We start from the raw sequence: 57,671 nt of genomic DNA on the forward strand, positions 1-57,671 counted from the left end.
GTAACCTAAGCAGATGCTGAAACCGCCGCCCAGCTTCGTGCTCAGTCCTGTGCCTGTCTCACCTCACTTGTCCAGCACACCTCGGCGGACTCACCTCGCTGCAGCCTCACTGGCTCAACTGGTTGACCATTCCGCACAAGAGACCGCATGGATTTCTCTCTGCTGACCTTTGCGCTCGTGTTGGCGTTGGGCTATGCCAATGGCACCAATGATGTGTCAAAAGCCATCGCTACGCTGGTCGGCAGTGGCGTGACCAACTACCGGACGGCGATTCTGTGGGGAACGGCCTGGACCGTCGCGGGAGCCGGATTCGCCACCCTGGTCGCGGGGGCGATGGTGAAGACCTTCAGCAACGGTCTCTTGCAAACCGGCACCGTTCTTTCGCCAACCATCGCGTTGGCCATTCTGTTTGGTGCGATGGCCTGGGTCCTCGTGGCGTCACGAACCGGGCTCCCCGTGTCGACAACGCATGCACTCACCGGTGCGATCGTGGGAACCGGCCTGATCGCGTTTGCAGGCGAGGGGTTGTTATGGCCGGCCATCGGGAAGAAAATCGCGCTTCCCTTGCTGTTGAGCCCCTTCCTCGCCTTCGGGCTTTCGCTGCTCTTGCATCCGGCCATGCGACGGGCGGCGGCAACATGGGGAGGATCCTGCCTGTGCCTGATGCCGGCCTCACGCGCACTCTTTACCGTTGATGCTCGGGGCATTACGCGAATTGTGTTCCAAAGCACAGGTTTCGGCCAACCGTTCGTCGCGGTGCCGGCTCAGTGTGACCGCGCAGGGCTGCGCGGATTGGCCGTAGACATCGATACGATCCATTGGCTCTCCAGCGGGCTCGCATCGTTTGCACGCGGCACGAACGACGCACCGAAAATCGTCGCGATGCTGTTGCTCGGCAGCACGACGGCGACCTGGCCCAGCACCTGGCTGCAGTTTTCGGCTTTCGGAGGAGTGGCCGTTGCAATGGGCCTGGGAAGTTATGTGGGCGGATTACGCGTCACCGAGGTGCTGGCCGAAAAGGTCACGCGGATGGACCATGCGGAAGGATTGACGGCAAATCTCACCACGTCGACGCTCGTGCTCTGTTCCGGCTGGCTCGGCCTGCCGGTGTCAACGACCCATGTCAGCAGTTCCGCCATTATCGGCATCGGACTCCTCAAGGGCGTGATGGCTGTGCGCTGGACCACCGTGCGCGACATGGTATTGGCCTGGGTCATCACCCTGCCCGCCGCCGGAGGCTTCGCCGCTCTGGCCTACCTCCTCCTCTCACGATTCTCTTAACATTCGTTTCTCTGCCCGACGGCATCTCACCGGGTGGTCCCCCTCACAACACATATAGACACATCTCAATGCATTCATGTATCAGTACCGTCTCGCTTTGATCGCGACACCTCAGACAAAGGAGCCATGCCCCGCTCATGCATCGTCGTTGGCTATCTGCGTTCACAGCGCTTTCGTGCGTCCTATTGGTGGGCTCAGTCGCATTGTTCATAGTCACCCCCGCACAAGCAGACAATCTGCCGTTTCCGGAACCGGCCAACGAGAATGCCTATGCCGTCCCGGTGGAACATCTCCGGCTACGCGTCTGGGCGCAATATCGCGTGGTGTACAACGCCAGCAATATCCCCAGCGGTATCAATAATGGGAGTCTGCCAACGGCAGGAACCGGTACCGGCAAACTGAACTATGGAGACACCACCGGCTACGATTTTTTTCGCCAGCGCATGCGCCTGGCGCTCGATCTTCAACACAAGGATTCCAGCAATGTCGGGGCCTACATGCAGATGGAGTATCGAGGCGGCTTCGGCGGATCGAGTCCGGCAGCCAGTGACCCTCGCGGAGAAAGCGGCGCCAACGCCGGCGGCACTCCGAATGCCTTCAATCGCCTGCAGGCCCGCGGCATCCGCTACGGGTATGTCTACGTCACCCCGATCGAAAATCACACCCTGGTGGTCGGCATTCTTCCGACCATCGATCAGGTCGGCCGGGTCTTGTGGGATGGTGAGTGGGACTTTTTCGTCGGCGGTGCGTCGCTGGGCGGAAAGGCAGGGGACGGCGACTACCGCCTCGGCTTTTACCGGATTGCCTCAGACCTGAAAGCCGGCACCATTGGAACCGGGTTCGGCAAAGACGGCGACATGTGGGTAGCGGATTACAACCGGCCCGTCAAGCTCGGCGCCTACGATATGAAAGTCGGCGGCCACTTTTACAGCCTGAATCTGGGGAAAACGGAACACATCTCCATCGGAGACACACACGAAAGCTGGGCCGCGCTGACGGCATCCGGCGGCCTCTTCGGTGGCGCATGGAACGCCTACCTCATGCTCAACAGCGGCCGCATCGGCACAGGGCTGACAGGCAACAACCACACCGGCTATTCAGGAAAATTCGAGGGGTCGATGCCTATCGGACCGACAACCTTGAATCTGTTCGCCCTCTATGCGTCCGGGGACAAGGCGGGACAGACGTCGAACCAATTCACCACGCCGGAAGCCATTCTGGGCACCAACGGCTATTGGGGTTATTCACATATTTTCAATGCGAACGCACCGGGCGACGTGAATGACTTCGGCGTCAATTTGAACAATGGCGGAGCCGGTCTGATGACGGTGCAGGCCCAGTTGAAATTCCCCATCGTGCCCCGGCTGACCGGCACGTTGGAAAGCGCCTATTTTGCTGCAGCTCGATCCCGCGAGTTTGGGGCTCGCGGCGGCACCAATTACATGGGGACCGAAACAGGCGCCATGCTGACCTATAACATCGCCAAGAATCTGAATCTCGATATTGGAGCCGCCTATGCTTCCATGGGCGGATTTCTTGCCAACCGGACGCAGGCGACCAGCGTTGAACGCTCGATTTACGAAGTCTTCACCCGCTTCCAATACGCCCTCTAGCGACAATGCTGCAGAACCATCAGGAGGATATGATGAGTGACGTCTCGCGAAGACACTTTCTGAAACTCGGGGCCTGCGTAGTCGGCGGGGCCTGTGCGGCAGACGCCCTCCCCTCGCTCACGCAAGCCGCTGAGAGTGGCGAACTCACCACGCTGAAGACCACCCTTCCGTATCCTCGGGTGAAGCTGGCGTCCCTCGGACAACTGGAAATCGGCCGTGAACAGCTGACCACCTATCCAGATCACGCCTCGCCGGTCATGCTCCTGAAACTGGGGCGACCAGTCGTGAATGGAGTCGGCCCGGACAAAGACATCGTCGCCTTCAGCCGGCGTTGCTCGCACATGGGCGGCATCCTGAGCTTTCGGCCGGACAGCGCGACATTCCATTGCCCGCTTCATTACGCCATGTTCGACGCCCAGAAGGGAGGCCTGTTGATCATCGGGCAGGCGACAGACAACCTGCCTCAGCTCGAACTCGAAGTCGATGCAGCAGGCAACGTATTCGCCGTGGGAATCAGAGGCTTGCTGTACGGGCGCCAAGCGAACCTCTTGGCCTAATCGGAGACTGCATGAAGAGGAGATCTCGCGCATGAGTTCGATCTATCACGGCGAAGACCGGGTTCCCATTCCTCCCGCCGATGCCCAACAATTCACGACCGTCTGTTCCTACTGCATCGTGGGCTGCGGCTATAAGGTCTACAAATGGCCGCTGGGCAAAGAAGGCGGACCGCTGCCCCACCAGAATGCCTTGCGAACCGACTACAGAACCCAGCAGCCGGAGCAAGCCGGGACCTGGATCTCACCGGCCATGCATAGTGTCGTGACCGAGCGAAACGGCAGGCAATTCAACGTCGTCGTCTTACCGGACAACGGCTGCGTCGTGAACAAAGGAAACCATTCCATCCGTGGCGGCACGCATGGTGACGTCCTCTATGCTCCAGACCGCCCCACAGCGGACCGGTTGACCCATCCACTGCTGTATCGCGGGCACAGCCGCCTGCCCACGACCTGGGACGAAGCGATCGAATTGGGCGCCCGCGTGATTAAAGCCAATGTGGATAGATGGGGTCCGGATGCCATAGCCATGAAATGCTTCGACCACGGCGGCGGCGGCGGGGGATTCGAGAATAACTGGGCCGTGGGCTCATTTTTCTTTACCGGCATCGGTACGAAGATGGCTTCGATCCACAACCGTCCCGCCTACAACAGCGAGGTGTTTGCCTCCGGTGACGCCGGGATCGCCCCTCTTCCGTCAGCGTACCTCGATGCCGAGTTGGCCGATACGATCGTCCTGGTCGGCGCGAACTCCTATGAAACCCAATCGATCTACTTTCTCGAGCATATGTTGCCCAATCTCGGCGGTGGTACGTTGTCGCTGAAGCACCAGCTGTTGCCCGGAGAACCTCATGCGCGCGGCAGAATGATCATCGTGGACCCGCGGCGAACTTCGACGGTGGCGGTGGCGGAAGCGCATGCAGGGAAGGACAACGTTCTCCATCTGCAGATCAACAACGGCACCGACATTGCCCTCCTGAATGCGGTCTCACGCCTGATCCATGAACAGGGCTGGCAGGATCAGGACTTCATCAAGCAACGAACGAACAACTTCGCGGCGTTCCAACAAACCAATCTCGCCCAGAGTCTCGATGAAGCGGTACAGCTGACCGGCATTTCGAAAGCCCAGATGAGGCAGGCGGCAGAATGGATCGCCAAACCCAAGGCCATGGCGGCGCGACGCCGAACTCTGTTCCTCTACGAGAAAGGCCTGATCTGGGGGCTCAAGAACTATGAAAACGTGGCCTCGGTAGTCGATCTTGCGTTGCTCACCGGTAACCTCGGCAAACCGGGCACCGGCTGCGGTCGATTGGGCGGACATCAGGAAGGCTACAGTCGGCCGCCGTATCCGGGGCAACGTCCGCCAGTCAATGTGGATGAAGTCGCCGTGAAAGGCGGAGCCTCCAAAGTATTCTGGGTCGCCGGCTGCAATCCTGTGGGCGGAACCTTGAATGCGCAACAATTCCGCACCTCCCTCGCTCAACGCACCGCGCTCGTGAATCAGGCGCTGGACGCGACCAGCGGCGGTAGCCTTGATGACAAGGTTGCGGCCGTCATGACCGCGCTCGACAAGGGGGGCCTGTTTCTCATCGTGCAGGATATTTACCCGACCGAGACCGCCCAGTACGCCCACCTCGTCTTGCCCGCTGCCCAATGGGGCGAAATGAATCTCACCTCCATCAACGGGGAACGGCGACTCCGGCTCTACCAGCAGTTCATGGACGCGCCGGGCATTGCCGAACCGGATTGGAAAATCATGGCACGCATGGCGCAGCGGCTAGAGTTCGCATATCGTGCCGACGGCAAAGCGGACATAGCCGCTCGTTTTTCAGGATTCACCTGGACCAGTGACGAAGAGGTCTTTCGTGCCGCCGCTGCCGGCGTGAAGGGTGCGCAGGAAGACTATGGGGACACGACCTATGCCATGCTGAAGGCACTCGGCACAAACGGCGTGCAAACACCAGTGCAGGGAATGAACAACGGCATGCCGGTCGGCACGACGCGCCTCTACATGGATGAGAAGCGGTTCACGTTCATTCCTTCGGCCTGGCCAGGATTCCCCCCGCAGATACAAGCCCTCATGGCCGACAACCGATACCCGTTCTGGGTGAACAACGGGCGGGCCAATCACGGCTGGCAAACGCTCTATGACGATGCCCGCAAACCCTATGTGATGGGTCGCGAGCCGCTCCCGCATGTGGAAATTCATCCGCAGGACGCGCATAGCCTCGACATCACCAACGGCGATCTGATCGAATTGTTCAATCCCTATGGATCGGTCTCGGCAATGGCCGTGGTGACCGATTCGAATGCGCCAGGACATGTGTTTATGTTATTTGAGCATCCGAAAGGCTGGCTGAACAGTTTGACGACCGACTATGTCGATCCGGCCACCACGATTCCGTATTACAAGGGAACGAAAGCAGGCATTCGGAAAGTCGGACCCATGCCAGGCCTGAACGAACATGTGACCTTTGTTCCGACCAATCAGACGTGAAGTGTTGCACGTTAGCTGGTGTCATGCTCACATGGTAAGAGGACCTGCCGGCCACCTGATGCGTACCGTTCTTCTCGCAGCCCTGATCACCGGCTGCGTATCAACGGGTCCGGCCCCGAGAGTCATCCACGATGCGAATGAGCTCCTCGTTCGTCTAGAACCGGCGCAGACATGTGCCGGCGGGGTGGGGGAACCGCTCTTCTCTCACCCGAAACAGCTCAGCGAACAGCAGACTCGCACGCTACTGGCCTCATTGCTCGCCCGTGAAAAGGTCGGCCTCTTACATTCATTTGTCCAGGCTCCCGGAACGCCGCCTCTCTTTGACGAGGCCGACCTCGACCGGCTGACGCCTTCGATCCAGGAAGGTTTCGCGCAGGCCAATTCCGAAGAAGTGGTGGTGTTTCTGCTGACCAGGCCTGCGTCAGACTCTCGCAGCATGGTCACCTCCGGCGCCTTGGCCATCCGGGGCGAGGTGTTATCGATTGCCCTCTTCAATTTCAGACATCCGGTGCACACAACCCTGTCCGATATTGGCGCCACCGACCGCCTCAGTGACGTGAGGGAGACGTTGCGGTACGTACGAACCTCTCCCTGCATCTCAATCGGCGAACAGGATTTTGCCCTGTTCTTCAAGGAGCCCACCTATCAAATGCACACCCGATCGGGAAGCCTCGTCCGGTACCCGGAACGGGCCTTATCGATTGCATACGCAGCGCTTCTTTCGGACCATGCCCGCCCCTCGCGGAATACGGACGGCGAGCCCCCTCTTCTTCGCCCTACAAGCGACAGGGCAGAACGCCAAACCATCGAGGACCTCACGCGCAGAATTGCCGAACTCGAACAGGTGAACCAGGCACTCACCGTGCAGTCTCACGACAAATCTGGTTCCGGCGTCCCAATCGATCCTCCCACATCGGCAATCGACAAAAAATCCGACCCGGGTAATGACACGCAACAACGTCTTCTGGAGCTGATCCAACAATTGGAAATCCGAATTTCAGAACTGGAACGTCAGCGACAAGCCCCTTCACCTCGCTGACACGATGCCGATCGGCTCTGCTTTACCTCTGCGCATCTTAAGTATTGCTCGCAGGTTCCCACTTTGCTAAGGTGGTCCCTCAGCATCTTCACCACTCCTGAACAACTGAGCCACACGATGGTCTGGGACCCCAAAGACCCTTGGAGCAAAAAGGGCGACGATTTGGATCAGGCCTTCAAGCAGGCCCAGGGCCAACTCCGCAATCTGCTCCCCACCGGCGGGTTCCGCAATCTGCTTCTGGTCGCCTTCAGCGTGTTCCTCATCTGGCAAAGTGCGTTTATTGTGGCTCCGGATGAAGAGGGCGTCGTCAAACGATTCGGCATCCCGGTTCGCGTGGTGGAGCCGGGACCACATATGAAGATTCCTGTCGTCGAAAGCGTCTTGCAGCCCAAGGTAGCAAAGTTACACCGGGTGGAGATCGGATTTCGCACCGACCGGCAGGGACGCCAGCAGATGATCCCGCAGGAAGCCTTGATGCTGACCGGCGATATGAACATCCTGGCCATCGAATTCATCGTGCAATACAAGATCAAAAGTTCACGCGAGTACCTGTTCAATGTCGCGGACATCGACGATACGATCGGGAAAGCGGCTGAGGCCTCCATGCGTGAGGTCATCGGCAAGAGCAAGATCGACGAAGCCCTGACAACCGGCAAAGCCCAGATCCAGCATGATACCCAGGAGCTGCTCCAGCACATTCTGGATGAGTACAAAACCGGTGTGCAGGTAGCCGCCGTCCAATTACAGGACGTCGATCCACCGGAAGCCGTGGCCGCGGCGTTTAAAGATGTGACCAATGCCAAGGAAGATCGAGAAAAGCTGATCAACCAGGCGCAGGGTTATCGGAACGACATCACTCCCAAAGCCAAGGGAGAGGCGGCGCAATTGGTCAACCAAGCCAAGGGATATGCGCAAGCGCGATTGAATCGCGCCCAGGGTGAAACCAATCGCTTCCTCGCCACGCTCAAGGAATACAACCAGGCGAAAGACATCATCAGCAAGCGGATCTATATCGAGACGCTTGAAGACGTGCTCCCCCACATCGACAAATTCGTGCTCGACGGCAAAGGCGGAGAACGGGCCCTGCCGTATCTCCCGTTGGACCGTTTCAGCAAGCCGGCCCCAGCCGGCGCGACGCAGGAGCGGACACCATGAGCAAACAGGGATTTGTGATCGCCTTTGTTGGCATCATCATCGGACTGCTGATCCTGGGCGCGTCGCCCTTTTACATTGTCGACGTCACTCAAAACGCCATTGTGGTGCAGCTCGGCAAGCCGGTCAGAAATGTCACCGAAGGCGGCCTGTATCTGAAGGTGCCATTCATTGAAGAAGTCACCTATTTCGATAAGCGGCTGCTGGACTATGATTCCAACGCGCAGGACGTGATCACGCAGGACAAGAAGACGCTTCTGCTCGATAACTTTGCCAAATGGCGGATCACGGACCCCCTCAAGGTCTACCAAGCGTTTCAAAGCCAACGCGGCGCGTTACAGCGCCTACATGACATCATCTATTCCGAATTGCGGGTCGAGTTAGGCCGGCATGACCTAGCGGAAATCGTGTCGTCGGCCCGGGCACAACTGATGGCCGTGGTGACGCAACGCGCCAATGAGAAAGCGTCGGCGTACGGCATTGAGATTCAAGATGTGCGGATCAAGCGGGCCGATCTTCCCGAACAGAACGAGAAAGCCGTCTTTTCACGCATGCAAGCGGAACGGGAACGGCAAGCCAAACAATACCGAGCGGAGGGCGCCGAAGAGGCGCAGAAGATCAAGTCGGAAGCCGAAAAGGACCGGGAGATTATTCTGGCCGAAGCCTATCGCGAATCAGAAGAGCTGCGTGGCGGCGGCGATGCCAAGGCCTTCAAAATCTACGCGGATGCCTACCGGCAGGACCCACACTTTTTCGAATTCACACGCACGATGGAAGCCTATCGCAAAACCCTCAAAGACAAGACCACGATTCTCGTCAGTCCCGACTCCGAATACTTCCGCTTCCTCAAGCAGCGTTAAGGCGAATCAGGCCAGTCCGACAATCTCCCCTGACCGAGGATCGATATCGATGCGCTCGCCTGCCGGCTTTTTCGGCAGACCTGGCATCAGTTGAATGCCCGAACAGACAGCCGTGAGAAAACCCGCCCCGGAGAGGATCCGTAATTCCTGAATGGGCAGGGTGAATCCGGATGGCCGTCCTTTGAGTGCCGGATCGTGCGAGAGCGACAAGGGCGTCTTCGCCATACAAATGGGAAGCTGCTGGAAGCCCAATCGCACCGCCGATTCGATGTCTTTTTCGGCCTGCGCCGAATACGACACCCCAGCCGCCCCATAGATCGTGGTGGCAATGGTCTCGATCTTTTTCTTGATGGGCGAGGTCGCATCATAGAGGTGCTTGAACTGTGATCCTTGCGCCGCCACCTTGACGACTGCCCGAGCCAATTCTTCCGCGCCTTTTCCGCCATCGGCCCAATGTGTCGATACGGCAGCCGCTGAGGCGCCGGCAGCCAAGGCACGCTCACAGACCCAGTCCAATTCCTGAGGCGAATCGTCCTTAAACGCATTGACGGCTACCACCACGGGCACACCATGAGCCCGCACGTTTGCGATGTGCTGTTCAAGGTTGGCAAAGCCCCGCTCCAGCGCCTCCTGATTCGGTTCCGTCAGCCCCGGGGGAAGCGGGGATCCTGATTTGACCGTCCCGCCGCCACCATGCAACTTCAACGCACGCAATGTCGCGACCACGACGCCCGCATCAGGCCGCAGGCCGGATGTGCGGCATTTGATGTTGAAGAATTTTTCCGCGCCTAAGTCGCTGCCGAATCCGGCTTCCGTAATGACATACTCCGCGCAACGCAGCGCCAGTTGATCCGAGACAACAGAGCAGTTGCCATGGGCAATGTTACCGAACGGTCCGGCATGCACGAATGCCGGCGTGCCTTCCAAGGTCTGCACCAGGTTCGGCAGCAACGCATCCTTCAGCAGTACGGCCATCGAACCGACACAACCGAATGCCTCTGCGGTGGTCATCGCCCCGCTTTCCGTCAGGCCGACAAAGATTCTGCCCAGGCGTTGACGCAGATCGGCATGGTCGGCGGCCAGCGCCAGCACCGCCATGATTTCCGATGCTTCGGTAATGACAAACTGCCCCTGCCGCGGTCCCGCCTCCGCACTGAGCACGATGTCGCGGAGCGCTCGATCGCTTACACCCAGTGTCCGTGGCCATCTGATTCTGTGCGGATCCAGTTTGAGCACATTGCCGTGAAAGAGATGATTATCCACAAATGCCGACAGCAGATTATGGCTCGCCGAGACAGCATGGGCATCGCCGGTGAAATGCAGATTGATATCCTCCATGGGCCAGACCTGGGCACGTCCACCACCGGTTCCTCCGCCCTTGATACCAAAGACCGGTCCCAGCGAAGGCTGTCTCAATGTCACTGCCGCACGGTGGCCCAACCGGCACAGGGCCATGCTCAATCCAACCGAGGTTGTTGTCTTGCCTTCGCCTAACGGTGTTGGATTGATGGCGGTCACCAAGATGTACCGCCCAAGCGGTCGATTGTGTATCCGCTCGGCAAAGTCGAGGGAGATCTTGGCTTTGTAGCGTCCGAACGGCAGGAGATCGTCTGAATGAATGCCCAACCCCTGGGCAACTTCAAAGATATGCTTGTGAGCAACGGAACGGGCTATCTCAAGATCAGTCATGCACAGTCCCCCGTCGAAACAGCAATAGTAAGCACACCTGCGGAATCTGGTGCGGACAGGTCACAATCACGCGGCGGGAGTATACCACTACTCCAGCTATACAGTATGGGCGGCAAAGAGGAAAGACAACCAGGGAAGGGAACTAACAGCAGGAGAGACGAACGCTTCCAGCCTCAGTAAAGGCTTGGAAAACTTGGCATTTAATCCAGAATGAACTTCGTCGGATCGAGGGCTTGACCGTTCTTCTTCACCATATAGTGAAGGTGCGGACCCGTCGACAGGCCGGTGCTCCCGACGAGAGCGACGACATCGCCACGCTTTACGCGCTGCCCTTCCTTGACGAGCGATTTCGCCAGGTGACCGTAGACAGTTTCAATCCCGTAACCGTGGTCCAGCTTCACCATATTTCCCATCTTTGAGTCGAACGCCACTGTGACCACTCGTCCGAGGGCGGGAGCCTGGACTGGAGAATTTGCCTGAGCCCCGATGTCGAGACCATCATGCCAAGCCGGCTTCTCCGTGAACGGGGAAACCCGTGGGCCAAATCCTGAGGTGACCCACCCGCGCACCGGCCAGATGGAAGGAGTGGAGGCCCACTGCGCCGAGCGCTGCTCAGCGATTTGAGTCAAATTTTGCAGGGCTTCTTCCTGATTGGCGGCTTCCTTGGTCAGGGCTTCCAAGCTTTCACGAACCTGCTGGGTGACTTCCTCGATACTCTCCGTGGAAAAATCCAGGCTTGCTTGAGTACCTTCCCGCAGTTCAGAAACCTGCTGCCGGAGTTCCCCTCCTGGCCCCATGGCACCGGTTCCCTGGAGACCGGTTTTGCCGTCAGGCAGAGGACCATCTTCACCACCCCGGCCATTGGCCAGATCACCCGCCGGCTTGGTCGCATCAATGCCCAGCATGACACGGAGACGCTGGTTCACTTCGCCCATCACCGACAGACGCTTCTTCAAATCATCGATGGCAGCGGAAAAGGCAGCGGTTTGCTCTCGGGCACCCATGGCTTCTGCCCGAAATGCCGACAATTGCCAGACTTCCCCGGTCCGAATCACATAGTGGGAGACGACCAACAGATCGGCTACGACTAAAATCGCAGCCAAAATCAGGAGTTTACGAACGAATTTCCGTGGGAAACTAAACCGCAGCGGTTTCGAAGACGATCCACGAAACACGACGACGGTATAAGCATCACTGGTTTCGGCCGTTTGCTGGCTCATAAGACGCTCTCCCCTTCACGGATCCAACCTAAGAATGCCAACCGCTGACTTTTGGCAGTGTACTGATCTAAGTCGCGATGGTCAACCCTTTGTTTTCAAAAGTTTTCTCTACAAATTCAACTACTTACCAGTTTCGCTCCTCACCCAATTCAAATAGGACTCTGATCCGGCGACAACCGGGAGGGCGACAATCTCCGGCACCTCGTAATTATGCTGCTGTCGCACTGCCGATTCGAGTTCCGTAAAGCGCTGCTTCGTCGTTTTGATGATCATCAAGCATTCGCTCTCGACGCTGATCTTGTTGTCCCATCGAAATATTGAGCGCATACCACTCACAATGTTGGCGCAGGCCGCAAGCCGACGTTCAACCAACATCCGTCCGATCTTCTCTGCCTCTTCTGCCGTGGATGTCGTGACCAGCACAGCAATCGTAGCACTCTCTTCGTCCACAATTCCCCCTTACGTCTAAGCAAATTGCGTGCCCCTATATGCACCTGGGCATTATAGTATGTTGGCAAATCAATGGGTTATGTAAGATTTCGCGCCCATTTCACGCTCGAAACGGCTGCTTCCCAGGACAATATTTGCACACTTCGTCAAAAAACGGGCCCTCCGCAAGGCAGGATCTGCCGCCCGTTGGTCAAATGTTACCTCGATCCCCCTGAGTGCACCGCGCCACTGGCCCAGACACACCAGGGCCTGAGGACGCCAAGAGGAGCCATGTCGTACCAGGGTTGACACCACCTTTTCTCGCTCCTTAAGATCCAGCCACAGCATATAGGAGGGAGGTACCCGCAATGAGCTTTACTATTACGCCGACAGAACTCAAGTCCAGGCTGGATAACGGCGACAAACTCGTGCTTGTCGATGTGCGTGAGCCGTGGGAATACGCGATTTGCAAACTGGAGGGTTCCGTTTTAGTCCCCTTGGCAACCCTTCAGCAATCGCTTGGCAAACTAGATCGGAATGCCGAAATCATCGCCGTGTGCCATCACGGAATGCGAAGCGCGGATGCGACGGGATTCCTGCTGCAGCAGGGATTCGCAAATGTAAAAAACCTGATCGGAGGAATGGACGCCTGGTCGACTCAGGTCGATCCGTCGGTCCCGCGTTATTAGGCCGGCACGCTACCCGAGTCCGTCACGAAAAAACTCGACGGTTCGCCGTAATCCTTCGCGCAAATCCACCTTCGGTTCCCACCCCAAGTTCCGATGGAGTTTTGTGGAATCGATCACGCTCCGGGCCTGCTCACCTCGCTTGGCCGGCCCGTGCACTTCGCGAAACTCCACCTTGGTGAGGTCGACAACCGTGCGAAAAAGGTCGTTGATTGAGGTCTCAATCCCGGTTCCCACGTTGTACACACCTTCCACGTCGGGGCCCATCGCCAGGAGATTCGACTCGACCACGTCCTCGACGTAGACGAAATCACGAGTCTGACGTCCGTTGCCGTTCACCACGGCTTGCTCACCACGCAGCATCTTCTGAATAAAAATAGCGACAACGCCTGCCTCGCCTTCCGGGTCCTGCCTGGGCCCGTAGACATTCGCATAGCGCAAGCTGACGACCTGGATGCCGCTCATTCGTTGATAATAGAACAGATAATGCTCGCCGCACAGCTTGCTGATCCCGTAGGGAGACAGCGGTTGAGTCACGTGGGTTTCCGGAGCGGGGAACGCCAGCTGTTCACCATAAATTGCGCCACCCGATGATGAAAAGATGACCTTACGCGCGCCGTGTTTGGAGGCCTGCTCCAGCACATTCAATGTACCCAGCACATTGACCTGTGCGTCGAACATCGGATCCTCAACCGAGCGCCGGACATTCATCTGTGCGGCCAGGTGGAAAACCACGGAAGGTCGTTCATTCCGGAACACCCGCTCGAGCTTTGGGTTTTCGATCTCCAGCTTATAGAATTGCGCAGCTTTCGGAACGTTTTTCCGCTTGCCCGTCACAAGGTTATCAATCACCACCACGTCGTGCCCTTCTTGAAGCAATCGATCGACGACGTGTGATCCGATAAACCCTGCTCCACCGGTGACCAAGACTTTCATACGTCTCCTCGCTCTCCTTCATCAACCGAGCGCTCAACACTCGAACCTGCAGGTTGAGGATCAGCCTACACCTTCTGCCAACTTCCGCAAAGGATTTTCGTCCGCACAGGTGGCGAGACCTCCTCGTTCCCGTTGAGGCACGACCCGGCGTTGATCCATTTGGCCCTGGTCAGGCCTTGCGGCGAAACCAGGCAAGAATCTCCCGATTTCCCTTTCGCCCCTCGATAGGCGACTCCATACGACCAGCCAGATCCAACCCCAAAGACGCGGCACAGGCAATGACCTTGTCCGCAGCCCCCTGCCGCAGCCCATCGTCCCGCACGATCCCTCCCCGACCGACGAGTCCCTTTCCCACTTCGAATTGCGGCTTGATCAGCGTGATGATCGAGCCCGAGGAGGTGAGATAGGGCACAACACAGGGCAAGACCAGCGTCAGGGAAATGAATGACACGTCGATGACAATCAGGTCGATCGGTTCCGGAATCGCATCAGGGGGCAGATGGCGGATATTGGTCCGCTCCATGAGCACCACCCGCGGGTCCTGGCGGAGCCGCCACTCGAACTGTCCGTATCCCACATCCACGGCATACACACGACGGGCGCCCCGCTGCAGCAGGCAGTCCGTAAAGCCTCCCGTGGAACAGCCCACGTCAAAACAGATCCGCTCCTTCGGATCCACATGAAACTCATCCAGCGCGCCCGCCAGCTTCTCACCGCCTCGCCCCACGTAGGGAGAAGCAGGCCCGGTCACTTCGACGGCCGCATCCGGCAACGTCAGCTTCGCCGCCTTATCGACGACCACCCCGTCAACCCGGACAAGACCCGCCAGGATCAGGCGAGCCGCATCCTCACGACTGGCGACCAATCCCCGATTGACCAGCACACGATCGAGCCGTTCTCGCTCTGGACTGATTTTCTGAATCATATTCTACGATGGTCATTCGGCGATGGCGGACGCAGGTCACGGGAAACCTGCGCATTGATCAGGCTACGACTGCGGATGTTCCGGCTCATCCTCACCGGGCGAAAAGGCTTGAATCCGTTTCTTTCCGTCCTTTTCTTGCACCAGGATCTCCACCTTGCGCTCAGCATCTTCCAGCATCTTGAGGCAGGTCTTCGATAATCGGATCCCCTCTTCAAAGATTTTCAACGAATCATCGAGCGGCAGATCACCTTTTTCCAGTTCGGCAACGATCGTCTCCAACCTCGCCATCGCATATTCAAATTTTACTGCAGCCACAACCACTCCCTTTGCTCAGTCACCCGATCGCGCATTATTGCCCGCACACGTGGTGGGGTCAAGACACTGACTCTCCCAGCACCTCGCGCACCACACACACCAGTTGCCCCTCTGCAAGTCTGGCCTGAACCGTCTGCCCGACCATCACATCGGATGCCCTTCGCACCATGGTCCCTTCAGGAACCGTTCGTAGGATACTAAATCCCCGACTCAGGATCGCCAACGGACTCAGGGCCTCAAGCGCGGCAACGCGCGCCGCCATCAATTGCCTCCGCGAAAAGATCCCCCGACGCGCCTCCTGCTCCAACCGTTTGGACAGTTGCGGGAGCAAGACACGTGCGGCTCGAATCCGATGGTGCGGGCCCTTCGAGAGCAGCGCATGCCGATGTTCCACCAGATCGCGCTGCAAGGCGGTGAGACGCTCGGTCACGCTGCCAGTCATGCGATCGTGCAGATCGTCCAGGTGCTGGGCCTGCGCGTGAACCCGAAAGCGCATCTCGCCCAGTCCGCCGATCGACCGATCAAGACGGTGCCGTTGAATCTTTATCGCATTGTCCAGGAGACGACGCAGACGACCATCCAACTCAGAGAATCGTGCGAGAATTTCGGCCAGCACGGGCACAACCGCCTCAGCCGCCGCGGAGGGAGTCGGGGCTCGATGGTCCGCCGCAAAATCCGCAAGCGTGACGTCGATTTCGTGCCCGACGGCCGAAACGACCGGCACCCTGGATTGCACAATCGCACGCACCACCGCTTCCTCGTTGAACGCCCAGAGGTCCTCCGACGCTCCTCCGCCACGCCCGACGATCAGGACATCCACCTGCGGCATCTCATTCAATGCATGAATCGCCGCCGCAATGCGCTCGCCGGCTCCCTCACCCTGCACCGGAACGGGCGCGAGGAGAATATCGACGACCGGGCAGCGACGACGAAGCACCGCCACGATATCGCGGATCGCGGCCCCGGTGAGCGAAGTCACCACGCCGACCGTTCGGGGGAATTCCGGCAGGGGCCGCTTCCTGGCTTCGTCGAACAACCCTTCATGCGACAACCGGTCCCTGAGCTGCTCGAACGCCAGCTGCAAGGCGCCGATCCCCTTCGGTTCGACGGCGTCCACGATCAGCTGATATTCCCCCCGAGGCTCATACACAGAAATGCGCCCCCGAGCCACGACGGACACTCCCTCCTGCAGCGCAAACCGAAGCCGCGAGGCTCCGGACCGGAACAGCACGCCACGGAGCTGGCTCTGCGCATCTTTCAGCGTGAAATAGAGGTGTCCTGATGTGGGAGCACGAAGATTGGAGATTTCGCCTTCGACCCAGACTTCACGGAATTGGTCTTCCAGCGATTCCCGAATGAGCCGTGTCACCTCGGACACGGACAGGAGGAGTGGCAGCGAAAGATTGTGCCCGGTCATACGGTGCCGAGCCGATGAGAATCGGCGCGCGAAGAGATCAATCCATCACTCGGATACGTTCAACCGACACGGCCTTCCCCAGCGTCGCGTCGAGGTCGACAAGCAGCGCACAGAAGACCGTCGGGCCTGAAGCCACCTCAAACCGGCGGGGCATGCCGGTCAGAAACTTTTCAATTGCCAGCTCCTTCTTGATCCCAATGACCGAATGGAGCGGCCCTGTCATGCCGATATCCGTGATGTACGCCGTTCCCTTCGGCAGGATCTGCTCGTCCGCCGTTTGCACATGGGTATGGGTCCCCGCGACAACCGTGACCAGCCCGTCCAAATAATGGCCCATAGCCATTTTTTCCGACGTCGCTTCGGCATGCATGTCGACCACAATGGCGGAAACCTGCGTCTTCAGTCGCTCCACTTCGCGCTTCGCAACCTGAAAAGGGCAATCGATGGTGGGCATGAACGCCCGTCCCATCAGATGAAGAATGCCCAACGATTCGCCGCCCGGCGTCGTGAAGACATAACTGCCCCGCCCAGGCACTCCGGCCGGATAGTTGGCCGGACGCAACAGACGAGGCTCCCGGGGGAACACGTCGAGAATCTCCTTCTTGTCCCAGGCATGGTTGCCAGTGGTAATCACAGAGACCCCGAGATCGAACAGATCATCCACGAGATCAGGCGTGATGCCGAACCCACCAGCGACGTTTTCGCCGTTGCCCACCACGACATCGATCGCGTGGTCGGCAATCAGCTTCGGCAGGAGGCGAGCCACGGACCGTCGTCCCGGCTCGCCCATAATGTCTCCGATCATTAATACTTTCATGTCCAGTTACTCATTTCGCAAAATCGACGAACCGACTCTCGCGGATCACGGTCACCTTGATTTGCCCAGGATAGGTCAGCTCCTGCTCAATCTTCTTGGCCAAATCTCGAGACAACTGGAAACACTCCGGATCGGTCAGATCCTCCTGCTTGACGATGACGCGAATCTCACGCCCGGCTTGAATCGCATACGCCTTCTGCACGCCCTTGTGAACGGTCGCCAGCGATTCCAGCTTCTCCAGGCGTTTCACGTATGACTCCAAGGCCTCACGACGAGCACCCGGCCGCGCCGCCGACAGCGCTTCCGCCGCCGCCACAAGCACCGTCTCCGGACAAATCGGTTCCACCTGCTCGTGGTGCGCCGCGATCGCGTTCACGACCTTGGCATGTTCGCCGTATTTTTTCGCGATCTCCGCACCCAGCATGGCATGCGGCCCTTCTTCCTCGTGACTGACCGCTTTGCCGATATCGTGCAGCAAGGCGCCCCGCTTCGCGAGCTTGACGTCCAGTTTCAATTCCGACGCCATGATCCCGCAAATGTAAGCGGCTTCACGAGCATGGTACAGATTGTTCTGTCCATAACTGGTTCGGTACTTGAGCCGCCCCAGCACCTTGACCAGTTCCGGATGAAAATCGGACAGGCCGACCTCGAAGATAACCTTCTCCGCCTCTTCGATCATCAGCTTCTCGATGTCCGTCTTCACCTTCTCAACAATTTCCTCGATGCGGGTGGGATGGATTCGGCCGTCGTGCATGAGCCGCTCCAGCGACACTTTGGCGATCTCACGACGAAGGGGATCAAACCCTGAAATAATGACCGCCTCAGGTGTTTCATCGATAATGAGGTCAATGCCGGTGGCCGCTTCGATCGCTCGGATATTCCGTCCCTCACGACCGATAATTCGACCCTTCATGGCATCATTGGCGATGGGCACGACCGAGATCGTGGCCTCATTCACATAATCACGCGTCACCCGCTGGATCGAGCACGCGATGATCTCCCGCGCCTCCCGTTCGGCATTCTCTTTTGCCTCTTCAAGCAACCGCTTCGCCAGGCCTGCAGCTTCCAACCGCGCCTGACTCTCCATCTCCTGAATCAGTTGCCGCTTGGCTTCGTCGGCCGTCAGACCGGCAACCCGCTCAAGCGCGTCGCGATGCTGCTTGAGCGCCTGCGCACAGGCAGCATCCTTCTGCGTCAGGGTCTCTTCCCGCTTGAGCAGTTCCTGCTCGCGCTTCAGCGCATCCTGCTCGCGCTTCTCGAGCAGACTCAGTTTTCGATCCAGCCCCTCTTCCCGCTGGGCAACCCGCCGTTCCGTGTTGGACACCTCAGCAAGTTTCGCCTTCTGTTCCTTTTCCAATTCGATTCGCGCTTGAAACACGAGGTCCTTGGCCTCTAACTTGGCCTCTTTCAGGAGATTCTCTGCTTCACGCTGAGCAGATTGAATCACCTGCGTCGATTGGTCCTCCGCCTCTGCCCGGCGAGCAAGCGCCGACCGTCGGCGCAACACTTCAAACAAGCCGGCACCGAGCGCCGCCCCTAACAATCCGACAATGATGTACGCAACAACGCTGAGAGAAATGGGAACCACCTCCCTTACAGCAGCGGGACAGCACGCTGTCACCCTGCATTTGATCGCGGTCAGTGTGATGAGGGGAGCGGAGACACGAGAAGGAATGTCGACGAGAGAAGAGAACGGCTTGACGACCTGAGCCGACTTAAACAGACCAGTGGAATCGCGCTGCTAATTCAAGTGGAGGAGTGGTCGGCCTCGACCTGAATCATCATACCGGTCTGCGCGTGCGCGCAGAGACCTGAGCCGTTTGGCATACAGATTCGATTGTACGGCGTCTCGAGCCCGCCATGAGGTGTTGCTGAATTGCCGACCGTCACTCGCCAACACCGAATGATGACGCACCCGACGCACGCACACGCGTGGCTGAGAGACTTGCCCCATCCACACACACAAGACCACAATCACAAACAGAACAAAAACCAGCGATTCCATATGTTTAGTGCTCAGCTACCGTCGTCAGAATTTCCGCTCTTGTCCGAAGCTTCCTTTCCTCTCCTGCACTTGCTGACCCTCAGGTCGAAACAACCAGGAAACGATAACAAAGCACTACTATGAAAGCAAGGCGAAACTCACCGCGACAGGATAGACGGCATCTGCTGATCGATGGACTCCATGAGGGATGCCACGCGGCGATCGGCATCGGCTTCATCCTGTCGAAACCTCCGTTCGGATTCCATCAACTCATGCGCGAGATTGAATGCGGCAAGGACGGCCAGCTTGGCCGGGGTGGCCGACCGCATCCCGGCCGCCACCTGCTTCATCTGTTTGTCGACCATCTCGGCCAATTGCTTCACGTAGGACTCGTCGGCCTCGCCATTGACGCTGTACCGTTGGCCGTAGATCTCCACGTCGATGGTTTTAGTCAAACGCCACCTCCTTGGGTTCATCCAGGCATTCCAACAAATCAATTTCCCCGAGCACCTTTTCGATCCGCGCCCGGATATCCAGACGCTCCTGTTCCCATCGACGATTTTCGTCATCGCGCACAGCAACCCGCTCGCGTGCCAGACGGAGTTCGTCTTCGAGCGAGGTGTTCTTCCGCTTGAGATCCTGCACGAGTTTCACGAGGTCACGAATGCGAAGTTCAAGGGCGTCGAGACGATCTAGAGTCATGATTATGTCCTCATCACAAAGTGGTGGTTCTGCGCTGGCTGAATGGGGGCGAAATATAGAAAGTTCATCTCCCCTTGTCAAGAAAACGGCGCCCGTTACGACGTCCCGTTGTGGAGGCGTCGATATTCTCCGTAACTGCGCAACACTCGCTTCACATAGAGCCGCGTCTCCTGGTAAGGAATCAATTCCACGAACTCATCCTGCTCCCGTCCCCGATGGACGGCAATCCAACTATTCACGGCGATCGGTCCGGCATTGTATGCCGCCACGGCATGGGCGAGGTTCCCACCGTATTGCTCGAGCAACTGCCCCAGGTAGCGGACCCCCAGGCGAATATTCGTCTCCTGATCGAACAATTCTTCCCGACCGACAGTGGGAAAGCCATACCGCTGAGCCACGGCATTGGCCGTCACCGGCATCAACTGCATCAAGCCCACTGCTCCGACCACGGAGACTGCCTTCTCGTCATATTGACTCTCCTCGCGGATAATCGCAGCGGCCAGGTAAGGATCCACTGCCGTGACACCTTGCGCCGCAATGGTCGGCACCAGGCCGGTGGGATAGGCCACGGTCCATAGCGCCGGCGCCGTCGGGAGACCGCTTCGTTCCAATTTGTCTTTGAAGTGCACCTTCGCCACCCGGAGAGCCGGGTGGTAGGCTCCCACCTCACTGAGCATCGTGGAAAAGGCCAACAAGACATCCTGATCCCGACTGTATTGCTCCGTGAGCGCCCCTAATTCGCGTGCCGCATCCTGACCAAAGCCGAGCACCTTCAGTTCGATCCCCCGCTGATAGAACGCATGTTTTTCAATTTCAGGACGCCGATTCTGCGGCAACCGGTCCGACTCATCCCCCGCAGGACGGTCCAGCGTCGAGACCGAGGGCGTGACCGGCGGCAGCGAGACGCGGCGAGAAGCCAGCTGACAGTAGTAACTGTAGGCATGCCGCTGGCACACGCGAGCATACTGTTCCCCAACGGCGGCATGTTTGCTATGCTCATCGGCCCGCGCCGCCCAATACATGGCCTGCGGTTCGAACCCATTGACGTGCAACTCGACCACCGCACGAAACGTCTCGGCTGCCTCCCGGTACCGGGCAGTTCGATATTGCGTCCAACCGGCACGCCAGAGCCCCTCTGCCCGCTGGCTTGGAGACTCGCCCAGTTTCGCCACTTGATGGAACATCGCGATCGCATCATCGAACCGGCCTTGATCCTCCAGCCACACCCCGGCAAACAGGTGCACCATTGCGCGCTGGTCACCGGCCAAGGAGCCCTGAGCCACGGATCGGGCCAACTCAATCAGTTTCTCGCCCTGGCCCTGCCGTAAATAGACCCGGGCCAGCCAAACCGAGGCCTCAGCGGACTCCTGAACCCGGTCCGCGACCAATCCGCGAAAGGCTTCACGGGCCTGGTCATACTGCTTGAGCCGCACATAGGCCACGCCCAGTTTCAGTCGAGCATCGAACCGGCGAGGATGAGCGGGAGCCATCGCCAGAAATCGACGCAACTCCTCGACGGCCTCCGCCTGCATTGAGAGCCCAAGGAACGCCTGCGCGCGGATGGCGTGGTCATCGGCGGTCGGAGCCCAGGACTCACCACCCAACGACGCATCCAAACGCGCCTTCGCCTCTTTGGCCTCAGGGGACTGGGGATAGCGGAGCCAGAGCTGCTTAAGAACAGTGCGGGCTTCCGACGGCCGGTTCTCCTTGACGTGACAGTCTGCCTGATGCCACAGCGCCACCGGAGCGCTCGCGTCTTTATCCGCAAGGGTCACCGCTCGATCCAACCACTCGACCGCACGAGCACACACATTTCCGCTGTACCAGGCCTCGCCCGTGCGATACGCGGCTTTGGCAAGGAGGTTGGAGTCCGGCACGAGCTTGGGAATCATCTCCAACAACTCGGCAGCCTGAATCGGCTCGTTTTGCTTTACCAACGCCTCTGCGATCCACAGCCGGAGGTAGTCGTCGATGATCGGCAGGTCCGCTTGTACGGCACGCAGTAGCTTCGCAGCCTCGACCGGGTCTCGCTCGGTCATCAACACCCCGAGCACGACCCCAGCCCGTTTCGCCCAGATGGTCGAGGGAAACAGATCGATCACCGAACGCAGTTGCTCGACCTTCAGCAGCAGCGCCTGATCGCGCTGAGGAAGGGAACCGGAACGCTCATTGATCGCAACGGCCGAACGAAAGCAGTCTTCAGCGGAGACGCACAGCGGAGGAGACGCAGGGAGCGGACGCGGCGACTCGGCCGTGGCCGTCAGAAACAGGCTCGACAGTAGAAGCCACACGGCGAGGGTTGCCAAACTGGTCCGCCAAGGAAGTGCGGTCACAATCCCGTCCTGAACAGCAGGTGAGCCGGCACCATTATAACGTACTGCCGCACAAACGCGACCAACTTCAGCTTGCTTGTCACAAGTTTTTTCCCTGTGCTAGGCTCCAGCATGATTCAGCACAGCCCCGCACGCCCCAACCTCCTTGCATTGACGCAGTCGGGCATGGCGGCCTATGTCGCCTCGCTCGGCTGGCCGGCCTACCGCGCTTCACAAATTCTTCGCTGGCTCTACCAGGAACGCGTTCGCACCTTCGCCGCGATGAGTAATCTTCCGCAGAAAGATCGTGACTACCTCGCTGCCCACTGCACCATCGAACGGACCTCACACATTCAGATCTTTTCGTCGCAAGACGGCACGAAAAAATTCGTTCTGACGCTGGCCGACGGCAATCAAGTCGAATGTGTCCTCATCCCGGACGAGGAGCGGCTCACCCTCTGCCTCTCCACCCAGGTCGGCTGCACCTTGGATTGCGGATTCTGCCTGACCGGGACGCTGGGGCTCCGACGCAATCTCCGCGCGCATGAGATCGTGGATCAGGTGCTGCTCGCCCAGGACCATTTACAAGCACGTGAGCGGCTAACGAACTTGGTCTTCATGGGCATGGGGGAACCTCTGGCGAATCTTGATGCCGTGGCCGACGCCGTCACATGCCTCACCGATCACACCTGGGGGCTCGGCATCTCCGCCCGACGCATCACGATCTCGACGGCAGGACTCGCCTCACGCATCAAAGACGTGGCGCCACTGAAAGTGAATCTCGCGATCTCGCTCAACGCCACGACCGACGACCTGCGGCAACAGATCATGCCGGCCGCGAACCGGCTCCATTCGATTCAGGCCCTGCTCGCCGCCTGCCGCGCGTACCCGCTCGGGGACCGCGATCGCCTGACCTTCGAATATGTGCTCCTCGCTGAGGTCAATGACCGGGCTGAAGATGCTACCCGCCTCGTCAAACTTCTCCGAGACCTTCGATGTAAGGTCAACCTGATCGCCTTCAACCCCTTCCCCGGCAGCGCGTATCGGCGCCCATCTGATGTCGCCATTGATGCGTTTCAAGCCATCCTCCGCCGGGGCCGTCTCGATGTCTACCTTCGTCGAAGCCGTGGCCGAGACGTCCTGGGCGCCTGTGGCCAACTCGGCCGACTCGAGACCGGCGAGGGAGCGGTTGCCTTGACACAGATTCAAGCCCGTTGTTAGCATGAATCCCGTACATGACTAAACAGAGTTCACTCCCCAATTCGGCGCGCGCTCACTGCTCGGTTCTAGCCTGCTCGCTGCTTGGTCTCCTCCTCTCGCTCGGTCAGCCTTCATCCAGCCATGCCGTCGACCCCAAGGAATACACCCTGTCCAACGACATGAAGGTGATCCTCGTCGAGGTTCCGAAGGCGCCCGTTGCCACGGTGCAGGTCTGGTACAAGGTGGGATCACGGAATGAGGTCATGGGCCGGGCCGGACTCTCGCACATGCTGGAACATATGATGTTCAAAGGCACGGCGAAGTACCCCAAGGGCACATTCTCGCGCCTGGTGCGCAAGAACGGCGGCATGGACAACGCGTTTACCAGTCAGGACTTCACGGCCTATTTCGAAAATCTCGCGGCGGATCGCGTGACCTTGGCCCTCGAACTCGAGGCGGACCGGATGCAGGGACTTATTCTCGACGCCAACGAATTTAAGACCGAGCGGGAAGTGGTCAAGGAAGAGCGTCGTCTCCGGAACGAAGACGATCCTCAAGGCGCACTGGTCGAAGCCCTCTTCGCCCAAGCCTTCATGAGTCATCCCTATCATTGGCCTGTGATCGGATGGTTTTCCGACCTCGATGCCATGAACCTCGATGATCTCCAACGCCACTATGACACCTATTACTCGCCGAACAATGCCACGCTGGTCGTCGTCGGCGATATCAAGGCGGAAGCGTTGCTGCCGGTCATCGCCCGACTCTTCGAGCCAATTCCGAAAGGTCCGTCGCCGAAAACACTGACTGTCACCGAGGGGCCGCAACGGGGGGAGCGCCGCTTCCTCCTGAAGCGCGAGGCCCAGGTCCCCTTTGTCATGATGGGATACCGGGTCCCGAACTACACCAGTGACGACTCCTATGCGCTGAACGTCCTCGAATCGATTTTGTCCCATGGCAAGAGTGCCAGGCTCTATCAGAGCCTCGTCTACGAACAAAAAACGGCCTTGGCCGTGGGAGCCGATTATGGGTTGATGCAGGCCGATCCGGGGCTGTTTTACTTCTATGCCGTCGTAAAACCCGGCGAAAAAGTCGAAGCCGTCGAGGACGCCGTTGCGAAAGAGATCCAGCGCCTCCAAGCAGAGCCCCCGACTGACCTCGAGCTACAGCGGGCGAAAAATCAGATCGAGGCGGCCCACATTTTTGAGCAGGATTCCAACTTCCGGCAGGCCATGTTGTTAGGGGAAGCCGAAACGATCGGTGCCGGTTGGCGAAAAGTCAGTCAGTTTGTCGAACGAACTAGGGCCGTCACTGCCCAAGATGTCCAGCGGGTGGCCTCGCAATATCTGACGGCCGACATGCGCACGACGGGGACCCTGATTCCGCTCCCTCCGCAAACCCAGTCGGCGTTACCGCCACCCTCCCACTAGTGAGCCACTGCAGATGACACGACGACAAGGTCCCGTTTCGCCGAACAGTCAGCACAGGAGCCGGTCCAGCGTCAGGGTCCTGACCGGCCTGTTCTGTTTCGCACTCTGTCTTCCTGCGGCCTGGGTGCAGGCCGCGGACATCACGCCGACGCGTTCTGTCACCGCCAATGGCATGACCGTGTTATTCCTGGAACAGCACTTTCTCCCAACCGTCGAGATACATGCACTGGTCAAAGTCGGATCGGCCCAGGATCCGCCGGACAAAGCCGGCTTGGCGAACCTTACGGCAAGCCTGTTGGATGAAGGCACCCTCACTCGGACCTCCCGGCAAATCGCCGAACAAATCGATTTCGTAGGAGGGTCGCTTGAGGCCCATGCCTCAGAAGACTACACCACCGCTTCGACACGCGTGCTCAAGAAAGATGCGGACCTCGGGTTTACACTCCTAGCCGACATACTCCAACACCCGGCGTTCCACAAACAGGAATTCGAGCGTGTGCGGACACAGATTCTCGGCGAAATCGTCAGTGATGACGACGATCCGGGCAACGTGGCGATGAAAGCATTTCACCAGTTGATTTTCCACGGCCACCCCTACAGCTGGCCGGCGCATGGCACCGAGGACACGCTGAACAAAATCACCGTGGCCGACGTACAGCAATTCCATGCCCGAGAATATGTGCCCAACCAGACCATTCTTGTCGTGGTCGGAGACTTGACCCAAGAGCAGGCATCGGCACTCGTGCAGACGCATTTCGGTTCATGGAAGAAAGGGACGCCCTCGCTCGCCCAACTCAAGAAGCCGTCCCCACTCGACCGCAAGATGGTCCAGTTGATTGAGAAAGATCTGACACAATCCACAATCGTGCTCGGTCATACCGGCGTCAGTCGCATCAACCCGGACTACTATGCGATCACGGTCATGAACTATATTCTGGGCGCCGGCGGATTCTCCTCGCGCCTGATGGATTCTATTCGCGACAAACAAGGCCTGGCTTACGGCATCATGAGCCAGTTCGATTCGCGAGTCATGCCCGGCGCGTTCTTCATCAGCCTGCAGACCCGGACTGACGTCACGAATCAGGCCATTACGAGTGTGCTGGCGGAGATCAAGACGATCCGCGAAACCCCGGTCACGGATCAGGAGCTCGGCGAAGCGAAATCCTTCATCGTCGGCAGCTTTCCGCTGCGCATCGATTCGAGCGCCAAGTTGGCCAACGTCCTCGCCCAGGTGGAGCTGTACAACCTTGGCTTGGACTACTTTACGAGTTATCCTAAAGCTATCGAAAAGGTCACCAAGGACGATGTCCTCCGTGTGGCCAAACAATACCTCGACCCGCAACACTACGCCCTGGTCGTCGTCGGGTCGATTGCGAAGGCCAAGGTCAAACAGTAAGCGGCAGCCTTCGACTCGCACACAATCGTCTCCCTCTGGATCTCCATGGTTTCCACAAGTCCAACGACCGATAAGGTCTTGCGAGCACGGCAAATTCTCCACGAGATGGGCTCAGTGATCGTTGCCTTCTCCGGTGGCATCGACAGTTCGCTCGTCCTGAAACTGGCCCATGAAGAACTGGGCTCGCAGGCCCTCGGCGTGACCGCCGTCTCGCCCACACTTCCCGCATCGGAACTCGCGTTGACGCGGCAACTCGCGACGGAAATCGGCGCACGCCACCGGGTGGTGGAAACCGACCAACTGGAGATCCCCGACTTCGTCCGCAATGATGCCACCCGTTGCTACCACTGCAAGACGGACCTGTATACGCTCCTTGGTTCACTGCAACGCGAGTACGGGTCGACCTGTATTGTGGATGGCACCAACGTCGACGATTTGGGAGATGATCGCCCCGGGCTGAAAGCTGCCCGTGAGCACGGAGTCCGCAGCCCGTTGCTGGAGGCCGGCCTCTCAAAGGCCGACATCCGGGAGGCGGCACGATCACTGGGACTGTCGAATTGGGACAAACCCGCCGCTGCCTGCCTCTCCTCACGCGTGCCACGCGGCATTACCATCACACGCTCGACACTCTCGCGTGTCGAGCGCGCAGAAGCCGCCTTGATGCAAGAAGGCTTTCGCCATTGTCGCGTGCGTGATTACGATGAAGTGGCGCGGATCGAGCTCGCTGTGGACGAGTTGCCGAGAATCCTCGAGAGCGGTCGGCGGGAACGGTTGGTGGCAATTCTGAAAGAGGCAGGGTATCGCTTCGTCACCCTGGATCTGGAAGGGTACCGCCAGGGGGGCGTGAGTCTCCCCCCCGGCACTCTCGGCTAGTTTCGGTTTTGATAGGCCTTCGCGAGGGCATCCAGCGCTTCGTCGGCAAGACGGCGATGGTCGCCTTCGGTCAGTGCACGCCCGACTACCTTCTCAGCCACCATCATCGCCAAGTCAGTCGTCTGAGAGCGTATGTCTTGGACGGCTTTGCGACGTTCGGCCTCGATCTCTCGAGTCGCGTCCCCCTTGATCCGCTCGGCATCCGCCGTCATGCGCTGCTCATTTTCTTCCATCAAGCGCTGGGCGCGCTCTTTTGCCTGAGCCAGCAAGGCTTCTGCTTCTTTGGCAGAGGCGGCCAACTTGGCTTCGTATTCCTTGAGCTTGCGCTCGGCCTCTGAACGATGCCGTTCGGCCTGATCGAGACTGTCCTTGATCTTTTTCTCCCGCTCTTCGAGCATCCCCAACAAGCTAGGGAACGCATACTTATAGAGCAGGAAAAACAGGATCCCGAAGGAGAGAATCTCCCAGAAGATCAACGACGAGAAGAAGTGTGATTCAAATTGAGGCATAGTCTGTTACCCAAATGAGTTGAGGGTTCTGATCCGGGCATGGACCCCAGCATCAGGGCTCGACCGACAACGCGCTACTTGCGCAAGCCCATGATGATGAACGCAATGACCAGCCCGTACAGTGCGATGGCTTCGACGAGCGCGAACCCAATCCACATGTACTTGCCGACGCGGCCTTCCGCTTCCGGCTGCCGGGCCACGGCCTCGATCATTTTTCCGAAGATGTACCCGATCCCCACGCCGGCTCCGGCAAACCCTGCCGCCGCCAATCCCATACCGACCAACGCTGCTGCTGCTGCATCCATTGTTTAACCTCTCCTCCCTTTATAGACAACTCAACCTAATGTGCGTGCTCGCTATGACCGTGCAACGTCACGGCATCGCCTAAATAGACACAGCTCAGCACGGTAAAGATATAGGCTTGAATAAACGCAATGCCGACTTCCAACCCGTTCATGGCGATCGTAAAGGCAAACGGCAACCAGCCGATCAGCAACCCGCCGCTGATGGCCAACCCGAACAAGACGCCCAAGATGACGTGACCGGCGGTCATGTTCGCAAACAACCGCACCGCCAACGAGATCGGCCGAGCCAGCTGACTGATCAATTCAATCGGAATCATCAGGGGCAGGAGCCAACCCGGCGTGCCCGGCGGAACAAGGATGCCCAGGAATTTGGCGCCGTGAAGCGAAAATCCCAGCACCAAACTGAGTCCATAGACTCCGACCGCAAAGACCGCGGTCACGATAATCTGACTGGTCACGGTATAGGATCCGGGAATCAGTCCCAGCAGGTTGGCAAATAGAATAAAGAGGAACAATGTGGCGATGAGCGGAAAAAACTTCATGCCCGGCTCGCCCATGGTGTCCAGAATGATCCCCCGAATGAACTCCACGATCAGTTCAGCCAGATTCTGCAACTTCCCTGGAACCAGCTTGCGTGAGGCTGCGGCGGAAATCATCAGAAATGAAACCAACCCCACCACCACCCACATCAAAATGACGGCTTTATTGATGGAGATATCGACCCCGGCCGGCACGAGGGGAATCAGATCGTGCAATTCAAACGCATGTAACGGACTTTCTTCCACGATGATCCTTTGTCAGTCAGACGATTCAGGTTAACTCTGCCATCGTTGCGCGGCTCGATAGGCGCTTCGCACACCGGCTGCAGCGCCCAACCCCAAGCCGATCACCAGTCCCCATGGATTGGAATCCAGCAGATAGGTGTCGACCACCCAACCCAAGCCCCCGCCGACAATCAACGCAGCGAGCAGTTCCGTCCCGATCCGGACAGCTTGCCCGAGCCCCGCATATAACGGATCCTGAGAGGGGGGCATCACGCGCTCACGTACGGCACTCTTCGGCACAGTCGGATAGAGTGCGCCCATCGGCGGGCGCGCCATTCAAGCAAATTCGCTGGGGACTTGTCAAGAAGTTGGCCCGCTATGACCGAGCGGGATGATGCGGTATAGTCTTTTCCTTGGGGTGGACAACTCCAGGCGCCGACGTTCATGACTGATTCCTCACAACAGGCATTTCTTGACGGGCCGCCACAACCGTTGGTTGTGGTTCGTCCGCAGCCCGACGCCGACCCGTTTGAGCTGTATCGTCGCCTCGCGTCCACCAGTCGGCCGTCATTTCTCCTCGAAAGCGCGAACGGCAGTCGGAGCACCGCACGGTATTCCTTCTTCGGCAGCGAGCCCTACCTCACGTTGAGCGGTCGTGGGCAGGAGCACCATGTGGAAGAGGCAGGTCGGGCGACTGTGGCCGCTGGCTCCGCGTTCGAGGCCCTTGGCCGGATCCTCGGCGGTTCGGTGATCTCGCCGATCGAGGGCATCCCGCCGTTTTTTGGCGGCGCGGTCGGGTATCTCAGCTACGATCTGGTCCGTTCCTTCGAATCACTTCCCAGCTTGGCGACGGACGACGTCGGTCTCCCCGACATGCATCTGGCCTGTTTCGACCTGGTCGCGGCGGTCGACCACCTCACAAACCAACTGTACCTGATGTACTGCCCTCCCCTCTCACGCTTTGCGGCAGAACCTCGAGAAAAACTGTACCGCGAGGGCCGTGACCGACTAGCGGAGTTGGAGGCTCGCCTAACGAGTCCACGCCCCCCCGCTACCTTCCACGCCTGGCCTCGAACGGCAACGTTGGCTCCCAATCAATCGCGTGAGGCCTATACCGCGCGCGTCCGACGATGCCAAGACTACATCGGCGCCGGGGACATCTATCAGGCCAATCTTTCTCATCGTTTCACCCTCAACCTCGACGCCGCGGCACCACGGCCGGAGATCACCGCATACGCCACGGCGCTCTATGGCCGCCTGCGCGACGTCAACCCCTCGCCCTTCGCGGGGCTGCTCCATTTGCCCGACCTCAGCCTCGTCAGCAACTCCCCCGAGCGGCTCGTCCGTCTCTCCGGATCAGAAGCCAGCACGCGGCCCATCGCTGGAACCAGGCCGCGTGGAGCCGGCGCGCAGGAAGATCAGCACCTGCACGCTGAATTACTCGCCAGTCCCAAGGAACGCGCCGAACATGTCATGCTGGTCGATCTCGAGCGCAATGACTTGGGCAAGGTCTGCCGCTACGGCACCGTGCAGGTTAATGAGTTCATGACCGTCGAACAGTATTCACACGTTCGCCATCTGGTCTCCGACGTCACAGGAATTCTCAAGGCGGGCACTTCACCCCTTGACCTCGTCCGGGCCGTGTTTCCCGGCGGCACCATCACTGGCGTTCCCAAGCTGCGCTGCATGGAAGTCATCGAAGAGTTGGAACCGGTGCGGCGCGGAATCTACACGGGAGCCCTCGGATACTTTTGCTGGAGCGGCGACCTCGACCTGAATATTCTGATTCGAACCCTGCTCCTGACAAAGACGCACGGCTATCTGCAAGTCGGCGCCGGCATCGTAGCCGACTCGGATCCCGATCGCGAATATGAGGAAACGCTCGCCAAAGCGGGCGCATTTTTTAACATCCTGGAGGCTGGCCGCTGATGTGGGTGTTCCTGAACGACCGATTCGTGCGCAAAGAAGAGGCCGTCGTCTCCGTGTTTGACCATGGATTCCTCTATGGAGACGGCGTCTACGAAACCCTACGCTCCTATGGCACACGGATTTTCATGCGCGACCAGCATCTCGCTCGGCTGCGTCGCTCGGCCGAGTCCATCGGCCTCACGATTCCCATTCCCGACGTGGAGTGGCCGAAGTTGCTCCATGAGGCCATGCGACGGAATGAGGTCGGGACCGATCATGCCGACGCCTATCTCCGCATTACCGTCTCTCGGGGGGAAGGAGAGATCGGCCTCGATCCGGCACTCTGTCCCCGTCCCACTGTGGTCATCATGACGAAGGCGCTTCATCCACCCTCAGCACAGCTCTTGCGGGACGGCGTCTCACTCACCGTCGCCCAGACCAGACGGAATCTCCCCGCCGCGTTGTCCCCGCAGATTAAATCCACCAATTTCCTGAACAACATTTTGGCGAAACGCGAAGCCATCGCAGCCGGAACCTTCGACAGCCTCTTCCTGAACTGGAGGGATGAACTAACCGAATGCACGATCAGCAATCTCTTTTTCATTTCCGACGGCACCGTCCACACCCCGGCGCTGGATTGCGGCATTTTGGACGGCATCACGCGAAGCATCATCATGACTCTCGCTGCGGAGGAAGACCTGCCGGTTCGTGAGGGCTACTACCACCTCACCGACCTTCGTAAGGCGGAAGAATGTTTTCTGACGAACACCAGCATGGAGGTCATGCCGGTATCACGTGTCGAGACCTACACCATCGGGGATGGTCGCCCCGGCCCCCTCACTCGCCGGCTGCAGGCGCGTTTCGCCGCCAGCCGAACCAGATTTCTCGAAGCAGTCCCCTAGCGCACCACATCGGCCAATCGTATTGATATCAATGCCTTACAGAGAAACCTCGGCGACAGGACGGAGTAAGGGTTTTTGACAGGTTGGGGGTCGACTGCTACGGTTGAACCATCGGCAAAGCACACCATACAGGCACAGGCGCCTCAACCCCGATGGCCCGATTCAACCGCATCACGCCCTTGCTTCTGCTGTCCGCAACGCTCGTGCTGACAGACTCACCCGTCCAGGCCGAGGTCTACCAATACATCGATGCCAACGGCACCATCTCGCTGACCAATGTGCCCAACGACCCACGATACAAACGCGTCACGTCGGAACTCCCTCGCTCCCGCAGTGTCATTTCCGATCGTGAGCTCGAGCCGGTGATTGCTCGACATTCTCGCGCCCATCGCCTGCATCCGGCCCTGATTCGCGCGGTGATCAAAACGGAGTCCGACTTCGATCCACTGGCGGTCTCACATGCCGGTGCCGTCGGCCTGATGCAACTGATGCCCCAGACTGCGAGACGTCTCGATGTGCGGGATTCCTATAATCCGGATGACAATATCGGCGGGGGAACCAAATATTTACGGCAGCTGCTGGATCGCTTTAACGGAAATCTTCCACTGGCCTTAGCAGCCTACAATGCGGGAGAGCAGGCGGTGGAACGGTACCAGGGGCTCCCCCCCATCCCTGAAACGCGGCAATACGTCATCAAAGTGCTGCGCTATTATCGCACCTTCCTCACGAACGACCGGCGTTCTTCTTCCCGGCCTTACCGTGCACCGGCTCCTGGGTCGCCAGGACGAGGTCTTGCGCATTCGATGGCATCCCGCTAATCGGACCCTGAGCCAACAATAGCTGACTGTGCTGCCGCCATCCCGGTCGATTGGCTTCAGGAAAATCCGATCGGTAGTGGGCCCCGACACTGCTTTCCCGCCAGAGCGCCGCATCGGCAATACAGCGCGCCACCTGCACCATATTCTTCACTTCAAGGGCTGCCCGCGAGGAAAATGGTTTGGTCAGCAGGCGCATCCAGCGTACCAGTTGTGCAGAGGCGCTGATCAACGAATCACCCGAGCGTACTAAGCCAACCTTCCCCCACATCAGACGACGTAACGAACTGCGGAGTTTTTCCGGGTCATCGAGATCGGTCGGTCTCCCCTGCTCCAGGTCTTCAATCGAAGGCACCGACACCGACTCTGAGAAATGCCCTGCATGAGCCACCGCAGATTGCGCGGCGCGCATGCCGAACACCAACCCTTCGAGGAGCGAGTTGCTGGCCAATCGATTCGCCCCATGTACCCCGCTGCACGCAACTTCTCCCGCCGCATACAGGCCGGGCAACGTCGTTGCGCCATGCACATCCGTCCATACCCCGCCCATCATGTAATGGGCACTGGGCGAGACAGGGATCCATTCTTCCGTCATGTCGATGTCGTACCGCAGACAGGTCGCATAGATGGTGGGGAACCGCCGTTTGACGAAGGCCGCGCCCAAATGCGTCACATCCAGATAGACGTGCCGCGCACGCGTCGCCGCCATTTCCGACCAGATCGCCCGTGAAACCACATCACGCGGGGCCAGTGCGCCGTCCGGATGGTACCGATGCATGAATAACTCACCCTTGATGTTCCGGAGCTGCCCCCCCTCTCCGCGAATGGCCTCCGAGAGGAGAAAAGGAGGACTCGACGGCAGGTATAACGAGGTGGGATGGAATTGCACAAACTCCATGTCCATCAACAATGCCCCGGCCCGTAACGCCATCGCCATGCCGTCTCCGGTCGCATTGCCGGGATTGGTGGTGCGGGCATAGACCTGCCCTGCGCCGCCTGTCGACAAGACCACCGCGCTGGCCGGAAGGATTGTGCGCTCGCCCGACATCTCGTTGAGGACGATCGCACCGCAACAACGCCCGTCGACCACGACCAGATCGACCGTGAATCGCCGATCCAACCGCTGAATACGCCGTTGCCTGGCCGCATACGTCATCAGCGCGCGAACCATCTCATTGCCGGTGGCGTCCCCGCGCGCCCGGAGAATCCGGCTCCGGCTATGGGCGGCTTCACGCGTGTACGCAAACCGTTTGCCGATCTTGTCGAACTTCGCGCCCCACGCAATCAGCTCCTCGATCCGGTCCGGCCCCTCTTCGACCAACACCCGCACAGCTTCACGACGGCACAGGCCATGACCGGCCTTGAGCGTGTCCGCGAGATGACTGCCGACGTCATCCTCTTCGCTGAGCGCCACCGCGACACCACCCTGGGCATACATGGAATTGCTTTCCAGCGGATGGCCTTTGGTCAACATCAGCACACGCCCCGCTCGGCTGAGCTCGATCGCCGCGCGAAGACCCGCGACGCCGCTGCCGACCACGAGAAAGTCTGTTTCAATCTTGGGGGAAGAACTGCGGGCTGACATGGCTAGGGTTTGGGTGCGCTACGCGCGGGATCTTCGCTCAGGTTCACTCGCGAGCCCATGCCGAACGGCAGGTCGCCCTGCGCCTCTCGGAGCAAAATGGACTGCGTCCCCACCCAAGCAAGACGCCCATGACCACGCTGACGCGTGCCCACCTCGCCGGGGGTCCGTTTCCACTGGCCTTGCCAATGGACAAAGACATCGATGTTGTCGCCCTCGATCAGAATGCGCTCGATGGAAAACTCCAACTGGATGGACTGAAAGGTGTCGAAGTCGCTCTGGATCTCCCGTTGGACCTGATCCAGATTGCCGGATGGCAGCAACAATCCTTCCAACGCATTCCGGTCCCGTTCGACGTAGGATTTTCGGAGCAACTCCACCGCCTGATCGATTCGAAGAATGCGGTCGTGGTCGTCCTTGTACTGAATGGTTTTTCCGGAGCACCCGATACTGAGTACCAGTAAAAGGCCTAACAGGAACCGACCGAGACGGCGGCCGAAGAGTGTGCCAGAGTGGATCATGGCGCAGTATAGGAACCTTGGCAGAACGAGGTCAAGCAAACAGCCAGGGCCGCGCGCATGGGCGTGCCCCGCAGCCCGTGTGGCAATCCTGCGGGAAATGGAGAGCAGAATCTTGGCTTGCATTTTGAGCTGAAACCCACTAGACTCCCGCGCCTAGCAGTTGGAGATTGAATGTATGGCGAGTGTCCTCAAGAAACGCCGGAAGAAGATGCGCAAGCACAAGTATAAGAAATTGCGCCGGCGTCAGAAATTCTTGCGTCGCAAGAGCTGAGTTCATCACGACATAATGGACGGAGGGATCCGTGCCCGAAGGAAAAAAAGTTCGCATCCGCGTTCGAACGGTGAACTGTACCTACGTCGGGGATTTCCTGATCCCGCCCATGCGTAATCGTGTGTCCGATGCGATCAACGAGGAACAGCGGCTGTTCATCAGCCTGACTGACGTCTTGATCAATGACAAGGATCGGTCGGACTTTGTGGCGATCAATAAGAACCTGATCGAGTCCATCGCTCAGCTCTAGTGCGCCCTCACCCCATTACGAAGGTCGTGTCGTAGTCCTTTCACCGCATCCACGGTACAGGGCTCCGTGCCTGCCCCCCTGAATTCATTGTCGTAACACCGATGTTCTCGTTCAAACGATTCTTCCCCTTTCTCAAGCCCTACGTCCCCCGGATGATCGCCGCCGCCATCATGGTCATGGCGGTCGCCGCGGTGAACTTGGCGTTGCTCCGGCTGGGCGGCACCCTCTGGGATGTCATCACCGTGCAGCACGATGCCGACCGCATGGCACAGATGATCCTGCTGCTCCTCGGTCTGGTCCTGCTGCAAGGGCTCTGCTCCATGGGCCACAGTTACCTGACTGCCTGGGTGTCACAGCGAGTCATGGCGGATTTCCGGACCCACCTCTTCGCCCACCTGCAAACTCTGTCCGTCAATTTCTTCTCCAAGCGCCGGACAGGCGAATTGATGTCGCGGTTGATGAACGACGTGACCGTGATTCAGAACGTCGTCACCGACACTCCCATCGACGCAGCCAAGCAGGTCGTCACCTTCATCGGCGGCGCGGGCTTCCTGTTTGCGATGAACTGGCAGCTCTGCCTGCTCATTCTGGTTCTGCTGCCCTTGCTGGTTGTCGTGGCCAAACTGTTCGGCAGACGCTTACGTGCACTCTCGACCACCATTCAAGACCAAACCGCCTCCGTCAGCACGCTGGTAGAGGAAGTGATTGCCGGCATCCGGGTCGTGAAATCCTTCGTGCAGACCAAGCGGGAAGAGCAGCGATTCGTGTCGCAAGTGCAGACCGCCATGGAACTGTCCTTGCGCCGCGCCACCATCATGGCCTGGTTCGTCCCGACCATTACCTTCGTCACCTTCGCCGCTGCCGCCATGGTGCTGTGGTATGGAGGCAGGCAGGTCATCGACGGAACCGTGTCTCCCGGCGACCTGTTCGCTTTCGTATTGTTTGCCGGCATTCTGATCGGACCATTCGGATCCGCCGCCCGCGTCTTTGCACAGATCAAGGAAGCCCAGGGCGCCATGCAACGTGTCTTCGAAATTCTTGACACCCACGCCGAAATCGCTGACGCGCCCAACGCGATCGAACTCCCGCCCATCAAAGGACATGTGCGCGCCGAACATATCGGCTTTGCCTATGACCCCCGGCAACCCGTGTTGTCCGATGTCTCCTTTGAGGCCAAGCCTGGCGAACTCATTGCGATTGTCGGACCAACCGGTTCAGGGAAAACGACGATCATGAACCTCTTGCATCGCTTCTACGATCCCACGTCGGGTCGACTGACGGTGGACGGTCATGATGTCAAAGATGTTCGGCTCGACAGCCTTTACCGGCAAATCGCGCTGGTTCCCCAGGATACGATTCTGTTCGGCGGGCCGATCCGTGACAACATCCGCTATGGGCGCGAGGATGCAACCGAAGAAGAAATCATCGCCGCCAGCAAAGCCGCGCATGCGCACGAATTTATCGCGGGATTCCCCGACGGCTACCAGACCATCGTCGGAGAAAAAGGCATCAATCTCTCCGGTGGCCAACGGCAACGTGTCGCGATCGCGCGCGCGATTCTGAAAAACCCGCGCATCCTCCTGCTCGACGAAGCCACGTCCGCGCTGGATACCGAATCGGAGCGACTGGTGCAAGAAGCTCTGGAAGAGCTCATGGTGAACCGCACCACCTTCGTCGTCGCCCATCGGCTGAGTACCATTCAACGTGCCGACCGTATCCTGGTGCTGAACAAAGGGAAGATCGTCGAATCAGGCACCCATGCAGCGTTGCTGGAACAACGAGGCCTCTACCACTATCTCTACACATTACGGCTCAGCGAACTCCCGATGTAACCAAGAACGAGGTCCCTGATGAGCAGGCAGGTCGTCGTCAGTGTCACTGCAACGCTTCTTCTCCTGTGGACCGACCTGCTCTCCGCTCTGCCCCCGCTGCCCAAACCCGATCACATTGTACTCGTGATCGAGGAAAATCATGCCTTTTCCCAGATTGTTGACTCACCGGCCGCCCCCTATTTCAATGCATTGGCAGCGAAAGGGGCGCTGTTGACCAACTCCTACGGCGTGACCCATCCCAGCCAACCGAACTATATCGCGCTCTTCGCGGGCACCATCGACGGGGTCAGCAAAAACACCTGTCCGACCTCGCTGACGGTTCCCAATCTGTCCAGTACACTGACCCAAGCCGGACAGACGTTCATCGGCTATGCAGAAGACCTGCCCGCCGTCGGATCCATCGAGTGTGTCGCGGGCGCCTATGTGCGCAAGCATAATCCCTGGGTCAACTGGCAATCGTCTCCCATCAACACGGTCCCCGCCGCCAACAACCGTCCGCTGACCGATTTCCCGACAGACTTCAGTACGCTACCGACCGTCAGCATCGTCGTCCCCAATCAACAGAACGATATGCACGACGGCAAAGACCCCGACCGCATTCAACGCGCAGACCAGTGGCTCCAGACTCATCTCGATCGGTACGTGGAATGGGCACAGACGCACAATAGTCTGTTGATCATCACCTGGGATGAGGATAACGGGAAATCAGACAACCACATTCCGACGATTCTGGTAGGACCGATGGTACGACCGGGCCGCTACGGAGAGCCCACGGACCATTACGGTGTGTTGAGAACCATCACGGAGATGTACGGAGCGAACCCGGTGGGATTGAGCCGCCAAGCGGCGCCCCTCACCACGATTTGGGCCACGCCGGAGTTCACACCTTAGCCCGCATTATTCATGAACGCTTCTGCTGCACTCGCCAATCCGCTGTCCCGGCAGACCGGCGGGCTCGCCCCTCGGTCTCACGACGCGGCGTGGTGATTTCGCGACGAACCGTCATGAATAGTGCGGGCTAGCCGTTTCCTGACACCCCCTTCGAGCGCGACTCCAGGCCTTCCACAACTCCATGATCAGGAACGGTAGCGTCCCCAACCCGGCGATCACTGCCCATTCGTCGGCCCGCAGAGGCACGACTTTAAAAATCTCCTGCCCCCAGGGACTCACCAGAATGCCCGCCTGCAAGAGCGCCGAGACCAGCACGGCGCCCACCAGCATCGGATTGCTCGCCACCCCGATCTGAAACAGCGAGTACCGATCATGGCGGCAGGTAAAGGCGTGAAGAAATTGTACCCAGACCAGCGTGGTAAAGGTCATCGTTCGCGCGAATGGCACTTCATCTTTCACGATCGACAGCGCGATACCAAAGACCGCCAGAGTCGCCACGGCCATCACCAGGCCCTGCACGCAGACCGTGAGAAATCGGCGCCGGTCGAGCAACGGGGCCTGCGGGTCTCGAGGCGGCCGCTTCATCACATCGGGGGCTGCTGGATCGACGGCGAGGGCGAGGGCGGGAAACCCGTCTGTCACCAGATTGATCCAGAGAATGTGGATCGGAAGCAGCGGCAGCGGCCACCCCAGGACCGTGCTCCCCAGCATCACCAGGACCTCGCTCAAATTGCACGACAACAGATAGTGAACGGATTTGCGAATGTTGGCATAGATACTGCGCCCTTCTTCAACCGCGGCGGCGATGGAGGCGAAGTTGTCGTCGGTCACGACCATATCCGACGCATCCTTGGTCACATCCGTCCCGGTCACTCCCATGGCAATCCCGATGTCCGCCTCGCGCACCGCCGGCGCATCATTGACACCGTCTCCGGTCATCGCCACCACCGCACCTTGTGCGCGCCAGGCCCTGACGATACGAAGTTTGTGTTCCGCCGACACTCTCGCGTACACAGACACGGTCCGCACCCGCGCGGCCAGCTCCGCATCGGTTAAGGCATTCAGTTCAAGGCCGGACAGAGCCTGCGTCGGGCCGCTCGCAAAGCCCGCCTCCCGTGCGATGGCCAACGCCGTGTCCTTATGATCGCCGGTGATCATGACCGTCGCGATCCCCGCGGACCGGCAGAGCTCGACCGCCGATTTCGCCTCAGGGCGCAAGGGGTCTTTCATGGCCGCCAACCCCAGAAAGCACAAGCGCTGTTCCAGCACCTCAGGCTCGAACGACGCCGGCTCCGGATCGAGGACCCGCTGTGCGAACGCCACCACCCGTAGCGCCCGCTGCGCGAACTGCTGATTGCGTGAGAGGATCGCTTGGCGCAGGGGTTCCGTGAGCGGCCGCCGCTCCCCGGTTTCCGTCACATAGTCATCACACCGGCCGAGCAACACATCCGGCGCACCCTTCACATACGCGACAGGTCGCCCCTGCGATCGCCGTACCACCGTCATCATCTTGCGATCAGAGTCGAACGGGAGTTCTCCCAACAAGGGCTGTTCCCGCTCCAACTCCTCTTTCCACCACCCACCCTTTCCACCCGCAACGAGCAGAGCGCCCTCGGTGGGGTCGCCGACGACCGTCCACTTGCCGTCAGCCCGTTTCAATGACGCGCCGTTACACAAGAGCGCTGTCCAGAGCAGCTCACGCAGCGCGCCTTCACGAGGATCACCGCCGACGATCTCGCCCGCCGGCGCATACCCTTCCCCGGTCACCTCGATCACACGGTCATCGAGGGCCACTTGCGTGACCGTCATTTCGTTCTTGGTCAGAGTCCCGGTCTTGTCGGTGCAGATCACCGTCGCCGCACCCAACGTTTCCACCGCCGGCAAGCGACGAATGAGCGCGTGCCGCTTGACCATGCGCATCACCCCCAACGCGAGCGTCGTCGTCACGATCGCCGGCAGACCTTCAGGAATCGCCGCCACCGCCAGACTGACCGCCGTCAGAAACATGTCGAACAGCGGCTCACCTCGCCACACTCCCAGCCCGAACACCACCAGCACGATTCCCAGCGAGAGCGCCAACAGTACATGGCCGAACTGCTCCAGCCGACGTTGCAGCGGAGTGGGCTCGACCGGCACCGCAGTCATCAAGGTCGCAATGCGCCCCAACTCGGTGCCGCTGCCGATCGCCACGACAACCGCCCGCCCCTTTCCACCCGTGACGGTGGTCCCCATGAAGAGCAGATTTCGTTGGTCCGCAAGGGGAAGGTCGCTGTCGGGCAATGCCGCACTCAGCTTCTCAACCGGCGTGGATTCACCGGTCAGCGCGGCTTCTTGCGTGCGCAGGCTCGCAGCCTGGAGCAACCGGGCATCCGCTGGGACGTGGTCGCCCGCCTCCACATCGACGATGTCGCCCGGCACTAACTCCGTCGAAGACAGGTTGAGCCGCGTTCCACCGCGAACCACTCGCGCATAGGTCACGGCCAGGGTGCGCAACGCCGCCAGCGATTGTTCGGCTCGATACTCTTGAAGAAATCCCAACAGCCCATTCAACAACACGATGGCGAGAATGGCACCGGCATCGACCCACTCTCCCAAAAGGCCGGAGACCACCGCAGCCCCGACCAGCACCCAAACGATGAGGCTCGTAAATTGTGCGGCCAACATCTGCCAGAGAGAAGGCGGCAGCGCTTCGGGCAATTCGTTGCGGCCGTTCGACGCACGACGGCGCGTGGCTTCTTCCTCGGTGAGCCCCACGGCCGGGTCGACACCGAACTCCCGGCCAATCTCGTCCTGCGACCGGGCATACCATCGGGGGCGATGGGGCTGTTGCTGGTCAGCCATAGGTAGTGCCGCTTCCTTCCCGTTTCTCTGGTCTCAATTCCCTACGTACAGTTCCCGCCACCGCTCAATGCAGGCTGCCGTGCCACTTTCTGGCGATAAATCAATGACTTCAACCAGATCCACGCTGGGGAGGAAAGTTTTTCCGCCGGCCGACAGGCTGAGGGCTCAATCCCAGCGCAAACTCGCCGATACAGTATCCACAAAGGACGGAGCGCGGCCCGAGAAGGGCATGATTCCTGTGGTGGGAACAACCGTCGCTAGAAGCTGTGGATTTGTGAGAACGGGTGATATATGACACGCTCCTCCTGGTCGACTCCGCATCCGCTACCGGAGAATCTTCGCCGCAGCCTCAAGGAACTCCGCCACGGCCTGCTCGGCCTGCACAAATGCCTAATCGTCTCGGAACAAGTCACGTATGAACGTATCTACGGCCGCATCGCCTCGGCAGGACAACTCTTGCAACTGGTGATGAACGATCCCTGGTTCGCCTGGCTCCATCCCTTGTCACATCTCGTCGTCCGCATCGATGTCGTCCTTGAAGATCAGGAGGAGACCACGATTGAAACCGCGCAGGACCTGCTGGTGGAAGCGCGCCACATGCTGCGACCTTCCGAAGAAGGCGACGGCTTCGAGCGCAGCTACTACGAAGCCTTGCAGCGGACTCCGGATGTCGTGCTCGCCCACGCCAGCGTGAAGAAACTGCTCAGCACGGCCACGACCGACGCCTCCGCCGCTGCAGCCTAACCGATCCTGACGGCCCACAACATCAAAACAACGGATGGTGCGGGGAAGAAGAAAAGGGTGCCGAGCGAGGCGCGTTTCCCCGATTCCCGAGAAATCGCCATCCCTGCTTGTCCCGAACGAGATAGTGCACCTCTTGAAACCAACTATCCAGCGTCACGCGGGCGCCTGACTGCACCTCCGTACCGTACAAGCCGCCGGTACAGGTCAGTTCCACCCGAAGGCCTTCCTCGCTCCGTACCACCTTCATGTCGGAAAAGAGATGCGTCGACGATAAGGCGCGATAGTGCTCGAAGACTTCGCCCCAGATCCGCTCCACATCCGCGAGATGTAGGCCGTGGTAGTTGTACTCCGGCGCGTAAAACTGCATCAGGACGGCACGATCCTGCTTCTCCAACGCCTGCTCAGCGCGATTGAACGCCATCAGCACCTCTTTGACGGTGGAATCGGCCTGTACTGCCTTGGCCCCATTGACCGTCTTTCCCTCACGCGTCAGCACCATGTCGGGAAGCACTTGCACGGCCGCGAGAGCGAATCCCTCTGCCTGGCACCACGCGAGCGCGGCGGACAGCCAGAGGATTCGCCTTGTCCACCAGGCGACACCGAATCCGACCTGGGCCCTGCATGATTCTCGCATCGTGAGTCCTCTCCTCTCAGGATCGCTCGACGGTTCACCGCGACACACATACATCCTTCCCGAAGACTATGCAACGCCGGCACCGGTGAAGACCTGAGGGCCGGAACATCTCCCTGTTGACTCGACTCCTGCCGCAGACGATACCCATGGCCTTTCCCAAGAGAGTCGCCCTTGCCACAATGTCCGGCATTTGAAACCAAAGACCACAGTCCGGACTGCCGACTGGCGCATGATGCCACAGGTGACCGACAGAGCACGGGCAGCGACACCTCCCGCCTGACGGGATGATGTGCGCCGCTTTTATGCTTTTGCTTTGGTCGCCGCAGTGGGGACGATACACTACAGTGACCGCATTCGCCTCACCGTGCGGTGAACAGCAGATCCGGGAATCGCATGCCGCTGTCAACCAAACCGTTTCTCGCGTTCGCACTCATTCTGACACTCGTCGCAGGTGGTCCCGCCGTTGCGGAGGATGGTCCTCAGCTGGTGACGCTCGCCCTCATCGACACCCCCTGGGCAATGCGCCTCGATGTCACCGGATTTCATGTGCAGGTCGACGGCGTGAAACCGGACGGCCGGCGATATCTCCTCGCGACAGATGAAGTCCATTCGATCCAACTCTCTGTCACGCTCGAAACAGTCACCGGACACGCAACGGAGCAGGGCTGTCTCCTCCACCTGGAGCGTGTCGCCAAGACGACCCTGTCATCCGCCACCCAAGGCCTTGTTCGCGACAGCCTCCATCACTTCAGCGTCCTCGAATACGTACGTCCTGCAAATGATGCGGGCCAGGCCGAGCAGCACCATCTCCTGGCCTGTACCGGCAAAGACGACGTGTATGCCGACGTTCATCTTTCGCAAACCCGCAGCCCTGGCGACGAGACGGCCTCGCTACAGCCCCTGCTGCACCGTCTCACCATCGTCGGGGCACCGACGCCCAGCAGCCTCGATCACTTCCGTGCAGGCAGTGCGCCTTACCTGTTGGGACGATTCACCCTGGCCATCCCGCACTATGAACAGGCGCTGCTGCTTGAACAGGCCAATCCGACATTGGATCGTCCGCTATGGCAATTGCTCGTCCACCATCTCGGCACGGCCTACGGCCGGACGGGAAACTTCGGGCAGGCGAAAGCGACCTTCGACTACGGCCTTTCGAAGGAGCCGGCGAATCCGATGTGGCATTACGAACTCGCACGCACCTATGCGGGGATGAACGACCGGGAAAAGACGATGCACTCTCTGGGTGCCGCCTTCTTTTACCATCACGACCGGCGGAGCGACGAACGCATGCCGGACCCCAGACAAGACGTGGCATTCGCCCGCTTCATGTTGGATCCGGCCTTTCGACGGTTGGCGGAATCACTCATGCAACCGGCTATTTGAAAACAATCGCGTCCAGCACACCGACAGCAGCTCACGGAAGGATACGGGAATGGCCAAGCGGAAGAGCACGAGAGTGGAGATGAATCGACCGATCGAGGTGCAAGGTGCACGAGGGGCCAGCCAGGGTATCGTGCGGGATTTCTCTCCGGGAGGCTGCCGGATCCAGCAAGAGAATGCGAAGGTGAATTGTGGGATGCGCTTGACCCTGCGGATCTCCCTGCCGGACCGCATCGACCCCATCGAAATCAAACCCGCCGTCGTCACCTGGGTCGGCAAGGACGCCTTCGGCGTGGAATTTATGAACCTTTCCGCGGAAACTCGGGCGCGGGTGAAAGCCGTCTACGAGTTGCTGCTGGAAGCGCAGACTGCACACGAGGCCGAGCGGGTCATCTCTCTTCCCGGCGTCACCTGGCGCTAACCATCGACAGGCTCATCAACACTCGACGTCGCCCACCGAAGTCTGTCCCGCACCTCACGCGTCATCGCTGAACAACCATCGCACGCCCGGTCGCCATCGGCGCAGACCTCCCGCACCGCCCTTCGGTGCGTACGGACTCCGGTCGATTCACGTTGATCGCGAGGTAATCTGCGAGACGGCACGGAGGATGGAATCAGGCCTTGGGGGAGCGGGCTCGCAGGAGGAGTTCAGCCACCTTGTCGATGATCGCCTTGGGCAAAAATGGTTTCTGCAGATAGGCGGCCTCGGCATCGACCCCATGCGCACCCAACATGTCTCCGGCATAACCGGAGATGTACAACACCTGAATGTCGGGGAACATCGTCCTTGCACCCTGCGCCAACACGGCAGCTTTCATTCTCGGCAGGATCACGTCCGTGATCAACAGGTCGCAGCCTCCCTTGCGTAGCTGCAACATCTGCAACGCCTCCACCCCGTCTGCCGCCGCCAGCACTTCGTACCCCTGGTCGCGAAGCACCGCCGACACCAGGCGTCGAATACCCTCGTCGTCTTCCACCAGCAGAATGGTCGCAGAGGTTTCCGGTTTCGGGCGCGACGCCGCAACCTGTTCGGCCTCGGCCGCCTGAGACGGCACTCGCGGAAACATGACTGTGAAACGCGACCCCCTGCCTAACTGACTGGTCACATCAATGTAACCGCGGCTTTCCTTCACGATACCATACACCGTCGCCAGTCCCAGTCCTGTCCCCTTGTCCAATGCCTTCGTGCTGAAGAATGGTTCAAAAATATGCTTCAACGTCTCGGGATCGATCCCGGATCCGGTATCCTCGACGACCAGTTTGACGAACGGACCGGGAACCGCGCCCGGATGGGTCCGAACATAGGAGTCGTCCAGATCCGCGTTGCCTGTTTCGATGGTCAGAATCCCTCCGTCGGCCATGGCATCGCGAGCATTCAGTGCCAGATTGAGCAACACCTGCTCGATCTGCACCGGATCTCCCAACACGTGCCCTGCCTGGGGATCGAGCACAATCACCGTCTGGATCTGCTCCCCGATCAGCCGGCGTAAAATATCTTCCATGTCGCGGATCAGCGTATTGAGGGGCACGTCCCGCTGTTCCAAAACCTGACGGCGGCTGAAGGTCAGCAGCTTCTTCGTCAACGCCGCGGCACGAGTGCCCGCCTGCCCGATCACCTCGACTTCATGATGGCAGGGGTGCGACCCCAACTGCTGAGTGACCCGATGTGCGTGGCCGATCACGACCATGAGCAGGTTATTGAAATCGTGGGCAATGCCGGCCGCGAGCCGACCCAGCGCCTCCATCTTCTGGGACTGCCGCGCGCTCTGCTCGTCCTGCTTGCGCAGGGTCAAGTCCACGATGGTTTCGATGACGTGTACCCGACCATCGACAGTCGGAGCCTTTGCCCAATGCACCAAGAGCCGGCGTCCGTCCGGCATCTCCACCTGCTCCGAAACCACGTCATCCTTAGTGAGGGCCTCGGGCATACGGCAAAATTCGCACGGTGCCGCCTTCCCGGCGATTTTTTCATAGCAGTGCGCGCCGGCCATGTCGCCGAAGGTCCCCAGACTGGTCCGGTTTTGAAACTGCACGGCATGGTCAGCGGGATTGATGACCGTCACCACCACCGGCTGCGAGTTCAGCAGCACCTGGGGATCATACGAACGACCATCGGACGATTGGGGAGAGCCGGTCATGAGCGTCCTCGTGTGAATCGAAAGATGGGGAAACAGCAGGATGCACGCGCTTCTTTGGTTGTACTACAACAGCCCGTACAGTCAAGGAGATGATCGATTGCATGGGCGCAGATCGTAGGAATTTGCGAAGGCCTTCCGCCGCCCCTTAGTTGCCGTTCTTCACCTTCCCGTAAAATAGGAGCTTCGCCAACTCCGCCGCACCGACATAGGCAACCAGAATGCCGATCAACACCGCCCAAAACATGGGCGGCAGGGGCTCAAATCCCAACAGCCTGCCAAGCGGCGTGACCGGCAACAGCACCGTCGTCAGGCCGACGAAGAGCGTCGACAACAACAACCCCGTTGACGGACGACTGCTTGCACAGGGCCGCCTCGTCCGAATCACCAACACGATCAGCGAGGCCGACAACACCGATTCGACGAACCAGCCGGTACGAAACTGACCGGTCGTCGAATGCAACACCAGCAGCAACACGGCGAACGTCAGGTAGTCAAAGAGTGAGCTGACGAATCCAAACGTCAACATGAAGCGGCGAATGAACGGAATGTCCCAGCGCCTCGGTCGGTCGATCAGCTCGGGATCGACATGGTCGGTGGCGATGGTCATTTCCGGGATGTCGGTGAGGACGTTCGTCAGCAGGATCTGTTTGGGCAACAGGGGGAGAAACGGCAAGAACAGCGAGGCACCGGCCATACTGAACATATTGCCGAAATTCGCGCTCGTGGCCATGAACACATATTTCAGGGTATTCGCGAAGGTCTTGCGCCCCTCGCGCACTCCTTCCACCAACACGCTCAAATCGTGCTCCAGCAGGACAAGATCGGCGGCGTCTTTCGCAACATCCACCGCCTGATCAACGGAAATGCCGACATCGGCGGCGTGCAGCGCCGGCGCGTCGTTGATCCCGTCACCGAGATACCCGACCACGTGGCCTGATGCCCGCAACGCGTGAATGATCCGCTCCTTTTGATTCGGTTCGATTTCGGCAAAGATATCAATCTCGGAAGCTCTGGCGCGCAACGCATCCTCGCTCATCCCACGCAGATCGTTCCCGGTGAGCAGGCGCGGATCCGTCAGACCGATCTTCTGCCCCACGTGCGCCGCTACAAGCGCCTGATCTCCCGTCACGATCTTCAACGCCACGCCAAGCCGCTTGAGTGCCCCCACGGTCTCGGCAATGCCGGTCTTGGGAGGGTCGGCGAAAACCAGCAGACCGAGAAAGGTCATTCCCGTCTCGTGCTCTTTGGAGACATGCTCGAGTCTCCCCATGTCCCGGCAGGCCAGGCCGATCGTGCGAAACCCCTGTCCGCTCAATACGCGAACCTGCTCCCTCACCGAACGGCGAAGGTGCTCGATCGGCACAAGAGCCCCGTCGCGCTGCTCCGCATGGAGACACACAGCCAGCATGCTGTCGACCGCCCCTTTGGTGATCAACAGGTGCGTCTCCGGAGTGGCGACCAGAATCGAGAGCCGCTTGCGCACGAAATCATAGGGCTCTTCCTCCAATTTACAGTACCCGGCCAGTTCGAAACTTCGATGTCGCCGTAACGCCTCATCCAACGGATTCGGAAATCCCGTTTCGAATACCGCGTTCAAATAGCCGAGAAACAGCACTCGTTCACTCGACTCACCATCCACGTTGAGGGCGGCCTGAAGCCGCATGGACCCTTCGGTCAACGTGCCGGTCTTGTCGGAGCATAAGACGTTCATGCTGCCGAAGTTCTCGATCGAGGCAAGGCGTTTCACGACGACCTGTCGCTCGGCCATACGCTTCGCACCATGGGAGAGATTCACGCTGATGATGGCCGGCAGTAATTGCGGCGTCAGCCCCACCGCCAGTGCCATGGAGAAGAGAAAGGATTCGAGGACCGGGCGCTCGAGATAGACGTTCACCGCAAAGATGGCGAACACGAGAAGAAGGGTCACCTCCAGCAGGAGGTAGCCGAAGCGCCGCACACCGCGCTCGAATTCGGTCTCCGGCGGCCGTACCGTCATACGGTGGGCAACGCGACCGAATTCGGTCTCTTTCCCAACCTTCACGATCACCGCACGGGCCTGGCCGCTCACGACATGCGTCCCCAGAAACAGGCTGTTCGTCCGCTGCGGCAAGGGAACGTCCCCGGAAAGCGTCGACGTCGATTTTTCGACCGGATAGGTCTCACCCGTCAACGTCGCCTCGTCGACGAAGAGATCCTTGGCCTCCAGAAGCCGCGCATCGGCAGGAAGGCTGGAGCCGGCGGACAATTCCACGACATCGCCCGGCACGACCGTATCCGCCGCCACCTCGACCACCTGACCATCCCGCCGCACGCGAGCCGTGACTTGCACAAGGGCCAGCAGCCCGGCCACGGCGCGCGCCGCGCGATACTCTTGCCGAAAACTCAGCAGCGCACTGGCCAGGATGATCCCGAGGATGATCAGGGCATCACTGCGCTCCGCGAGAAACAGCGACACACCGGAAGCACACAGCAGAATGAGGATGATCGGGCTGCGGAATTGGGCGAACAGCACACGAAACGGCTGGCTGTCACGCCTGGGCTTCAGCCTAGAGGGTACGGCGGCAGCCAGTCGTCGATCCGCCTCGGCAACGGAGAGGCCCTCCCGCGTGACAGCCAGTTCACGGAGCAGCGCATCTTCGTGACATGCCCAGAAAGGGTTCCCGTTCAGCATGACACCAGGCATCCGTCGTCACACCCACTCCGGGGCATGCTCCTTCACAATCTCCCGTTCAGCACACGTTCGATACAGAGCCGGCAGCACCAGGAGCGTGAGGGCCGTCGACGTAAACAACCCCCCGACGACCACCGTGGCCAACGGCCGTTGCACTTCCGCGCCGATGCCCCGCGCCAACACGAGCGGCAACAGCCCCAGCAGCGTGGTCATCATCGTCATCACCACCGGCCGAAGCCGCAACACGCAGCCAGTCATAATCGCCGACTCCGTCGGTTGCCCTTCGTTCCGCAGTTGATTGATGTACGACACGAGGACAATGCCGTTGCCGACGGCGAGGCCGAACAGTTCGATGAACCCGATCGACGCGGGAACGCTGAGGTACTGCCCGCTCAACCACAGAGAGACGACGCCGCCGATCAACGCAAAGGGCAGGTTGAGAATGATCAAGGTGGCATACCGCAGGGAATGAAACGCCCAGAAGAGCAGAAAGAACACCAACCCCAGCGTGATGGGCACGACCAGCATCAATCGGGCGTTGGCACGCTCCATATTTTCGAACGCGCCGCCCCAGGTGACGGTATACCCTTGGGGCAATCGAATGCCTTCGGCTAATTTCTTCCGCCCTTCATCGACCACACTCCCGATGTCACGCCCCACAACGTTGAACCCGATATAGATTCGCCGCTTCGCCTGCTCACGGCTGATCCGCGCCGGCCCTTCCCGCATATCAATCGCCGCCAGTTCACTCAACGGAATCGGCGCGCCTGAGGCCGACCGCACCCGGATATCTCCGATGGCACCGATACTGTTGCGGTAGGCTTCCGGAAACCGGAGAATCAGCTGAAAGCGGCGCTCCCCTTCATAGACATGCGTCGCAGGCTTGCCGCCCACCGCCGTGGTGATGATGTCCTGCACATCGGAGACGTTGATTCCATAACGAGCGATCTTCTGGCGATCGATGTCGATCGTGAGGTAGGGCTGGCCGGCAACCTGCTCGACCTTGACGTCCTTGACCCCGTCAATGGTCCGCATCAGGTCCGCAATGCGTTCGGCCTGTTGATACAGCAGATCCAGATCGTCACCGAACAGCTTGATCGCGCATTCGGTCCTGATGCCGGAAATCAATTCATCGACTCGCTCCTGAATCGGTTGACTCATGAGCACCGAGATCCCGGGAATTTCCCCCAAGCGATGCCGGATTGCGTCTACCAACCCAGCCTGCGTCTGCGCGGTGGTCCAGGTGTCACGGGGGCGCAGCGTCACGATCGGATCGCTCTCATTCGGCTCTTCGGGACCCACGGCAATGTCGGGCCTCCCGATCTTGCTGACCGACAGACGCACTTCCGGAAATTCCAGCATCACCTTCTGTGTTTGCTTTTCGATGGCGATCGACTCCTCCAGCGAGACGCTCGGCAACCGCACAATCTGCGGAGTCAGCGCGCCCTCCTCCAGAATCGGAATAAATTCCCGCCCCACCAACGGCAGCAGCATCAGGCTGGCCGACACCACGGCCGTCGAGCCCAGCAACACCGGCGCGCGATGGGCCAGCGTCCAGCGGAGCACCGGCTGATAGCGTTCCTTCATCCACCGGGTGAGTCGAGTCTCCTCCGGGTGATCGCCACGCAAAACGAGCGAGGCCAGCACCGGCGACAGCGTCAACGTCACAATCACCGAGGCCAGCAGCGAAATCACTAGCGTATACGCCAAAGGCGCGAACATCTTCCCTTCCATTCCGTGCAACGTCATCAATGGAAGAAATACGACGCTGATGATCAGAATCCCGAACAGAATCGGCCGCCCCACTTCGTTCGTCGCCCGGAAGATGACCTCCAACCGGGAGCGCTGTTGCAGCCGATTTTCCGACAGGTGGCGATAGATGTTTTCGACGACGACCAACGAGCCGTCGGCAATTTCACCGATCCCGATCGCCAGGCCGCCCAATGTCATGAGGTTGGCGGAAAGCCCTGCTCGCTGCATCACTAGGAAGGTGATCAACGGCGTGACGAACAACGACACCGTCACCACGACCGCACTTCGGGCATGGCCGAGGAAGAGAAAGAACACCAGCGTGACCAACACAACCCCTTCTATCAAGGCATCACGCACGGTATGGATCGCCGCACGGACCAGTTCGATGCGGTCGTAAAAGGGCACGACCCTGAGGCCGTCCGGCAAGAGTCCGTCCCGCTGGATAGTCTCGACGCGCTGCTTTACGGCCTCCACGACCTCGCGTGCGTTTCCGCCCCGCAACATGAGGACCGTGCCGGCCACGACCTCGCGTGCGCCGTTCAACACGGCCGCACCATGCCGCACGGCATGGCCGATGCGGACCTCGGCCACATCGCGCACAAAAACGGGCACGCCGTCGGCTTCTTTGACGACGATGCGCTCGATATCGGGCAGAATTTTGATCAGTCCCAATCCGCGAACAATGGCCCGTTCGGCATGCCGCTCCAATACGTTGCCCCCGGCATTGGCATTGTTCTTTTTGACCGCGTCGAAGATGTCCTGCAGGGTCAGCCCGTACTTCCTCAGCTTGTCAGGCTCGACCAACACCTGAAACTGCTTCACAAACCCGCCTAGCCCGTTCACGTCGATCACGCCTGGCACACTCTTCAGCAGAGGTCGCAACACCCAATCCTGCACGGTCCGTTGATTCGTCAGCTTCGTTTCCACCAAGGCAGCGTCGTCCCAAGACACCTCGGGACTGTCGAGATAATACTGATAAACTTCTCCCAGTCCGGTCGTCACCGGCGCCAGCACCGGCTCGAGGCCCGCAGGCAGTCGCTCCCGAACCGCCATGATTCGTTCCAGCACCAACTGCCGGGCGAAATACACATCCACATCGTCCGCGAATACGACCGTCAGCTGCGACAGTGCGAACTTGGAGATCGAACGGATTTCCGTCAAACCGGGCAACCCGTTCATTTGCAACTCGATCGGATAGGTGATGAACCGTTCCACTTCGACCGGCGACAAGCCCGGCGCCTCGGTCAACACCTGCACCTGCACGTTGGTCACATCGGGATAGGCATCGATGGGAATCGACTGGAACGCGAACAGACCGGCGGCAGCGCAGAAGCAGGCCAAGCCAAGGATCAGAATCCGTTGGCGCAGGGAGAATTCCAGCAGCCTCGCGATCATTGAGTAGGCTCGATTTTATGGATGTCGAGTTCGGACTTGATCGCAAAGGCGCCTTTGACGACCACGTCCTCTCCTTCACGCAGTCCTTCCAGAACGATGACGTTCCCGTCTTGCTCATCCCCCAGACGCACTCGCCGGAGTTCAAAGCGGTGCTCAGGCTGCCGCACGAACAACACCTTGCCTCCGCCATCTTGTTGCACGGCGGCCAGGGGCACGGCCAACGCATCCGGTTGCGGCGCGGCATCGATACGTACCATGGCGAACATTTCCGGCTTCAACGCCCGATCCGGGTTGGGGACGGTCACACGAATCCGCATGGTCCGGGTCGCCTGATCTAACACATCGCTGATATAGGTCATGCGCCCGGAGTACACGCCGTGGGGATAGGCTGCCACCACCACATGCACCGTCTCGTTCGGATGAATGAAGCGCACGTCTTTTTCCGGCACGCTGGCCACCACCCACACATCGGACAAATCGGCGATGGTGAAGCAATTCCGGGAGGTTTCCACGACTTCGCCACGCGTGATATTGCGCAGAATCACGCGTCCGGCGAAGGGCGCACGGATCGCGACGTCAGACCGGATCGTTCGCTCCCGTTCGAGCCGCTGAATGTCCTGGTCCGGCACCCCCAGGAGCTTCAGCCGATGTGAAGCCTCTCGAGCATCGGCCTGCGCGGTTTTCATCTCCGCCTCCCGACGCTGCAACTCGGCCAGGCTGATCGCTCGATGTTCATGCAGATTGGCCGCCCGTTCGTGGGCCAACTGCGCTTCATGCTGTCGAGCGGCGGCCTTGAGATAGGCACCTTCTGCCATGCCCAGGTCCGCACTGTCGAGCAGGGCCAGGCGTTCACCCTTCTTGACGTCTCTCCCCACGTCGACCAGTACCTCGACCACGCGCCCTCGTATCAGCGTCGTGACTTCCGCCAATTCGTTTTCGTTGGCATGAATGGTGGCCGGAAATTCGCGATGCAGGGTAAACGGCGCCTTCTGTACCGGCAGAACCTCAATGCCGGCCCTGGCAATTTCAGCTTCGGTCAAATGAACAATCCCATTGGCGGCCTTGTCCGTCGGCTTGTCGGGAGGCGGAAGTGAGGCGGGATCCCGGTCGCATCCGGCCGCTGCCGTCAAGACAGCGGCGAGCAGCAGGCACCGACCGGCTAGCAGGCGGACGACACCACCTCGCCGGTGCGGCCGGAAACCAGCGCGATTTGAGTCCATCATTCGAGAACCCATGTGTCGATGATCTGCGGTACGTACCCCTGCCGTTCTCATGAACAGCAGGGAACGTGCCGCGGGGGAATCGAATATTCAGCAGGAACGGCAAGCCTATCGCAGCGTTTTGCTACGCTAGCGGGAGCAGAAACGGGGTGAAATGCCACAGCAGGATGTTTTGCCCAAGGGATACGGCGCGGGACCATCCGGCCTCAGCGGACCACCAGCACCGAGCAGTGACTCTGCTGAACCACCTTCGTCGAGACGCTACCAAGCAAAAACCGGGCAACTGCCCCCATGCCTTTGGCGCCGGTGACGATCAAGTCGACTTTCTTCTTCGAGGCCACTTTCAAAATCTCCTCAGCCGGCTTACCAAGCTGCACCACTTCATCGACGACATACCCCGCCTTGATCAGTTTGTTGGCACACTGTTCGACCAGACGGGCACCGGCTTCCTTGACCTCAGGATATTTCAAGAACGGCATGGCGTGCATCACCACCACATCAATCGGCTCAAGCCCTTCCCTGGCCTCTGGCTGCAGCTTGGTCAGAAGAAACCGCAAGGCCTTCTCTGATGCCTTGGACCCGTCCGCAGCAAACAACATCCGGCTCAACGGGCGCGGCTCTTCCTTCACGATCAACACCGAGCAGGGCGCGTGGAGGGTCACCTGCGTCGAAACGCTTCCGAGCATCAACCGATCGAGCGCATCCAAGCCACGACTCCCGATCGCGACCAGACCGTCCCGCTGAGGCGCACGCTCCAGAATGGTGGGGCCGGCTGCCCCGCGCTCGGAGACCAGCTTGCCTTTGAACTTGAGCGACGCCATCTGAGCTTTGGCCTCGGCCACGGTTGTCTTCGCTCGCGCTTCGATCCGCTTGATTTCCTCCTGAATGAACGGTTCGTTCCCGATCACCACCGGCTGAAACATGAACGGCGCGCGCAGCGCTTCCACATCGGTCACATGCAGAACGGTCGCCTCGGGCTTCTCCGCGAAGGGCATCCGCGCCACCCATTCCGTCGCCCACTTGCCATACTTCGATCCATCGGTTGCGATCAACACTTTCATAGGTCGCCCCTTCCCGTTCGATCCATCGTCGTAATATTTGAGCAAGCGATGTGCCAGCCTGTCGCATCTTCGCCGCAACAGATCGTTGGGTCAATAGGTTCTTTGAACGGAGAGACGGCGAGTCCTTCGTCGGCCTGTGTGAGGTCAAGGGAAGGTTGCCGCCGGGACCGGAGGGATATGGGTTGAGAGAAGAGCGGAAGAACGGCCGACTACCTCGAGAATAGCACGACGAGCGGACAGAAGGGCCGGCAACCGGATGGACTACCGCCGGTCAGTTCATACGACCATAGATGGCCGTGGATCGCGGCGCGGAGCACCCGATGGTTGTGTGCCCCCAAGCAGAGCGACGTTCCTGCTCACGACCGATCCGGCCCCAGGTCACTCTGCACAGCAACGACCACACCGACCGCAGAAACGACCAACCAACCACCGGCGGGGCTTCGGACCGGCCCGCGACCTGACACCAGGAATGCCACAGCCCAGACCGGATTCTCCGTCCTGCTACGACCCCATAGATTCGACGTTGCGTTTTCACGGATGACCTCCCATCGGTGAACCGGACCCAGTCGGCACAGGCCTGCGTCGTTTCACAGGCACACCATCATGATGAACGCTACCATGTGGTTGCCGATCCGCCAAAAGAGAATTACATTTGAGACACGCTGCACAGACGGTCGGTGAGCGCAACTCTCGCAGGTCGATCAACCGGAGGATCATGGCGAAACAGGTTGAGCCAAGACGAGTGGAAGTAGTCGAGTGGAACCGCGCTGAGCCTGAGAGCAAGGCGATTCGCGAAACGGTGTTTATCCACGAGCAGGGAGTGCCGGTGGAACTGGAGTGGGATGGCCTCGATGCATCCTGCAGCCATGTGCTGGCATGGAACGACCATGGAAAGGCCATCGGCACGGCACGCATGCAACCGAACGGCACCATCGGCCGCATGGCGGTGCTCAAGCAATGGCGCGGGCGCGGTGTCGGCAAGGCCCTGCTCCAAGCACTGTTGGATCTGGCGGCTACGCAAGGGCTTCCGCGCGTGACCTTGTCGGCACAGATCCATGCGCGTGGATTCTATGAACGAGCCGGGTTCCACGTCGTCGGCGAACCGTTCATGGACGCGGGCATTCCGCATCGGAAGATGGTGAAGGACCTCGCGGTGCCATCGGCACAGTCGTAGCCACTCCGCACGTCTTTTCATTTTTCATTGGCAGGGCCCGGCAGGTGAGGGAGACTCCCCTTATCATGGGTACAACCCCGATTCCGCCACCCGACGCTACCGATGAGTTGCACCGATCCCTCCCCAACCGTCCACCCACGATTCGTCCCTATACCCTCGGGCAGCGCTGGCGATCGCGTTATCACGCGATCTGGTATCACTTGAGCGAACGAATGCGCTGGTCGAGACGGCCCTATCGTGAGACGCCGGTCGGCCATCTTTCCGGTCTCGCTCCGTGGCAAGCTACGCGGATCGAGGCCTTGCGGGCGCAGTATGGCGCAACCTTTGAAGCCTGGTACGGTCGCCATACCGCGCTGGCGAACTACGCCTACCTCGATCTACTCGATCAGGCCTGGCACGCGACGGATCGCCTGATCCCGGCAGGTGGCCGCGCCACGGATGTAGGCTGCGCCAACTTCTGGTATGCACACACGCTCCATCGGTTTTTTCGTCCGAGCATATTGACGGGGGTGGATGTGGAGGGGTTCCGGCTCTATCCCACCGGCTACAGTCGTTACGACGCCGCCGCCGGATATGTCACAGATCTTCCGCACACGTCCTTCGTGGTGGCCGACTACAGCACACTGGAAGAACAGGTCGACGTGATCACCGCATGGTTTCCATTCGTGACGCCCGCGCCGGTCCTGGCCTGGAGGCTCCCCCTCACGCTCTTCTCGCCAGAAGAACTCTTTCATCGCATCGCGCGGAATCTGGTTCATGACGGCACGTTTTTCATGGTGAACCAAGGGAGAGAGGAGGCGGACATCGCCGCAGGCTATTGCCACCAGGCTGGGCTTCGTGCTCTGGGCCGGTGGGTCCATCCACGCCCCTTGCGCCCAAGGCCCCATCCCCCGGTGGCGTCCTGGTGGACGACCTGACATCGTACCCCCGACATCACACCTGCCCTCCACGGTCCTCACCGCACCATCCCGCATCTCCTCACCGGAATCGTGCCGCCCTCCTGTCAGAGGGAGGCTGAGGCACTTTCACGATCGTCGTGATGCGATCATCGAGATCGACCTCGATGCGCACAAGATCTCCCTTCGCAAACGATGTGCGCGTAATCCCCACCCATTCGGCCACCCGCAAAATACGCAATTGACCATCCTGACTTTTAAACGTGAGCAACTGATTCCGCACATCCACATGCTCAATGGAATTCATCGGAAACACGACGGCGGTCTGCTGCGCTGGAACCGGCCCCACTGCTCCCAGACACCACCACCCCATCAGCGCCGCCAGGATACCTTTGCTCATCATGACCTCCTTTCGCTGCTCCTGCGCGACCGTCGCAACAGCCGTGCAGCACGCAGCCTCACTCTACGACCGGCGCGGTTGGCCGTCTGTCGCCGTTGGTGCCATTTTCCAGCGGGAGTCTCCGCCGCAGTGTGAGGCTGCCGTTGCTACGAAAAAGTCTTAGCGGGATGACGCGTATGAAACAGCACGAACCGGGGGATGACCGGCACGAACGACAAACCCGTCGCCGGGAGTTGCTGGGAGCACTTATCGCGAGAAGATCAGCATACTGTTCGCGGGAAGCACGAGGTTGGCGGAATAGTCGAAGCCGTGCAACGGGTGAGGCAGCGCGGTGACTTGCCCGCTATTGCCCGCAGTGCCGGCATTGAGCCAATTCTCATAGGCATCACTGTTGAATATTTCACGCCAATCGCCGCCGCCGGGGAAGCCGATCCGGTAGCTGACACGGGTGGCGTTGGCCAGGTGCAGGACCACCAGTACATCGAGGCCTTCACCTTCAACCCAGCGGTGAAAGGCCAGGACACGGTTCTGATCGTGCACATGCACCACACGAAACCCTTCTCCTCGCAGACCAGGACACCGTCGCCGGACCGCCAGCAATTCTCTGATGAAGCGCAGATGGTCGAGCATCTGCTTGTCGCCCTGGTCCAAGCCGGCCCAATAGAGCAGCAGATTTCCGTGAGCCACGAAATCGTCGGACCACTGTTTGTCCTCCAAGAACTCCTGCCCCATGAACAACATCGGAATGCCCGGCGCGGTCAGGCTCAACCCGGTCGCGACTCGCGCCCGGCTCCGTGCGAACCAGGATCGCGGATGGTCGGGATCGCCGAGCCGGGCGATGCGAGCTTCCCGCCCGTTGTACACAATGTCGTGGTTCTCCGGGCCCTGCACGAACCGCCACTGTTGCTGGAAACCTTCCGGCCATAAGCTGCGCGCCAACCCCGTCATGTCGAGCGGTCGTTCATCCGGCGCACTGGCATTCCCAATGACATCACGAATGGCGATCCGCAGCCCGTCCGTCAATGTCGTATCAAACCCGGCGCCGATGAGCGGCGGAGCCACCACGAGCGGATTCACGCCCCAATACTCGGCAAGATGTACGGTCTCCGGTCGCTGTGCATGGAGCGTGGACGTCAAGTCTTGGCAAAACCGCCAGCCGTCCGGCGCGCCGTCGTGATCGATCACGCTAACTTGGTCGTACCGGAATCCGTCGACGCGATATTCACTGAGGAAACACTTGGCATTCTGAATGAGAAAGTCCCGCACCTCCGGCTTGGCGAAATCGAAGACCAGACCACCGGCATGGCCTCGATCCGTGAAGTACAAGGAATTCCGCTGCCCCCCGGATCCGGGCTGTCGGTCGAAAAAGTAGAGGCTCTGGTCACCGAAATCACCGCCCGCATGGTTGTAGACCACATCGAACAAGACGGCCAGGCCATGGCAATGCCCCAGATCGACCAGCGCCTTCAACTGATTCATTTCCCCGCGCAG

General features: G+C 59.7%; 51 protein-coding genes (1 of these 51 running past the window's edge). 24 read left to right on the top strand and 27 right to left on the bottom strand.

What is annotated here, in order from left to right; all coding sequences use genetic code 11:
* The first annotated feature begins 147 nt into the window (after positions 1 to 147).
* The 7 genes from JNL86_06525 (at position 148) to hflC (ending at position 8,996) form a co-directional block, all read left to right on the top strand.
* Entirely contained in the window at positions 148 to 1,281 is a 1,134-nt protein-coding gene (locus JNL86_06525; GenBank protein MBL8042556.1) for an inorganic phosphate transporter, read from the top strand.
* Positions 1,282 to 1,418: 137 nt separating this feature from the next.
* Positions 1,419 to 2,894, top strand: a complete 1,476-nt coding sequence (locus JNL86_06530; GenBank protein MBL8042557.1) for a hypothetical protein — start codon at positions 1,419 to 1,421, stop codon at positions 2,892 to 2,894.
* Positions 2,895 to 2,923: 29 nt separating this feature from the next.
* Complete coding sequence (locus tag JNL86_06535) at positions 2,924 to 3,451, top strand: arsenate reductase (azurin) small subunit (protein MBL8042558.1); 528 nt, start codon at positions 2,924 to 2,926, stop codon at positions 3,449 to 3,451.
* A gap of 31 nt (positions 3,452 to 3,482) precedes the next feature.
* Positions 3,483 to 5,945, top strand: coding sequence for an arsenate reductase (azurin) large subunit (locus JNL86_06540; protein ID MBL8042559.1), 2,463 nt, complete (start codon positions 3,483 to 3,485; stop codon positions 5,943 to 5,945).
* Between the two features lie 58 nt (positions 5,946 to 6,003).
* Entirely contained in the window at positions 6,004 to 6,984 is a 981-nt protein-coding gene (locus JNL86_06545) for a hypothetical protein (GenBank protein MBL8042560.1), read from the top strand.
* 117 nt (positions 6,985 to 7,101) lie between these two features.
* Positions 7,102 to 8,139 (top strand): FtsH protease activity modulator HflK, encoded by a 1,038-nt coding sequence (gene hflK / locus JNL86_06550; GenBank protein ID MBL8042561.1) that lies wholly within the window; start codon positions 7,102 to 7,104, stop codon positions 8,137 to 8,139.
* Positions 8,136 to 8,996, top strand: a complete 861-nt coding sequence (hflC, locus tag JNL86_06555) for a protease modulator HflC (GenBank protein ID MBL8042562.1) — start codon at positions 8,136 to 8,138, stop codon at positions 8,994 to 8,996. The genes hflK and hflC overlap by 4 nt, the downstream gene beginning before the upstream one ends.
* A 6-nt stretch (positions 8,997 to 9,002) precedes the next feature.
* Here the strand turns inward: hflC and JNL86_06560 are convergent, their stop codons facing one another.
* The 3 genes from JNL86_06560 to JNL86_06570 form a co-directional block, all read right to left on the bottom strand.
* Entirely contained in the window at positions 9,003 to 10,685 is a 1,683-nt protein-coding gene (locus JNL86_06560; protein MBL8042563.1) for a formate--tetrahydrofolate ligase, read from the bottom strand.
* 200 nt (positions 10,686 to 10,885) lie between these two features.
* Positions 10,886 to 11,905: a M23 family metallopeptidase gene (locus JNL86_06565; GenBank protein ID MBL8042564.1), complete on the bottom strand. Its 1,020-nt coding sequence runs from the start codon at positions 11,903 to 11,905 to the stop codon at positions 10,886 to 10,888.
* 120 nt (positions 11,906 to 12,025) lie between these two features.
* Positions 12,026 to 12,355 carry a divalent-cation tolerance protein CutA gene (locus JNL86_06570; protein ID MBL8042565.1) on the bottom strand — a complete coding sequence of 110 codons (330 nt, stop codon included), beginning with the start codon at positions 12,353 to 12,355 and terminating at the stop codon, positions 12,026 to 12,028.
* A gap of 347 nt (positions 12,356 to 12,702) precedes the next feature.
* Between JNL86_06570 and JNL86_06575 the strand changes: the two genes are divergently transcribed.
* Entirely contained in the window at positions 12,703 to 13,023 is a 321-nt protein-coding gene (locus tag JNL86_06575; GenBank protein ID MBL8042566.1) for a rhodanese, read from the top strand.
* 9 nt (positions 13,024 to 13,032) lie between these two features.
* On the opposite strand, the gene JNL86_06580 is transcribed toward JNL86_06575, so the two are convergent.
* The 9 genes from JNL86_06580 to JNL86_06620 all read right to left on the bottom strand — a co-directional run bounded on the left by JNL86_06580 (position 13,033) and on the right by JNL86_06620 (position 22,449).
* The gene (locus tag JNL86_06580) at positions 13,033 to 13,956 is read right to left on the bottom strand and encodes a GDP-mannose 4,6-dehydratase (GenBank protein MBL8042567.1); all 924 of its coding nucleotides are present in this window, start codon (positions 13,954 to 13,956) and stop codon (positions 13,033 to 13,035) included.
* 169 nt (positions 13,957 to 14,125) lie between these two features.
* Positions 14,126 to 14,881 (bottom strand): TlyA family RNA methyltransferase, encoded by a 756-nt coding sequence (locus JNL86_06585; protein MBL8042568.1) that lies wholly within the window; start codon positions 14,879 to 14,881, stop codon positions 14,126 to 14,128.
* Positions 14,882 to 14,944: 63 nt separating this feature from the next.
* A complete protein-coding gene (gene xseB, locus JNL86_06590; GenBank protein ID MBL8042569.1) occupies positions 14,945 to 15,196 on the bottom strand; it encodes an exodeoxyribonuclease VII small subunit in 252 nt (83 codons plus the stop codon).
* A gap of 58 nt (positions 15,197 to 15,254) precedes the next feature.
* Positions 15,255 to 16,613, bottom strand: a complete 1,359-nt coding sequence (locus tag JNL86_06595) for an exodeoxyribonuclease VII large subunit (protein ID MBL8042570.1) — start codon at positions 16,611 to 16,613, stop codon at positions 15,255 to 15,257.
* 37 nt (positions 16,614 to 16,650) lie between these two features.
* Complete coding sequence (locus tag JNL86_06600) at positions 16,651 to 17,430, bottom strand: TIGR00282 family metallophosphoesterase (protein MBL8042571.1); 780 nt, start codon at positions 17,428 to 17,430, stop codon at positions 16,651 to 16,653.
* 10 nt (positions 17,431 to 17,440) lie between these two features.
* Positions 17,441 to 19,018 (bottom strand): ribonuclease Y, encoded by a 1,578-nt coding sequence (gene rny, locus JNL86_06605; protein ID MBL8042572.1) that lies wholly within the window; start codon positions 19,016 to 19,018, stop codon positions 17,441 to 17,443.
* 554 nt (positions 19,019 to 19,572) lie between these two features.
* Complete coding sequence (locus JNL86_06610; protein ID MBL8042573.1) at positions 19,573 to 19,869, bottom strand: cell division protein ZapA; 297 nt, start codon at positions 19,867 to 19,869, stop codon at positions 19,573 to 19,575.
* Entirely contained in the window at positions 19,862 to 20,116 is a 255-nt protein-coding gene (gene zapB / locus JNL86_06615) for a cell division protein ZapB (protein ID MBL8042574.1), read from the bottom strand. The genes JNL86_06610 and zapB overlap by 8 nt, the downstream gene beginning before the upstream one ends.
* A 95-nt stretch (positions 20,117 to 20,211) precedes the next feature.
* On the bottom strand, positions 20,212 to 22,449 hold the full coding sequence (locus JNL86_06620) for a transglycosylase SLT domain-containing protein (protein ID MBL8042575.1): 2,238 nt from the start codon (positions 22,447 to 22,449) through the stop codon (positions 20,212 to 20,214).
* A 111-nt stretch (positions 22,450 to 22,560) separates the two neighbouring features.
* Between JNL86_06620 and rlmN the strand changes: the two genes are divergently transcribed.
* From rlmN to larE, 4 genes are read left to right on the top strand one after another with little or no spacing between them, the layout of a single operon-like run.
* A complete protein-coding gene (gene rlmN / locus JNL86_06625) occupies positions 22,561 to 23,649 on the top strand; it encodes a 23S rRNA (adenine(2503)-C(2))-methyltransferase RlmN (GenBank protein ID MBL8042576.1) in 1,089 nt (362 codons plus the stop codon).
* A gap of 14 nt (positions 23,650 to 23,663) precedes the next feature.
* Positions 23,664 to 25,055 carry an insulinase family protein gene (locus tag JNL86_06630; protein MBL8042577.1) on the top strand — a complete coding sequence of 464 codons (1,392 nt, stop codon included), beginning with the start codon at positions 23,664 to 23,666 and terminating at the stop codon, positions 25,053 to 25,055.
* A 13-nt stretch (positions 25,056 to 25,068) separates the two neighbouring features.
* Positions 25,069 to 26,451 carry an insulinase family protein gene (locus JNL86_06635; protein MBL8042578.1) on the top strand — a complete coding sequence of 461 codons (1,383 nt, stop codon included), beginning with the start codon at positions 25,069 to 25,071 and terminating at the stop codon, positions 26,449 to 26,451.
* Positions 26,452 to 26,496: 45 nt separating this feature from the next.
* Positions 26,497 to 27,324: an ATP-dependent sacrificial sulfur transferase LarE gene (larE, locus tag JNL86_06640; protein ID MBL8042579.1), complete on the top strand. Its 828-nt coding sequence runs from the start codon at positions 26,497 to 26,499 to the stop codon at positions 27,322 to 27,324.
* On the opposite strand, the gene atpF is transcribed toward larE, so the two are convergent.
* The 4 genes from atpF to JNL86_06660 all read right to left on the bottom strand — a co-directional run bounded on the left by atpF (position 27,321) and on the right by JNL86_06660 (position 29,238).
* On the bottom strand, positions 27,321 to 27,833 hold the full coding sequence (gene atpF, locus JNL86_06645) for a F0F1 ATP synthase subunit B (GenBank protein ID MBL8042580.1): 513 nt from the start codon (positions 27,831 to 27,833) through the stop codon (positions 27,321 to 27,323). The two genes, larE and atpF, sit on opposite strands and share 4 nt — an antisense overlap.
* Before the next feature lie 74 nt (positions 27,834 to 27,907).
* On the bottom strand, positions 27,908 to 28,138 hold the full coding sequence (atpE, locus tag JNL86_06650) for an ATP synthase F0 subunit C (protein MBL8042581.1): 231 nt from the start codon (positions 28,136 to 28,138) through the stop codon (positions 27,908 to 27,910).
* Between the two features lie 35 nt (positions 28,139 to 28,173).
* On the bottom strand, positions 28,174 to 28,923 hold the full coding sequence (locus JNL86_06655; protein ID MBL8042582.1) for a F0F1 ATP synthase subunit A: 750 nt from the start codon (positions 28,921 to 28,923) through the stop codon (positions 28,174 to 28,176).
* A 30-nt stretch (positions 28,924 to 28,953) separates the two neighbouring features.
* Positions 28,954 to 29,238 (bottom strand): AtpZ/AtpI family protein, encoded by a 285-nt coding sequence (locus tag JNL86_06660; GenBank protein MBL8042583.1) that lies wholly within the window; start codon positions 29,236 to 29,238, stop codon positions 28,954 to 28,956.
* A gap of 108 nt (positions 29,239 to 29,346) precedes the next feature.
* Between JNL86_06660 and JNL86_06665 the strand changes: the two genes are divergently transcribed.
* From JNL86_06665 to JNL86_06675, 3 genes are all read left to right on the top strand, one after another.
* Complete coding sequence (locus JNL86_06665) at positions 29,347 to 30,831, top strand: anthranilate synthase component I family protein (GenBank protein ID MBL8042584.1); 1,485 nt, start codon at positions 29,347 to 29,349, stop codon at positions 30,829 to 30,831.
* On the top strand, positions 30,831 to 31,712 hold the full coding sequence (locus JNL86_06670) for an aminotransferase class IV (GenBank protein MBL8042585.1): 882 nt from the start codon (positions 30,831 to 30,833) through the stop codon (positions 31,710 to 31,712). The genes JNL86_06665 and JNL86_06670 overlap by 1 nt, the downstream gene beginning before the upstream one ends.
* A 152-nt stretch (positions 31,713 to 31,864) precedes the next feature.
* Positions 31,865 to 32,530: a lytic transglycosylase domain-containing protein gene (locus JNL86_06675; GenBank protein ID MBL8042586.1), complete on the top strand. Its 666-nt coding sequence runs from the start codon at positions 31,865 to 31,867 to the stop codon at positions 32,528 to 32,530.
* On the opposite strand, the gene nadB is transcribed toward JNL86_06675, so the two are convergent.
* Together nadB and JNL86_06685 are read right to left on the bottom strand one after the other, a co-directional pair.
* The gene (gene nadB / locus JNL86_06680) at positions 32,436 to 34,112 is read right to left on the bottom strand and encodes an L-aspartate oxidase (GenBank protein ID MBL8042587.1); all 1,677 of its coding nucleotides are present in this window, start codon (positions 34,110 to 34,112) and stop codon (positions 32,436 to 32,438) included. The genes JNL86_06675 and nadB overlap by 95 nt on opposite strands.
* 2 nt (positions 34,113 to 34,114) lie before the next feature.
* Positions 34,115 to 34,630, bottom strand: coding sequence for a hypothetical protein (locus tag JNL86_06685; GenBank protein MBL8042588.1), 516 nt, complete (start codon positions 34,628 to 34,630; stop codon positions 34,115 to 34,117).
* Positions 34,631 to 34,805: 175 nt separating this feature from the next.
* Between JNL86_06685 and JNL86_06690 the strand changes: the two genes are divergently transcribed.
* From JNL86_06690 to JNL86_06705, 4 genes are all read left to right on the top strand, one after another.
* On the top strand, positions 34,806 to 34,901 hold the full coding sequence (locus JNL86_06690) for an AURKAIP1/COX24 domain-containing protein (GenBank protein MBL8042589.1): 96 nt from the start codon (positions 34,806 to 34,808) through the stop codon (positions 34,899 to 34,901).
* Between the two features lie 31 nt (positions 34,902 to 34,932).
* Complete coding sequence (locus JNL86_06695; GenBank protein MBL8042590.1) at positions 34,933 to 35,151, top strand: hypothetical protein; 219 nt, start codon at positions 34,933 to 34,935, stop codon at positions 35,149 to 35,151.
* 101 nt (positions 35,152 to 35,252) lie between these two features.
* Positions 35,253 to 36,983, top strand: a complete 1,731-nt coding sequence (locus JNL86_06700) for an ABC transporter ATP-binding protein (protein ID MBL8042591.1) — start codon at positions 35,253 to 35,255, stop codon at positions 36,981 to 36,983.
* Positions 36,984 to 37,001: 18 nt separating this feature from the next.
* Complete coding sequence (locus tag JNL86_06705; protein MBL8042592.1) at positions 37,002 to 37,874, top strand: acid phosphatase; 873 nt, start codon at positions 37,002 to 37,004, stop codon at positions 37,872 to 37,874.
* A 111-nt stretch (positions 37,875 to 37,985) separates the two neighbouring features.
* Here the strand turns inward: JNL86_06705 and JNL86_06710 are convergent, their stop codons facing one another.
* Positions 37,986 to 40,715 carry a cation-translocating P-type ATPase gene (locus JNL86_06710; GenBank protein MBL8042593.1) on the bottom strand — a complete coding sequence of 910 codons (2,730 nt, stop codon included), beginning with the start codon at positions 40,713 to 40,715 and terminating at the stop codon, positions 37,986 to 37,988.
* 291 nt (positions 40,716 to 41,006) lie between these two features.
* Between JNL86_06710 and JNL86_06715 the strand changes: the two genes are divergently transcribed.
* Positions 41,007 to 41,459 carry a hypothetical protein gene (locus tag JNL86_06715; protein ID MBL8042594.1) on the top strand — a complete coding sequence of 151 codons (453 nt, stop codon included), beginning with the start codon at positions 41,007 to 41,009 and terminating at the stop codon, positions 41,457 to 41,459.
* Between the two features lie 22 nt (positions 41,460 to 41,481).
* Here JNL86_06715 and JNL86_06720 read toward each other — a convergent pair whose 3' ends face one another.
* A complete protein-coding gene (locus tag JNL86_06720) occupies positions 41,482 to 42,093 on the bottom strand; it encodes a hypothetical protein (GenBank protein ID MBL8042595.1) in 612 nt (203 codons plus the stop codon).
* Positions 42,094 to 42,486: 393 nt separating this feature from the next.
* On the opposite strand from JNL86_06720, the gene JNL86_06725 reads away from it, so the two are divergent.
* Together JNL86_06725 and JNL86_06730 are read left to right on the top strand one after the other, a co-directional pair.
* Positions 42,487 to 43,476, top strand: coding sequence for a tetratricopeptide repeat protein (locus JNL86_06725; GenBank protein ID MBL8042596.1), 990 nt, complete (start codon positions 42,487 to 42,489; stop codon positions 43,474 to 43,476).
* 49 nt (positions 43,477 to 43,525) lie between these two features.
* The gene (locus JNL86_06730) at positions 43,526 to 43,894 is read left to right on the top strand and encodes a PilZ domain-containing protein (GenBank protein MBL8042597.1); all 369 of its coding nucleotides are present in this window, start codon (positions 43,526 to 43,528) and stop codon (positions 43,892 to 43,894) included.
* 193 nt (positions 43,895 to 44,087) lie between these two features.
* On the opposite strand, the gene JNL86_06735 is transcribed toward JNL86_06730, so the two are convergent.
* The 5 genes from JNL86_06735 to JNL86_06755 all read right to left on the bottom strand — a co-directional run bounded on the left by JNL86_06735 (position 44,088) and on the right by JNL86_06755 (position 53,710).
* Positions 44,088 to 45,611, bottom strand: coding sequence for a response regulator (locus tag JNL86_06735; GenBank protein ID MBL8042598.1), 1,524 nt, complete (start codon positions 45,609 to 45,611; stop codon positions 44,088 to 44,090).
* Between the two features lie 145 nt (positions 45,612 to 45,756).
* Entirely contained in the window at positions 45,757 to 48,282 is a 2,526-nt protein-coding gene (mgtA, locus tag JNL86_06740; protein ID MBL8042599.1) for a magnesium-translocating P-type ATPase, read from the bottom strand.
* An 18-nt stretch (positions 48,283 to 48,300) separates the two neighbouring features.
* On the bottom strand, positions 48,301 to 51,429 hold the full coding sequence (locus tag JNL86_06745) for an efflux RND transporter permease subunit (protein ID MBL8042600.1): 3,129 nt from the start codon (positions 51,427 to 51,429) through the stop codon (positions 48,301 to 48,303).
* Positions 51,426 to 52,652 (bottom strand): efflux RND transporter periplasmic adaptor subunit, encoded by a 1,227-nt coding sequence (locus JNL86_06750; protein MBL8042601.1) that lies wholly within the window; start codon positions 52,650 to 52,652, stop codon positions 51,426 to 51,428. The genes JNL86_06745 and JNL86_06750 overlap by 4 nt, the downstream gene beginning before the upstream one ends.
* Positions 52,653 to 52,855: 203 nt before the next feature.
* Positions 52,856 to 53,710, bottom strand: coding sequence for a universal stress protein (locus tag JNL86_06755; GenBank protein MBL8042602.1), 855 nt, complete (start codon positions 53,708 to 53,710; stop codon positions 52,856 to 52,858).
* Between the two features lie 715 nt (positions 53,711 to 54,425).
* On the opposite strand from JNL86_06755, the gene JNL86_06760 reads away from it, so the two are divergent.
* Together JNL86_06760 and JNL86_06765 are read left to right on the top strand one after the other, a co-directional pair.
* Positions 54,426 to 54,884: a GNAT family N-acetyltransferase gene (locus tag JNL86_06760; GenBank protein MBL8042603.1), complete on the top strand. Its 459-nt coding sequence runs from the start codon at positions 54,426 to 54,428 to the stop codon at positions 54,882 to 54,884.
* Positions 54,885 to 54,949: 65 nt separating this feature from the next.
* A complete protein-coding gene (locus JNL86_06765) occupies positions 54,950 to 55,801 on the top strand; it encodes a hypothetical protein (protein ID MBL8042604.1) in 852 nt (283 codons plus the stop codon).
* A gap of 61 nt (positions 55,802 to 55,862) precedes the next feature.
* Here JNL86_06765 and JNL86_06770 read toward each other — a convergent pair whose 3' ends face one another.
* On the bottom strand, positions 55,863 to 56,183 hold the full coding sequence (locus JNL86_06770; GenBank protein ID MBL8042605.1) for a hypothetical protein: 321 nt from the start codon (positions 56,181 to 56,183) through the stop codon (positions 55,863 to 55,865).
* A gap of 243 nt (positions 56,184 to 56,426) precedes the next feature.
* A protein-coding gene (locus tag JNL86_06775) for an alpha amylase C-terminal domain-containing protein (protein ID MBL8042606.1) crosses the window boundary here: on the bottom strand, positions 56,427 to 57,671 show its 3' portion. The gene runs 666 nt beyond the window's last position; 1,245 of the gene's 1,911 nt are visible here — the last part of the coding sequence; its start codon lies beyond the right edge, outside the window — the gene reads right to left on this strand; the stop codon is at positions 56,427 to 56,429.

The sequence above is a fragment of the Nitrospira sp. genome (genome assembly GCA_016788885.1).
GTDB lineage: Bacteria > Nitrospirota > Nitrospiria > Nitrospirales > Nitrospiraceae > Nitrospira_A.

Excerpts from the sequence above, each read along its gene's own strand:
- JNL86_06545 (MBL8042560.1), top strand. The coding sequence starts at position 6,004 with ATGCGTACCGTTCTTCTCGCAGCCCTGATCACCGGCTGCGTATCAACG.
- atpF (MBL8042580.1), bottom strand. The coding sequence starts at position 27,833 with ATGCCTCAATTTGAATCACACTTCTTCTCGTCGTTGATCTTCTGGGAG.
- JNL86_06685 (MBL8042588.1), bottom strand. The coding sequence starts at position 34,630 with ATGATCCACTCTGGCACACTCTTCGGCCGCCGTCTCGGTCGGTTCCTG.
- JNL86_06525 (MBL8042556.1), top strand. The coding sequence starts at position 148 with ATGGATTTCTCTCTGCTGACCTTTGCGCTCGTGTTGGCGTTGGGCTAT.
- JNL86_06725 (MBL8042596.1), top strand. The coding sequence starts at position 42,487 with ATGCCGCTGTCAACCAAACCGTTTCTCGCGTTCGCACTCATTCTGACA.
- JNL86_06635 (MBL8042578.1), top strand. The coding sequence starts at position 25,069 with ATGACACGACGACAAGGTCCCGTTTCGCCGAACAGTCAGCACAGGAGC.
- JNL86_06675 (MBL8042586.1), top strand. The coding sequence starts at position 31,865 with ATGGCCCGATTCAACCGCATCACGCCCTTGCTTCTGCTGTCCGCAACG.
- JNL86_06660 (MBL8042583.1), bottom strand. The coding sequence starts at position 29,238 with ATGGCGCGCCCGCCGATGGGCGCACTCTATCCGACTGTGCCGAAGAGT.
- rlmN (MBL8042576.1), top strand. The coding sequence starts at position 22,561 with ATGATTCAGCACAGCCCCGCACGCCCCAACCTCCTTGCATTGACGCAG.
- JNL86_06710 (MBL8042593.1), bottom strand. The coding sequence starts at position 40,715 with ATGGCTGACCAGCAACAGCCCCATCGCCCCCGATGGTATGCCCGGTCG.
- JNL86_06600 (MBL8042571.1), bottom strand. The coding sequence starts at position 17,430 with ATGAAAGTATTAATGATCGGAGACATTATGGGCGAGCCGGGACGACGG.
- JNL86_06715 (MBL8042594.1), top strand. The coding sequence starts at position 41,007 with ATGACACGCTCCTCCTGGTCGACTCCGCATCCGCTACCGGAGAATCTT.
- JNL86_06540 (MBL8042559.1), top strand. The coding sequence starts at position 3,483 with ATGAGTTCGATCTATCACGGCGAAGACCGGGTTCCCATTCCTCCCGCC.
- JNL86_06765 (MBL8042604.1), top strand. The coding sequence starts at position 54,950 with ATGGGTACAACCCCGATTCCGCCACCCGACGCTACCGATGAGTTGCAC.
- JNL86_06580 (MBL8042567.1), bottom strand. The coding sequence starts at position 13,956 with ATGAAAGTCTTGGTCACCGGTGGAGCAGGGTTTATCGGATCACACGTC.
- JNL86_06760 (MBL8042603.1), top strand. The coding sequence starts at position 54,426 with ATGGCGAAACAGGTTGAGCCAAGACGAGTGGAAGTAGTCGAGTGGAAC.
- JNL86_06535 (MBL8042558.1), top strand. The coding sequence starts at position 2,924 with ATGATGAGTGACGTCTCGCGAAGACACTTTCTGAAACTCGGGGCCTGC.
- JNL86_06575 (MBL8042566.1), top strand. The coding sequence starts at position 12,703 with ATGAGCTTTACTATTACGCCGACAGAACTCAAGTCCAGGCTGGATAAC.
- JNL86_06755 (MBL8042602.1), bottom strand. The coding sequence starts at position 53,710 with ATGAAAGTGTTGATCGCAACCGATGGATCGAAGTATGGCAAGTGGGCG.
- JNL86_06720 (MBL8042595.1), bottom strand. The coding sequence starts at position 42,093 with ATGCGAGAATCATGCAGGGCCCAGGTCGGATTCGGTGTCGCCTGGTGG.
- JNL86_06560 (MBL8042563.1), bottom strand. The coding sequence starts at position 10,685 with ATGACTGATCTTGAGATAGCCCGTTCCGTTGCTCACAAGCATATCTTT.
- JNL86_06665 (MBL8042584.1), top strand. The coding sequence starts at position 29,347 with ATGACTGATTCCTCACAACAGGCATTTCTTGACGGGCCGCCACAACCG.
- JNL86_06565 (MBL8042564.1), bottom strand. The coding sequence starts at position 11,905 with ATGAGCCAGCAAACGGCCGAAACCAGTGATGCTTATACCGTCGTCGTG.
- JNL86_06750 (MBL8042601.1), bottom strand. The coding sequence starts at position 52,652 with ATGATGGACTCAAATCGCGCTGGTTTCCGGCCGCACCGGCGAGGTGGT.
- JNL86_06530 (MBL8042557.1), top strand. The coding sequence starts at position 1,419 with ATGCATCGTCGTTGGCTATCTGCGTTCACAGCGCTTTCGTGCGTCCTA.
- hflC (MBL8042562.1), top strand. The coding sequence starts at position 8,136 with ATGAGCAAACAGGGATTTGTGATCGCCTTTGTTGGCATCATCATCGGA.
- JNL86_06735 (MBL8042598.1), bottom strand. The coding sequence starts at position 45,611 with ATGACCGGCTCTCCCCAATCGTCCGATGGTCGTTCGTATGATCCCCAG.
- JNL86_06595 (MBL8042570.1), bottom strand. The coding sequence starts at position 16,613 with ATGACCGGGCACAATCTTTCGCTGCCACTCCTCCTGTCCGTGTCCGAG.
- JNL86_06700 (MBL8042591.1), top strand. The coding sequence starts at position 35,253 with ATGTTCTCGTTCAAACGATTCTTCCCCTTTCTCAAGCCCTACGTCCCC.
- atpE (MBL8042581.1), bottom strand. The coding sequence starts at position 28,138 with ATGGATGCAGCAGCAGCAGCGTTGGTCGGTATGGGATTGGCGGCGGCA.
- JNL86_06705 (MBL8042592.1), top strand. The coding sequence starts at position 37,002 with ATGAGCAGGCAGGTCGTCGTCAGTGTCACTGCAACGCTTCTTCTCCTG.
- hflK (MBL8042561.1), top strand. The coding sequence starts at position 7,102 with ATGGTCTGGGACCCCAAAGACCCTTGGAGCAAAAAGGGCGACGATTTG.
- JNL86_06745 (MBL8042600.1), bottom strand. The coding sequence starts at position 51,429 with ATGATCGCGAGGCTGCTGGAATTCTCCCTGCGCCAACGGATTCTGATC.
- mgtA (MBL8042599.1), bottom strand. The coding sequence starts at position 48,282 with ATGCTGAACGGGAACCCTTTCTGGGCATGTCACGAAGATGCGCTGCTC.
- JNL86_06770 (MBL8042605.1), bottom strand. The coding sequence starts at position 56,183 with ATGATGAGCAAAGGTATCCTGGCGGCGCTGATGGGGTGGTGGTGTCTG.
- larE (MBL8042579.1), top strand. The coding sequence starts at position 26,497 with ATGGTTTCCACAAGTCCAACGACCGATAAGGTCTTGCGAGCACGGCAA.
- nadB (MBL8042587.1), bottom strand. The coding sequence starts at position 34,112 with ATGTCAGCCCGCAGTTCTTCCCCCAAGATTGAAACAGACTTTCTCGTG.
- zapB (MBL8042574.1), bottom strand. The coding sequence starts at position 20,116 with ATGACTCTAGATCGTCTCGACGCCCTTGAACTTCGCATTCGTGACCTC.
- JNL86_06670 (MBL8042585.1), top strand. The coding sequence starts at position 30,831 with ATGTGGGTGTTCCTGAACGACCGATTCGTGCGCAAAGAAGAGGCCGTC.
- JNL86_06630 (MBL8042577.1), top strand. The coding sequence starts at position 23,664 with ATGACTAAACAGAGTTCACTCCCCAATTCGGCGCGCGCTCACTGCTCG.
- JNL86_06585 (MBL8042568.1), bottom strand. The coding sequence starts at position 14,881 with ATGATTCAGAAAATCAGTCCAGAGCGAGAACGGCTCGATCGTGTGCTG.
- JNL86_06730 (MBL8042597.1), top strand. The coding sequence starts at position 43,526 with ATGGCCAAGCGGAAGAGCACGAGAGTGGAGATGAATCGACCGATCGAG.
- JNL86_06690 (MBL8042589.1), top strand. The coding sequence starts at position 34,806 with ATGGCGAGTGTCCTCAAGAAACGCCGGAAGAAGATGCGCAAGCACAAG.